Below are 52,072 nucleotides of genomic sequence, written 5' to 3' on the forward strand. Positions count from 1 at the left end.
CCTCCGACATCGTCCAGATGAAGTGGCGGTGCCGAAAGAGGTCCCGGACATAGACGGGCAGAGGGGGACGGACCCCGACGTGCTCAAGGCCGTGCCGGCCTGCCAGCGCAGCTGCTTCCTGCGCCGACAACCCAGGCAGCGAACCCTGGTGGTCGGGGCCCCCCTGGGTCACAGCCGGTGGATCCGCTCGCCGTCGGCGGCCTTGCCGCGGGTGTCGAAGAAGCGGGTGGCCTTCGCGGCCAGCGCGTCCACGTCATACTCACGGTGGTTCTGCACCAGCACGCTCAGGTCCGCCTCGGCCACCCCGACCAACTCGTCCTCGACGCGGGTGACCGAGTCACCCAGGGCGCCCCAGCTCTGCACGTGCGGGTCGTGGAAGCTCACAGCGGCGCCCTTGGCGACCAGAGCCTTGGCCAACGGCACCGCCGGGGACTCACGCTGGTCGGCGATGTTGGGCTTGTAGGTCACACCCAGCAGCAGGATCGTCGAGCCCTTCAGCGACTTGCCATCCTCGTTGAGCAGGTCCTGGATGCGGCTGACAACATAGGCCGGCATGCCCGAGTTGATCTCCTGGGCCAGCTCGACGAACCGGAACGGATAACCGAGCCGGGCCCGCACGTTGTGCGACAGATAGTTCGGGTCAATCGGGATGCAGTGCCCACCCACACCAGGACCGGGATAGAACGCCTGGAACCCGAACGGCTTCGAGCTCGCCGCATCGATGACGTCCCACAGGTCGATGCCCAGCTCATGACAGAACCGCGCCATCTCGTTGACCAGCGCGATGTTGATGTGCCGATAGGTGTTCTCCAGCAGCTTGGCCGTCTCGGCCTCCCGCGTGCCCTTGGCCCGCACGATCGTGTCCACGAACCGGCCATAGAACTCCGCCGCAGCATCGGTGCACGCCGGGGTCTGTCCCCCGACGACCTTGGGGGTGTTCTTGGCCCCGAACGTCTCGTTGCCCGGGTCGATCCGCTCCGGGGAGAAGGCCAGGTTGAAGTCCTCACCGACCACCATGCCGCCAGCCTCGAGCTTGGGCCGGACCACCTCATCGGTCGTGCCCGGATAGGTCGTGGACTCCAGCACCACCAACATCCCCGGCTGCAGGTGGCGGGCCACCGCCTCCACCGCACCCTCCACCGCACGCAGGTCCGGACCACCCTCGTCCGACAACGGCGTCGGCACGCAGATCACAGCCACCTTGGCCGAGGCGATCTCCGACTCATCCGTCGTCGCCTTGAACCCACCCTCGACCATCGCCGCGATGTCACCATCGGAGAGGTCATCGATGTGAGAGGTCCCAGCGTTCAGCGCGTCAACCACCCCCTGGTTGATGTCGAAGCCGAGGATCGTCAAGCCTGCCTTGGTGGCCTCCTGGGCCAACGGCAGACCGACATATCCCAGGCCGATGATGACGGCGTCTGCGGCCACGTCGGTGCTCCTCGGTGTCTGTGAACTGTGCTCGGGACGGTGATGGCGCCCGGTGCCACTGCGGAGGGCGCGGTCCCGCGGTGCACGGCAGCATATCGCAGCGAGCACCGGGAACCCGGGCCTGATGGCCCCGATCCAACGCCTCGCCACGGCCGATGTATTCCATCTCACGCGCTCCCGGCCCTCGCCGTGCCCCCGTGGCAGGATGTGGGCACCATGAGCCCCACTCGCCGCGACGTGGACGTGATCCTCGTCTCCGACCTGCGCTTCCCGGGCGGCACGTCGCACAGCGTCGCCGCCGAGGTCGAGGCCCTGCACCGGGCGGGCTACCGGGTCGGGCTGCTCCACCTCAACGGCCCCCTGGTCGCCAAGGTCGGGCCCGTCAACCCGGCGATCGCCGCTCTCGTCCGGTCCGGGGTGGCCGACCTGCTCGTGGGACGGGCCCCGGTCGCGGCGCGACTGGTGATCTTCCGCCACCCCGGCGTGCTCCAGGCCGCGGCGCAGCAGCTGCCCCCCATCAGCACCGACACGGCCGTGATCCTGGCCAACTCCGGTCCGCGTGATGCCAACGGCAGGCAGGTGTATGACGTGGGGCTGGCCGACCGGGCCGCGCGGGCGCACGTCGGGGTCGAACCTCTCTGGGCACCGATCGGACCGCTCGTGCGGGCCGAGATCGTCGGCGACGTGCCGCGCGAGCGGTTGATGGAGGCTGACTGGGTCAACATCATCGACGTGGAGGCCTGGGCCCCCACCGTGCCCCGTGATGACTGGGCCGGCGACCGTCCGGTCATCGGCCGGCACAGCAGACCTTCCCGGCAGAAGTGGCCCCGGGACGCTGCCACCCTGCGGCAGGTCTATCCGGTCGACGGCTCCTGGGAGGTGCGCGTCCTGGGCGGGGCAGACCCGGTCGAGCGGTTGCTGCGTCGCATCCCCCCGTCCTGGCAGGTGCTGGAGTTCGGTGAGCTGAGTCCGCACACGTTCCTGCAGGGCCTCGACTTCTTCGTCTACTATCACGACCCCCGGTGGGTGGAGGCGTTCGGCCGCACCATCCTGGAGGCTCTGGCCGCGGGAGTCGTCGCGGTCCTGCCACCGCACTTCGAGCCGCTCTTCGGCCCGGCCGCCGTCTATGCCGAGCCGGCGCAGGTCCGGCACGTGGTCGAGTCCCTGCGCTCGGACCGGGGGGCGTATGCCGCGCAGCGGGACCGCGCGCGACAGCTGGTCCGCGAGCGCTTCAGCTATGACGCCCAGGTCGCGCGGGTGCAGGCCCTGATCGGTCCGCCCAGCGAGCCGGTCGACGGGCCCAGGGCCGCTCCGCGGCGGCCGCGCACCGGTCGCGCCCCGGGCGGGCCGCGGATCATGCTGATGTCCAGCAACGGCGCCGGGATGGGGCACCTGACCCGCCTGTTCTCCTATGCCACGCGACTCGGCGAGGGCGCGCAGGCCCACATCGTGTCACTGTCGCAGGCGGCACCGCTGGCCGGTCAGCTCGGGCTCAGCTACGAATACCTCCCCAGCTCCAGGGCGCTGTCGATGCCTCCGCACCGGTGGCGGCCGATCTTCCGGGACCGGGTCGGTGACGCGATCAACCGGTTCGACCCGGACGTCGTGGTCTTCGACGGCACGTGGCCCTATGGCGGCATGGAGGAGATCCGCCTCGAGCACCCCGAGGCCCGCTGGGTCTGGTCCCGGCGTGCCATGTGGCGCGAGGGTCGCAACAAGGAGCAGCTGGCCAAGGACGACTGGTTTGACGCGGTGCTCGAGCCGGGAGACCTGGCGCAGGCCTATGACCGGGGCGTGACGGTGGACGCCCCCGCCCACCGGGTCAACCCCGTCACCCTGCTCGACCGGGGTGATCTGGAGCCACGCGACCAGGCCCGGGCCGCCCTCGGGCTGCCGGCGGACGGACCGCTTGCCCTCGTCTCGCTGGGCGCCGGCAACATCAACGACACCACCAGCGATGTCGGTGCCGCGATCCACGCCCTGACCGGTCTGGGCATCGGCGTCTGCGTGACGGTGCCGGGCATCGCCACCGCGGGAGCAGCGGCAGGTGAGGACATCCATCTCGTCCGGGACTACCCCCTGTCCCGGCGCTATGCCGCGTTCGACGTGGTCATCAGCGCCACCGGCTACAACTCCTTCCACGAGCTGCTGCGGATGGGCGTGCCCTCCCTGTTCGTGCCCAACTCCTCCACGTCGCTGGACGACCAGCAGGCCCGGGCGCGCTTCGCGGCCGACCAGGGCTGGGCCCACCAGCTGCCGCACCTGAGCGTGGAGTCGGCGACGCCGCTGCTGGCTGACCTGCTGAGCAACGGCAGGGCCATGGCGCAGCGTGCCCAGGAGGCCGACCCCGGCAACGGGGCCCAGGACGCTGCGCAGCTCCTCATCCAGGTGGCAGGAGGACGGTCGTGAGCGACAACCCGGGCAGGAAGAAGCTGACGCCTCGCAAGGTCGCCAGCGAGGTGGCCCGTCAGGTCCGGCGGGTGCCGGCGGCCGAGTCCGTCGCGCTCCGGGCCCTGACCGGGCTGCGGGAGAGCCAGCTGGCTCGTGAGGTCGTCTCGCGCACCATGGACCTTGACGAGGGGGTCGGCGGCACCGTCTTCGTCGCAGCTGGCCACCAGCTGGCCGGCCAGGGTCTGGACAACGTGCCCGTCGTCATACTCTCCCTCGTCGACGCGCCGCCGGCGCAGCTGCCCGACCTGCTGGAGGAGATCGCGCGCGAGCAGCTGCTGACCGGTGGCTTCCGGCCGGTGCTCGTGGTCAGCGGGGACCACTTCACTGCCGTGCGCGAGTTCGGCTGGCCCGTGGAGCTGGTCCTGGACGAGGCGACCTGGCACGCCGAGGAGCAGGTCGCCGACGAGGACGGGTGGGCCGCCTATCTCGAGCGCCGGCTGCAGCAGCTCCGCCGGCACTACCAGGCTGTCGCCCTGATGCCCTTCGGGCCGGAGCACCCGATGACGATGACCTATCTGCGCAGCCTGGGCCCGGCCACCACCTGAGCGAGGCGACACCCAGGCGTCCACACCGAGCGCTCAGTCGCGAGCAGGTGGCAGCGCGCTGCCAAAGCACCACTGGGAGCAGTCGGCGCTCACCACCTCCCACCCCCTGTTCTCGTCGCGGTGCGAGCGGTGGTCCGGGGGGTAGTAGCTCGGCGCCGGGTGCAGGCCGTGCAGGTTGCGCAGCGGGCGGCCTCTGATGACATCCATGTCCAGGCGCCACCGCGCCTGGTCCCAGGCCAGGCCCATCGCCATGTCATGGTCCTTGCGGTAGCGCTGGGCGCCGCCGGGGGCCCGGGTGAGCTCACCGAGGACGGGGCCGTCGACCGTGTCATAGATGTCGACCCGGATGAACGGCAGCGCCACCGCGCGGGAGAGGTGCCGCGCCACAGCGACGAACTCCTCGAACGGTTGGGGCAGCGGGATCGTCTCGTCGATCGTCTGACCCGGCGAGATGTCCATGCCGAGATTGACGCCGTCCTGGTCGACGTAGCGATAGCGCGCGGAGCGCAGACTGGCATGCACCGGCATGCGGCGCAGCAGCAGCATGGTGACCTCGCCATAGCTGGCATAGACCTTGATGTCGTCGGGGATCTCCTCGCCGGCCTCGCGCTGCTCGAGGAACCCTTCGGCGAACCAGGGGCCGGCCAACGAGGCCCTGGTCCGGAAGCGCTCGATCAGACTCTCCCGGGTGTGGACCTCGTCGCCACCGACGAGCGCGAACCGGTCGTCATCGATCCTGCGCAGCGGGAAGACCCCGTGGCCTCCGGCCCCCTGGTCAGACTTCAGGACGAACCGCTCGGGCAGGCCGGACAGGTCGATCAGGTCCAGCGCGCCCCACACGCCCAGCACCTCGGGCACGGCAACACCGTGGCTGGCCGCAAGGCGGTAGTTGCGCAGCTTGCGAGGGATCTGCAGGACCGGGTGGAAGACCTGCGGGTCGAACGGGCGCAGCGCCTCGACGTCACGTCTGAGGTTGATCAGGTTGCGGCGGAACGATGGCGGCGCGGTCTCCCCGAACTCTGGTCGGTCCGCGACCAGCCGCTCCTGGGCCTTCTGACGCGCAGCCCGCTCCTTGCGCACGGTCGTCCGGAGCTCGGCGATCTTGGCGTCGCGGTCTGCGAGCTGGCCCCGCAGCTTGTCGACCTGCTGGGCACGCTGGTCCAGCAGGTCGGTGCGCCAGCCCACGCCGGGCAGTCTGCGCACCACCTTGCGCCGCAGGGAGTCAGTCATGCGTCTCCTCGAGTCCTCGGGCCGTCGCGGTTGCTCACGAACGGCCACCAGGCACCTTACGCTGGGCAGGCCGGAGACCGGTGAACAGATGAACGGGAGAGCGGTGTGATGGCACAGGACCAGCCGGTTGGGCACGACGCCCTCGTCGTCGATGGCGCCTTCGGCTGTGGCTACCTGGTCCGGGCCGGCACCAACACCGCGCCGGGGCTCGTGGCGGGCTGGCCGGTCCACAAGCTGGGCTCCTTGACCTATCACCTGCACCCCCGCACCCGCCTGCACGCCGCGGTGCGTGACGGAGGGCCCGGGCGCGTCGTCATACTCGGTCATCCGGTGGACGTGCGCGCCGGGCTCGGGGACGGCGACCTGATCTGCGAGGACGTGCTCGACTCCTGGACGGACCAGGGTCTCGATGCGGCGGTCCGCCACCTGGCCTATCTCGGCGGCCGGTGGACCGCCTTCCTGGACGCCGTCGTGGCGCCCGGAGAGCCGGGGCGGGTCACCGTCGTGCCCGACTGTCAGGCCACCCAGGCGGTCTTCTACTCCACATACAAGGGGGTGGCGCTGGGCTCCCAGCCGGCGCTGGTCGCGCAGGCCGTCGACACGGGGCCCGACGAGGCGGCGCAGCGGATGTGGGACGCGCTGCGCAAGGCGCGTCGCACCGGGGTGATCTTCCACCCGGGCACGATGACCACGCACGAGGGCGTGCTCCCGCTGGTCCCCAACCACCTGTTGCGGTTGTCTGTCGCGGGCGCGGCGGTGAGCGTGGAGCACGAGCGCTTCTGGCCCTTCCAGGACCGCGTCGAGCGCACCGACACGCGGGCGGTGACCAGCGAGTTCATCGACTACTTCCGCGAGCACACGCGGCTGCTGTGCGACTTCGGGACCCCGGTCATCAGCCTCACCGGCGGGATGGACAGCCGCACCTCCCTGGCTGCCGCCCTCCCGCACCTGCACGAGGACTCCTTCACGTTCACCTACTTCAACCCGCGCGACGGGCTGACCAAGAAGGGGGCGGCCGATGACGTCTTCGAGGCCAACGCGATCGCCTTCGGGGTCGGGGTCCAGCACCGTGTGCTCCGGTGGCGCCGGCCCCGCCGGGGCAGCGCGTTCGACGAGATCATCGCCCGCACCTATCCGGTCCAGCGCGCCTCGACCGGCGCCGCGCACGCGATGTGGGCCGACCTGCCGCACGACATCATCCACCTGCAGTCGATCGGCGCCGAGGTGGGCACGACGTTCTTCACGAAGCGCCCAGAGGGCCCGATCACCGCGGACCGGCTGCTGGAGATCGTCAGCACGCGCGCCGACCTCGGCCAGGAGATGGCACGGGCAGCGTTCGGTGACTACCTGGACTACGCGCAGTTCACCCACGAGGCGATCCGCGGCTATGACCCGCACGATGTCTTCTACTGGGAGCAGCGGATGGGCAAGTGGGGCTACCAGAAGTTCCAGGACGGCGACTTCAGCCACCGCATGCTGCTGCCGTTCAACGACCGCGGGCTCATCGAGCTGATGCAGTCCCTGCCCTATCCGCAGCGGGAGTCCAAGGTCCTGCTCCACGCTCTGCTGGCGACGGTGCCCGCCCCGGCCACACCAGCACCTGCCGACGAGGCGCGCATCGGCTGGCGCGACGTGGTCGCCGCACGACCCCATGTGCGTCCGCGTCTCGCCCGGCTGCGAGACAGGTTGCCCCGCAGGCAGACCACACAGCGGAGTATGCCGTGAGCCGGGTGCCCGAGGGGCAGCACCAGACCTCCCGGCAGGTGAGCGGGTTGGCAGGGCAGGCGCGACGCCTGGCCGGGCGGGCGCGACGCCTGGGCGTGACCGCACGCCGGCAGATCGGTGAGCGGGTCCGGCAGCGCGTGCGCACCGTCCGTTCCCGGCAGGCGGCGCTGCAGCCGGGCGAGGTCGCGCGCGCGGGGGCTTTCCGCCACGGCTATCTGGTGTCCGCAGCCGGATCATCGGTGCCCCCGGCCGTGGCCCAGTGGGTCCGGCGTGAGGTCGGCACCGTGACCTACCGCCTGCACCCGAGCACCCGGCTGACCGTGGCAGCCGATGCCATCGTGCTCCTCGGCGACCCGGTTGACGTGGACGCGGACACCGCAGACACCGCGATGATCGCGCAGCGACTCGCCGGGCTGCGCCCGGACGGCACGGCCGCGATCGTGCGGGCCGCCAGCCGGCTCGGTGGTCGGTGGACGCTCTTCGTGCACGAGAGCGACGGGAGGCTCACGGTGGTGACCGACGCGCTGGCCAGCCAGGGTGTGTGGTGGGACCAGGAGGATGTGATCGCCTCGCACCGGGCGCTGCTGTCCACGCCGGTCTCCGCGCTGCAGCCGAACACGCTGCTGCGGGTCGGGCTCCCAGGCCGTGACGATCACGAGGTGCACTGCTACTGGCCCGCTCCTGAAGGAAGTGGTGCGGACCTGGTGGTCGAGCCTGGGGCGGCTGGGCGCGAGCTGCGTGAGCGGCTCGTGACCCACACCCGGTTGCTCGCGACGTTGGGCCGGCCGGGTCTCGCCCTGACCGAGGGAGTGGCCAGCAGGGCGCTGTTGGCGGCCTATCTGCGGCATCCGCGCGATGACGGCTTCGCATTCACCACGTTTGAGGTCAGCTCCGTGGGCGAGGGGCTGGGCCCGGTGGAGCACCTGTTCGCCGCCAGTCACCTCGCCCAGACTGTCGGCCTGCCTCACCGGGTGCTGGAGGTCGCCGCCACACCGGAAGCCGAGCCCCTCGCCGTGGCCTTCAGCCAGACCTATCCTGAGGGCGCGAGCCATCCCCAGAGCGCATCAGCTGGAGTAGCGCGGGCCTACTCAGCACTGCCGGAGGGCACGGTGGTGCTGCACCCGGCCGGGGCCGAGGTGCAGGACCAGGCGACCTGGGAGGCGGGCGACCACCTCAGATCTAGCGAGGGGTTCCCCGAGGGTGATCTCACGCAGCGGGTTCTGCTGCCGTTCAACGACCGCCGGGTCATCGAGCTGCTGCTGAGCCTGTCGGGGGCACGGGAGGACGCGTCGGCACCGCTGGCACCGTTGGTCGACGAGCTGCCCACGCCCACTCCCGCGCTGGACGCCTAGTCCACCGGCTGCACCGGCTGAGACACGAGCCGTCCCGGCCGGCCGTCCTCCGCAGGCAGCGTCAGGTGCTGTGGACCCTGGCGCACCGACCACCTGGTCGTCCACCAGGTGCCGTGGGCGACGTCGTCGATCTCGATGCCGTCCTTCTCGCTGCCGTCCGTCTCAGCCGGACCGCGCAGTGCGCCACGCACGAGACCCTCGCGCACCATGACCACGGCGCGCACCGCCTGCGGTGCTCCCGTGAGATCGACCCAGCCCACTCCCTCGGCGACAGGACCGGTGAGCTCGTCGCGGAGCCAGTCCTGCGTCGCTGACGTGGCCGCGTCCCCCGGGGCGTGCAGCACGACCAGTTGGTCGGCGCGCGCACCGTCCGACTGGGACCGCAGAGGGACCGAGAGCGTCGCGACCGCAGCGTCGGTGCCGACCTCGATGGGACTGGCCGGGTCGCCGGTGGGGCGCACGCTCAGCTGCACCGGATCCATGTCCTGCACCGGCTCCATATCCTGGCCCGCTCCCCCGCCGTCGGCGGCCGGCCCCGTCAGCGCCCTGATCCGCTGGGCGAACCCCGCGTGTCCAAAACGCTCGGCGACGAGCAGTCGTGACCGCTCGACCCGCTCCCGGTAGGCCGCGGGATCTGCGACATAGCCGGCGATCAGTGCCTGTGCCTGCCCCGGCGTGGCGTAGTCCACGGTGTCACCGAAGACCACGCGGTGTTTGGGGTGGACGATGGTCAGCACACCGCTGGCAGCGGCCTCCAGGATGACCCGTCCGAAGGCCTCGTGCGCCGAGGTGTTGTCCGCATAGAGGAAGAAGTCCAGCCCCGCGAGGAAGTCGCCCACCTCCATCGCACCCTGCTCCAGGATCTCCCAGTTCGAGGGCAGGACGATCTCACGACTCGGCTCTGACGCTGCCGCCTCCGCCTGGGTCAGCGACCGGACCGTCTTCGTGCCGCCCATGATCCGCACGCGATAGTCGGGTGGGAACTGATAGGCCGTGAGCAGCTCGCCGAAGGTCTGGGGGAACTTGATGCGGTCGTCACGCGAGTAGCGGCCGACCACGACCGGGCCGTCCTGGCCGGGCACCCGGTCATCGCGATGGCGCCACGCGACCACGTCGATCAGGCCCGGGTCGTCCCAGGTCGTGAGGTTGACCTCGGGGTCCTGCTCCAGGAGCACCTGGCGGATCCCCGGCCCTTGCGGGACCCACACGGGGTCGACACCGAACAGCTCCCGGGCCCGCTGCGTGACATCGCGCACGACATAGCGTTGATCGGTGCCGTCCCGCTCCAGCGGTGCCTGGTTGGCGACCAGCAACAGGTGCCCGACCGTCACCGGGTCACGGAGCAGGTGAGGGGGATACTGCAGGATCGGTGGATAGCGCAGGACCAGCACGTCGACGTGCGCTCGGTCGTCGGGCTGGAGCCACTCCACCGCCCCGCTGACGATCAGGTCCATGACCGGGTCGCAGAGCGGGAGGTCCTCGGTGGTCATGAAGCGGAAGGCCTCCAGGTGCATGACGGCCACCGACAGCCCAGCCTCGAGGCAGGCCCTGATCTCCTCCATCATCGAGCGCTGGGGCCCGCCGTAGCGGCGCCAGTCCCCCGCGAAGCACACCTGCACGCGGTGCCCGCCGGGCAGTGCCGGCTTCGTCCACCGGCGCGGCTCTGGGAACGCCCGCGGCGCCACGGGGTCGAGGAACGGGTCGGCAGTGCCTGCCGCGATCGCCTGGTGCCACCGTCGGTAGGCGGACTTGTAGGCGTGCCGCGCACCGTGCCGCCACCCCATCGAGAACTCGCCCGACGAGAGCGTGTCACCGCCCCGCAGGAAGAGGATGGACTCAGGAAGATCTTCGATCACCTGCCCGAAGGCCACGCGGAGCCGCAGGCCGAACTCCGTGTCTGCGCCCTTGGACGTGTGGTCGAACCAGCCGATCCGGGCCATCACCTCGGGCCGGCGGAACAAGAGGGTCCCGGAGGCCCTCATCCGGGGCAGGTAGCCCGGCCGGGTCAGCTCGAGGTCCGGCGTCACCCGCACGCCCTGCGCCCGGGTCGCCAGCAGTTTTGGGCGGGCCAGGAGGCGACGCATCCCCAGCTCGAGAGCCTGCGGGTGCAGGTAGTCATCCGAGTCAAGGGTCGTGCAGAACTCACCGGTCGCGACCCGCAGGGCGCTGTTGCGAGCGCGGTAGGTGCCACCGTTGACGGCCTTGGGCAGCAGCCTGATCCGGGGGTCCCGGGCGGCAGTCTCGGCCAGCAGGGCGGCATACTCCGGCCCCGAGGCGTCGTCGACGATGATCAGCTCCAGATTTGACCAGGTCTGCTCGAGCACGGACCGCACCGCGGTCTGGAGCTCGGGCCCCGGCCGGAAGCAGCTCATCAGCACGGTCACCCGGTGGGGCGCATCGACCGTCGTCAGGCCAGGGGCACGCAGGCGATCCAGCGGACTGCCCGGACCCTCCCACCCGAGCATCGGGTCAGGGTCCACGACCAGGTCGGCCAAGGCACTCGAGTGCAGCGCGGCATTGAAGGCGGAGGTCCACTGATCGAGGTCCCCGTCGGGGAAGATCCACGGATTTGCCCGGTCGGCGATCAGCGAGGTGCGCGCGCCATCGCGCACGGACGGATCCGCCAGCAGGTCAGCGATCGCACCGTCACGGGCCACCAGCCGCAGCTGGGCCAGGAGCTCGGTGGAGCGCCAGTGGAGCGGCCCGGCCAGGTGGACCGCCTCGAGCATCCGGCGAGCGGTGTCCTGCTCCTGCCGGTCACTCAGCTGCACCGCGAGCACCTGGGCGTAGTTGGCCAGCCACTCGGGGTTCTGGTCGTCCCGCACGGTTGCCCACGGCTCGCCGCTGCGTGCCCACTGGGCCACGTCGTCCGGGGCGTGTCCCGGCCAGGCCAGCTCCGCGAAGATCTCTCGCGACCAGACGGACTTGGTCCGCAGCGCGGTGGAGACCAGCGCCCGCGGTCTGCGCAGCGGGTGGAGCTGGTGGTCGCGGGCGGTCCCGACGCGGGTGGCGCGCACCTGGCCGCCAGCGTGGTCAGCGGGCGGCACCGTCACCGGCACCTGAGCCACCGGCAACGGGGTCGCTGGCACCTCGGTCACCGGCGTTCCGGAGCTCTGCGACCGCCTCATCGAGGGAGGCCTGCAGGTGGTCGAGGCGCGCGGTGTACTGAGCCTGGAGGACACGGACAGCCCCCAGCATGTCCGCACGCCCGGTCTGGATCGGGACCTCGTCCTCCTCGACGGGGCTCGGCTCAGTCTCCCGAGGCGGAGTCTCCTCGGTCCGCACGGCGGCACGCGCCAGCTTCAACAGCTTGCGCCGGACCAGGCGCGCCTGCCGGTTGGCGTCCGCCGCCACGAGGAGAGTGGTGCTGACCAGCGCCGCCCCGAGCGCCGTGGCGAGCGTCCACTGCTCCAGCGCGACCGCGACGGTCAGCGCGACAGAGACCACGATCGCCATGGCGAAGCTCAGCTGGAGCATTCGTGATCTCATGGAGACACCCTTTCGCTTCTGTCATCTGAACCGACGGCCCCAAAGCGGTCGGCTCACATCGGCGTCTGTCCCGCCCGGTACCTTACCTCTTGCAGAGGGGGCGGCCCGAGCAGCCACCCGATGACCAGCAACCGCGGACCGGGACCCAAGAGGCCAGGAGGATCGATGAAGGCGCACCACGTGCAGCACAGTTCCAGCATGTCCTCCCTGGTGCAGCTCCGACTCGTCTCCGACGGCGGGCCCGACCACCCCCACCGACTCGCGTCGGCGGCCCTGCGCTCTCGCAGCCCACAGGTTCTCGACGCCCTGGTCGAGTGCGCCGGCGGCGGTCCCGGTGGCATCGAGCGGGTGCGCGGGCTGCTGCGCGAGGGCACCGTGCCCCACTCGATGCTCACCTCGCAGACCGGCCCCTACAGCGTCGCACTCGCGACCGTCCTGGCCGGTCTCCATCCCGGGACTGCGGACGCACCCCTGGCGCTCGCGCTCGCGACCGCCGCCGCCGACGTCTCCCCCAGACAGTGGTGGTGGCGACGAGCCTCCATCGTGGCCATCCAGAACGCCGTGCTGTGCGGCGCCCATGACACTGCTTTGCGTCTGCTCGAGCAGCTGCCCGCACTGACCCGGGCGGTGAAGTTCGGGACCCTGGCCGACGTCGCCAACCCCTATCTCGGAACCCGCGGCGAGCAGCCCTCCGACCCGACCAACGCCGACACCGACAGCGCCCACGTCGCCTGGGAGGAGGCGCTGTCGTTCCCCTTCGTGCGGGCCGAGCTGTCCCCGCTGCGGGTGGACCGCGCCGCCGCCACGCTCTTCGACGGCCTGGCCGCGGCCTCCGAGCCAGGATCCGTCGATGGTCCGCTGGTCACCGTGGTGATGCCGACCTACGCCCCGGACGAGGGACTGTTGACGTCGGTGCGCTCGCTGCTCGCCCAGAGCTACGGCAACCTGGAGATCCTCCTGGTCGACGACTGCTCCCCACCGGGGTTCATCGAGCGCTACGAGCAGGCCGCCGCCCTGGACCCGCGCATCACCCTCCTCCGGATGCCGGTCAACGGCGGCAGCTACCTGGGCCGCAACGCGGCGATGGCTCGCGCGACCGGCCGGTTCATCACCTTCCAGGACGGCGACGACTGGTCCCACCCTGAGCGCATCACTCAGCAGGTCCGCATGCTGCAGGAGCACCCGGAGGCGCCAGCGTCGCTGAGCAGCGCCATCCGCGCCACCGATGACCTGGCCTACACGTGGCTGGGGTTCTCCCCCCAGCGCGACAACGCCAGCTCGTTGATGATCACCCGCCCCACCCTCGAGCGCCTGGGGCCGTTCCAGCGCGTGCGCAAGGGTGCTGACTCGGAGTATCACAAGCGCATCGAGGCCGTGCTGGGCCCACTCGCCTACGTCCGGCTGCCGCTCGCCGTGACCCGGCTCCGGGCCGGCAGCCTGTCCCGCGCTGACTTCACCCTCGACTGGCACACGCCAGACCGCGTGAACTATCGCAACGTCTTTGGGCACTGGCACCGGACCAGGGCCCCCCAGGAGGTGCCGCTCGACGCGCGCGACGGAGCTGTCCAGCCCTTCCCACCCCCGCGCAGCTTCCTGCGAGCCCTGCCCGGAGAGCCGGCCCCGCGCATGCACTTCACCCTCGGATACCTGCTCGATGCGAGCCTGCCCTCCCCCCTGCCGGGGCAGCACGCGATAGCACCGGCGCTCCCGGCGGACGAGACCCCGGCGGTCATCCACCGGGAGGACTTCGGCCTGGCCCGTCAGTCGTGGGAGCCGTTCACCGAGGAGTTTCTTGAGCTGGTGCAGTCAGGTGCCGTGGACCTGATCAGTGCGACCGACCAGGTGCACCTGGACACCCTCGTGGTGCTGCGTCCCGGCGCCGTGGAGATGCGCGACGACAAGGGCGTCGCCTTCACAGCCGGCCAGGTCATCGTGACCGTCCCGGTCCCCGACCGGCACGGTCGGTTCGTCGACCTGACGGAGGTCTCCGACACCTGCGTGGACCTCTTCGGCCACCGACCCCGCTGGGCAGCGCTGGACTCGCAGAGCCAACAGGCCTGGGCCGACGACGGCTGGGAGCTGCCCCGGCTGGAGGAGCTCATCGGGACTCCCGTCCCGGTCGCGGCACCCTGATGTCAGCCCGCGGCGTCCTGACGCCTAGTCCCCAGCGTGCTCGACCAGCGGCACGAGATAGGCCGCGAGCGGCTCGGTGAGCACCTGGGCGAAGGTGCCGGTGATGTGCGAACCCTGCCGATAGGTCAGCACATTGCGATAGACGCCGACGCACCTGCCGCCGGGACAGACCCACGGGTCCATGTCGACGAACTGGGCACCGTCCACCTCGTCGACCGCCGCCTGCAGGACCGTGGACCCGGCCGACGTCGCCAGGTCCCAGCTGCACACCGAGGGATCGTCACGGTGGTCGTCGACGCAGGCATAGACCGGGGCGACGTCCCCTGGCTGCGGGGTGTCGGACAGCGCGATCACCTGGACACCGGCGTCCTCCAGGGCACTCCAGTAGCGCACGTAACCGTCGGTGAGCCCCTCCCGCGAGGCGTCGTCGGGGTCGGCGGCGTCGCCGGGCAGGCCGCGGCTCATCACGCTGGAGGTGATGATCGCAGCGGGGCGCTCGGGCCCGGTCAACCGCTCGAGGACGTCGCGTCCCCAGTCACGACACGTGGTGTATTCGGCGCCCTCGGCGGTGATCTGCATCGAGTCGGCGAACGGGCAGCCTGACTTGGTGTAGCTGCGCACCAGCCAACCGTTCTCCTCAGCAATCGCATCGATCGCCGGGAGCCACTGGGCCACCTTGGAGTCGCCGACCACCGCGACGACCACCGACCCGTCGGGGTCGCCGGACTCGCACGGGCTCGACGTGGTGTCCTCGGCGTCGAGCTGGCAGCCCGCGTCATAGATCGACGGGACGTCGCGGACGGCGTCCAGCGGGTCTGGTGTCAGCGTGTCGAAGAACGGCTCGTCACCGGCCTGCTCGGCCTCCGGCAGGGGCAGACCCACGGCCTGCCCGCCCGGACCCTGCGTGCTCGCAGCGCTGTCGTCGGGGACACCGGTGGCGGCACTGTTGTCGGTCGAGGCGCTGCGGTCGGTGGTCCAACCGGCGCCGGTGGCCCTGCCGGTGCCCGCGTTCTGGGCCGTCGCGGCCCCGGTGAGCAGGAGGCCGGCGACCAACGAGACCAGCGTGAAGTTGAACCCGACGGAGAGGGCATACCTCGGCTTCACGTTCAGCGCCCTCGCGTGCCTGATCGGGCTCTCCACCCACCGGTAGGACAACCAGGAGGGCACTACCGAGGCCGCCACGACCAGGAGACCGATCGGCACCGAGGGAGCGCCGAACTGCCACTCCCAGAAGCGCAGGAGCGGCCAGTGCCACAGATAGAGCGAGTAGGAGAGTCCACCGATCCAGACCATCGGGGCGGTGCCCAGCAGCACGGACGGCGACCACCGCGTGTGGGTGAACCCACCCACGATCACCGCCGCGGTCCCGAGCACGGGCAACAACGCGGCATACCCGGGCCAGGGGGTGGAGGTGTCCACCAGGAACCCGCTGGCCACCACGGCGACCACGCCGGTCCACGCGAGCGCGGCGCCCCACCCCGGTGACCACCGGGTCCAGGCGCCGGCGCCCAGCGCGACCAGGGCACCGGCGCCCAGCTCCCACAGCCGGGTCGGCGTGATGAAGAAGGCCTCGCTGGGTCGCAGCGCCGTGTAGACGACGGAGAACACGAGCGAGGGCAGGACGATCATGGCCAGCAGCCCGATCGCCAGCTGACGACGCTGCGGGACCACGATCTGCCCGGCGGGCAGACCCTGCCGCCCGGCGGCCCGGTGCGCCCGACGTCGCAGGACCGCGAGAAGGACCAGGATGATGACCGGCCAGATCAGATAGAACTGCTCCTCGACCGCAAGCGACCAGTAGTGCAGCACCGGTGACGGCTCGACGTCCTCGGCCAGGTAGTCCACCGAGCGGGCCGCGAACACCCAGTTCACGACATACACCGCGGCCCCCACGATGTCCCCGCCGATCTGTTGCCACTGGACCCGGCTCGTCAGCAGCCACGACCCGATGGTGGTGACCACCAGGACCAGTCCGGCGGCCGGCAGCAGACGCTTGGCGCGCCGCCCGTAGAACCCCATCAGGGACAGTCGGCCGGTCGACTCCACCTCACGCAGCAGCTGGTTGGTGATCACGAAGCCGGACACCACGAAGAAGACATCCACGCCCACGAAGCCACCGGACACGGAGACAACGCCCGCGTGATAGACCAGCACCAGGAGCACCGCGATGGCGCGCAGGCCCTCCACGTCACCACGGAACCGCGAGCCACCGGGGGTCGTCCTCACCGGCGCGCCTCCCGCGGGAGAGGACGGCGGCACGGCCTCAGCGGCAGTCAGGGGGTGCGACACGTGGCGGATGACCCTCAGCTAGGGAACAGAATCTTCTCGCGGGCACCGGGCCCGTCCCACGGCGGTGCCGAAGGCGTCGCCCATCGTCTCACGGACCTGGGTCCGCCTCGCAGACGGCGGGGGTCGTATGCCGTGCGGTCGCGTCAGCGCCCGACGGTCCCCAGGATCGCGTCCCGGTAGGTCTGGGCCGCCGGTTCGGCGGCGAAGAGTTCAAGCACCTCGCGTCGCGCGCGATCTGCCGCTGCCTGCCAGTGCTCGGGGTCCGCCAGCGCGGTGAGGCGCGCGTCCGCCTCGTCGAGGTCGGCCACGACCCACTCGGCCGGGAAGAGACTGCGCGCCCCTCCGCGGCGGGCGACGAGCGGCCAGTCGCGCACCACCGGGACGGCTCCGCTTGCCGCGCCCTCGATCAGGCCCAGGTGCCAGCCCTCGCGGATGCTGCTCGACAAGATGATGCCCACCTGTGCCAGCTCGCCCGCCACGTCGGACGTCGGTCCCACCACGGTGATCCGCTCGCGCAGGTGCGGCTGCTCCATCCGCGCCAGGACCTGCTCGAAGTAGGTGCGGGTCGCGGCATACGGCTCCACACCGGGAGGCGCGCCGATCAGCACCAGCCGACGTCGCTCGTCGCGCTCCAGCAGATCCAGAGCCCAGGCGGGGTCCTTGGGCGCGCGGCCCCACCCGACCATGCCGATCGTGAAGCGGGTGGAGGGGTCCCTGGGGCGGTGCCAGTCCGGCAGGTCGGGGCGGTGCGGGCGCACGGTCATCCCTTCCGGTGCCCCGGTGCCCGCGGTCAGCTCGCGATAGATCGACATCATGCCGTCGTTGGAGACCATGACCTCATCGACCGTGCGCCAGTCCACCAGGTGGAGCCAGGGGTCGAGCAGGTCGAGACTGTGGGCGCGCAGGACCAGGCGCACACCAGGTGGTCGCACCTGACTGGCCCACATGGCGCCCGCATCGACCCAGTCACTGACCACGACGTCAGCCGCGCTCATCAGCTGCCACAGGGTCTGCAGTCCGCGAAGTCCCGTCCGCAGGCGCCGCGTCCGGACCGGGTCGTTGCGCCAGAGGCCCTCGGCGATGTCGATGTGCCCGCGGCGCAGACCGGTGAGGAGCTCGAGGTCGTCGGGTGAGGGACGGCGCTGCCGCAGCAGCTGGACCTGCCGCGGCAGGTCGGGCGCCGAGACCTCTGCCGTGGATCCCAGCGAGTCCACCATGTCCTGGTGGAACGCGCCGTAGGACCCGGGCAGGATCAACACCCGCGGCCGCCCGTCTGACGTGGGTTCGGACTCGGCCGCTGCCGGCCCGCCGACCGGCCCGGCACCACGCAGGACTCCAGCCACCCGGCTGGTGGTGAAGGGCTCGAGGAAGGAGGCGGCGTCCCCGGCGATCGGTGACCCGTCGAGCGCCGCATGCCGTGACCGGTGCAGCAGCAGGCTGAGCCCGTCGTGGGCACGGGCCACGGCGCGGTGTCGGGCACCGATGTCCGCGGCCTCGTCGGCCGCTCGGAAGCTCGCCCGCACCGCGTGCTCGAGCTCGGCCTCGTCCGGCACCCGGCTGCCCGAGACCAGGGCGGCCGACGCGGCCGGGCTCGCGAACAGGTCGGCGACCTGGGGGGCGGCCCGGTTGACCAGGGGGACGAGCACCGTCTCGACCACGGCGGCAGAGATGCCGGCGGGCAGGAGGGTCGGCACCTTGCGGGTCACGACCTCGGTCCGCGCCACCAGGTCCCGGCTGAGGAGCTCCGGCACCGCGACCATCGTCCCGACCGTCTCGGCGAGCGTCTCGAGCACCGGGAAGACGTCGTCGGCGTCTGCGCCGAGCGCGGCCTCCAGGTCCGACACCGCCTGCTCCCAGTGCTCGAGCGTGGCCAGCACCGCGGGCCCCAGGTCCGCACCCAGCACCGGCACCCCGCGGGCCAGGTCAGGAGCCGCCTGCAGGGCTGCTCCGGTCTCAGCGTCCAGCACGAGCAGCAGCTCGCTGCCGCGCACATCGCCGGCGAGCGCCCGGTCGGACTTCAGCGCCCAGAGCCAGCCCGGGTCGACACCCCGACGACGGGCCGCCACCGACGACTTGGCCCGGGCGCCGGCGGTGCGCAGGAGGGCCCCACGCGCGGTGCTCGCGCCGGAGGCGGTGCCGCTCTGCGGGCGCGCGCCCGCGCCTCCGACCAGGCCGCCGCGCGCCCACCACCGGGTGCGCCGACCCGGTGCCTCACCGGCCCAGAGCACCACCTCCAGGGTATCCGCTCCGGTCCACGGGCGCTCGGAGGGCACCGCGTCGAACCACCGCGTGAGCAGCACGACCCGTGGTCGCTCTGCCGCGCGCCCGGCACCCTGGCTACCTGCGGTCACGCGCCACATCATAGGGGGCAGCCCCACCCGGTGAGCCGCCCCAGAACTCGTCGTGGCCAGGACACGGAGCGCAACGCGTCCAACATCGGTGCAACCTTCTGGCACTCCGGTAGCGTTTCACTCTGCAGACCTGGGCAGGACCCATCCAGCAGCGGGGAGAGATCACGTGACCACCAGAGTGACGACACGGTGGGGAGTTGCAGCACTGGCAGGTGCGGCGGTCGTGCTGAGCCTCGCCTCAGGGCCGGCCGGCACCACCCCCTTGCCCGCCGACGAGATGTCTCCACTGGAGACGGCGCAACCCGTGGCATGGACCGGCGGCCTGGGCGGGCAGGCACCGTGTCCGGAGGGACGCACCCGCAGTGCCACCCTGATGACCGAGGGCTTTGGCAGCGGGATCCCCAACAACGCCTTCAACAACGGCTGGGCCACCGTCGCCGGCTCGGTGGACGGCCGGGCCGCCCGCTCCGTGGTGAACTCGTCGGACAGCGAGGACTGGTTCTTCACCGACTGGGCCATCGGCTCCCCCGGCACCCAGACCATGCTCGCCTTCACCTCCCGCGGCAACGTGTCCTCGTCGAGCTACTCCCGGGCCGACGTCAACTCGGTGTCGCTGCACGCGGCCGCCAACACCACCAGCTGGCGCGGCAAGGTCTTTGACGTCACGGCCGCGACCCACGACGAGGACGGCCGGCTCGGCACCTGGTTCCAGCACCGCTCCCAGGCCGGCGCCAGCCAGTGGTGGGAGGTCGACAACATCCAGATCTACGCCTGTCGGGCTGCAGCCGTCAGCCGGATCCAGGGCGCTGACCGCTTCGCGACCTCGGCTGCGATCGCGGCGACCTATCCGGTCGGTCCCGACGTCGCCTACCTCGCCAACGGCCGGGGCTTCGCCGACGCCTTGGCCGGCTCCGCCCTGGCCGCCAAGGCGGACGCACCGATCCTGCTGGTCGAGCGGGACTCCATCCCGGCCTCGGTCGCCGCGGAGCTCGACCGGCTGGACCCCGCCAGCATCGTGGTCTTCGGTGGTCCCAGCTCGGTCAGTGACACCGTCCTGACCCAGGCGGCCGGCTACACCGGCGGCGAGGTGACCCGGCTCGCCGGCGACAACCGCTATGCCACCTCGGCCGCGATCGCCGACACCTATCCCGCCGGCATCAGCACTGTCTATATCGCCAGCGGCACCGGCTATGCCGATGCTCTCTCCGGCGGCGCCTCGGCCGGTCGCAACGCCCGCCCCATGCTGCTCACGGACCCCACGTCACTGCCGCCGGAGACGCGCGCCGCCCTGGCGGCGCTCGAGCCGGGGAGCCTGGTCATCCTCGGCGGCCCCAGCTCGGTGTCGGACACCGTGGCCGCCCAGCTGGCGGCCTACACCACCGGTGGGGTGTCGCGCATCGCCGGCGCCGACCGCTACGACACCTCCGCGCGGATCGCCCGCACGTTCCCGCTCGAGCGGGACCGCGTCTTCGTCGCCACCGGCACCTCCTTCCCGGACGCGCTGTCCGGTTCGGCGCTGGCCGGCAAGGAGGCCACCCCGGTGGTGCTCACCAGGCCGAGCAACCTGCCGTCCCAGGCACGAAGCGCCATCGACCGGCTCACCCCGGCGTCCGGCGTGGTCCTCGGCGGCGCCGGCTCGGTCCAGTCCATCGTCCTCGACCAACTCGGCCAGCACGTCGGCTGACCAGGAGATCCCATGCGCACCACACGACGACTGATCAACGGGGAGACCCTCGTGCTCGACGTGCCCGACGCCGAGACCATGCCCCCGGCCACGGCCATCAGCGTGCTGGCCCAGGACGGCCTGGAGCTCGAGGTCAACAGCGGTGGTTCCGACCACCTGGAGCACTACCTCGCGGTGAGCGGAAGCACGCTCACCGGCGAGATCCAGCTGCGCAACGGCGTCACGCTGCGCCACGGACGCTATGGCGGCGACCCGGCTCAGGGGATGGCCTTCTCGGTCCGGGTCGGTGACCACGAGATCTTCGGCTTCACCGTGCCAACCCTCGACCTGGAGGGGCTGAGTGCCCTGCTCTCGCAGGTCGAGTTCACCGCCCACGCCGACGGCGCGGTCCTCACGCCGGGCGGCTCGGTGACCTGGTCGGACTACCGCACCCACGACGTCGCCCAGGTGGTCCACCTGGCCCAGGGTCGCCGAGCACTGCTCGATGTCCGGCGCACCCGCACCGGCGTCACGCGCCCCTCCGGCCCCGGCCTGGACGTGCGCGGCGGGCGGCTGAGCCGCTCGGCCGAGGACGAGCGGGCCCACTACGCCGTGCTCGAGGCCGCGGCCTTCGTCGTCTACGGCATCCCCGGCACCGCGGAGGACGTCGACGCCCTAGCCACCTCACTGAGCCAGGTCACGGCGGAGCTGGCATGAGCATCCTGTCCCCCGCCCTGCTCGGCGCCGTCGGCCTGGTCCTGCTGGCCGCCGCCGTGGGCCACCTGCGCGACCCTGGCTCCCTGCGCCGCGGGCTGCGCGCTCACGGCGTGCTGCCCGACGGCACCCACCGCTTCGTCTCGGTCGTGCTGGGCCCGCTCGAGGCGGTCCTGGGTGCCGCGGCACTCGTGGCCGTCGTCACCGGACCGTCGCGCGCTGCCGCCCTGGCCGTGAGTATGCCGATCGCCGGACTCTTCCTGGCCCTCACCGGTTATCTGGCCCAGGTGCTGCGGGTCACCGCTGGTCAGGTCGTGCCGTGCGCCTGCGGCCTGGGCGACACCCCGGTGGGCGGGCCCGCGGTCCTGCGCGGCGGCATACTCACCGCCATGGCGTTCGTCGGCGGTGCCACTGCCACCGGTTGGAGCGCCTCGGGCGCCCCTGCCGAGGAGGCCGTGGTGGCGCTGGCCGCAGCACTCGTGCTCGGGCTGGCCACCGCGCTGCTGCCCGCGGCCCGGGCGGTGCCGGACGCAGCGCTGCGGGCGTCGGCCACCGCCGGCAGCGCACACCACGGAGGTCATCGATGAGCTTCATGGAGTCCGCCGTCCTCCTGGCGTGGGTCGCGCTCGTGCTGCTGGCACTGGGGCTGGCCGGGCTGCTGCGCCAGGTGACCGTCCTGACCCGTGGTCAGGCTGGCGGCGCGGCACCGGCCGGTGGGAGCCCGCGAAGCACCCGCGACCTGGTCGGTTTCCGCCTGCCCGCCCACGGCGAGCTCGCGGCACTGGTCGAGCCTGGCGCCCACCGCACCGTCGTCGCCTTCGTCTCGCCCGGCTGCTCGTCGTGCGCGGTGACTCTCAGCGGCCTGGCCGACGTCGCGGACGTGCGCGCAGGTTCGGTCGCGCTCATCGCCGTCTCCACCGGGTCCTGCGAGCCCGCCCAGGACAACCTCGCCGGCGCCGGCCGGTGCATCGCGCAGGGCCGGGCGCTGCTGGAGCAGCTCCACGTGCCGGCCACCCCCTATCTCCTGGCGCTGGACGCCAGCAGCACCATCGTCGCGGCCACGCTGCCCGACCAGGATCTTGACCTGACCGCCTGGGTCCACCGGGCTCGCGGAGCACTCAACCTCACCGAGGAGCAGTGATGACTGACACCAGCGCCACGACCACCGGCGCCGCCACCGGCGTGACCTTTGCCGACCTGCCGGTCACTGACGCGGGCCACCTGCGCAAGCGGCTGCGGCCCCGCCCCTCCCGCAGGACCTTCATGGGCTCGGTGCTGGGTGCGGGGGCGGCGGTCGGGCTGGGCTCACTGTTTCTGGTCAACAGGGCCGCGGACAGTGCCCAGGCGGCCTACTGGCAGGACTGGACGAGCACCAACACGGGGCCGTGCGACCCGGTGACCGGCTATGCCCGGGGCCACACGGAGAGCGGCATCATGTGCGGGCCCTCCCCGATGTGCACCTCCCGGTCGTGCTGCTGGAAATATCGCAACGGCGCCGGCAACCTGGTCGGCTGGCACAAGAACGCGCCCGGCTCGACCGGCTACTACACGCACCGGCCTGACGACTGCTGGAACGGCACCTACGACTCCTGGCACTGGAAGTTCAGCGACGGCAACACCTATCGCTGCTCGGACGGCTGGACGTGCAGTGCCTCCGGCGCCTGCAGCAAGTCGATCTGCCCGTGGGCGATCTGAGCACTCCCGCCCAGGTCTCGCCACCGCGCCGCTGGATCGCTGACCCGCTCGCGCTGCTGGGACTGCTCGCACTGGGCTCGGTCGGGCTCGGCGCGCTCCAGCTCAGCGGCACCCCCGTCACCTGGCCGGTGCCCGCGCTCCTGGCCGTCGTGGCTGCGGGTCTGGCGCTGTCCGGCTCCACCTGAGGCCTCAACAGCGCCTGGGCGCTGGTGGCCTCGGTCCGAGGCCGTTCGACGCAGCTGCGACTGTGGCTCGCCTTCCTGGCGGGCTGCACGGTCGGCGGCGCCCTCACCGGCACCGCGCTAGGAGTGGTGTCGGGGTTGTTCACCCCGGTCCCGCTGCCCTGGCGGGCGGGCCTGCTGGCCGCACTGGTCCTGGCACTGGTCCTGATGGACCTGAGCCAACCCGTGCTCCGGCTGCCGCAGCGCCGCGAGCTGATCCCCCAGGAGGTGTTCGCCCGGGGGATGGGCCGCGGCGGTTTCCGGTTCGGCGTGGAATATGGCTGCGGCTTCCGCACGCTGGTGCCGTCTGCTGCCTCGTATGCCGCGGCGCTGTTCGTCCTGCTCGCCGCATTGCCCCTGGGCTGGGCCGTGCTGCTCGGCGGCACCTTCGGGGCGTCGCGGTCGCTGGCCGTGCTGCAGTATGTCCTGCTCGGCCAGCCGGGGTGGCAGCGCTTCCTGTCTGGTCACACCCGTTGGCTCGAGCGCGGGGGAACGCTCGCCACGGCGGTGCTCCTCGCCTGGGCCGTCGGGCTGCTGCTTACCTGAAGCCGCGGGCTGCACCGGGCTGCTGCTGACCTTAGGCACGTCCCACAGCGTAGGACCGAGGTCCGGGCGACCTCGGTCCCACGCCGGGGCGAATGCGGCCGTCAGCCCACGTAGTCCTGCAGCAGCGTCTCCACCTCGGTGGAGACCACCTCCGTGCCGCCGATGACCAGGATCCGCTTGGGGTTCAGCTGGGCGAGCGCGTCCTTGGTGGGCTGGAAGATCGTGTTGGTGGCGACCAGCAGGACCGGGCCGTGCGAGTCGCCCGCACGGGCCGCTCCGGACAGTGCGTCCGGATAGGCCTGTCCCGTGGCCACGACCACCGTGTCCAACCCGTTCGGGTAGTACTTCGCCAGCTCGGCTGCGGTGGCATAGCGGTTGTGCCCCGCGACCCGTTGCAGGTTGCCCGAGCGGGTCAGGTCCTTCAGCTGGTTCGCGACCGCATCGCTGACCACGCTTGGGCCACCGAGCACCACCACCCGATAAGGGTTGATCGCCTGGATGGCGCTCAGCGTCGCGTCGGGGATGCTGTCGGGCTTGACCAGCAGGACGGGACCGTCGTTGTAGCCCGCCCGAGCCGCGCCCGCGAGCGCGTCCGGATAGTCCAGCCCCGTGGCGACATACAGCACATCGACCCGGTTGCCGAAGGTCTTGGCCAGCGCGCCCGCGGTGGCATAGCGGTCCGCCCCACCGACCCGCACGACAGGGGCGGTCGTGAGCGAGTCGACCTGGCTCAGCACAGAGCCGCTGATGGAGCCGGTGCCGCCGACGATGGTGACCCGTGACGGCTTCAGCGCCTTGATCGCATCGCGGGTCACGTCGGGCAGCACGGTCTCCTGGGTCAGCAGGACCGGGCCACCCAGGGAGCCCGCGCGGGCGGCGGCCGTCAGCGCGTCCGGGTAGTCCCCGCCGACCGTGATGAACAGCTGCTTGCCGGTTGGGAAGGTGCTGGCCAGCTCGGCCGCGGTCGAGTAGCGGTTGCTCCCGGAGATCCGGACGACGCCGGGTGCGGGCTCCGGCTCGGGCTCGGGAGCGGGAGGCGGCGGGGTGGGCTCCGGCGGCACACCGGCTGCGATCATGAACGCCCACGTGGCGTTGTCGAGGACACCGGTCCACGGCAGCGACTTCGCGGCCTGGTAGTTCAGCAGCGCCTGCAGGGTCATCGGACCGAACGAACCGTCCAGATCGGTGCCGGTGAAGCCGAGATAGGTCTGCGCCTGACGGACGTAGTTGTTGTTTGCCCCCGGCAGGACGACCGGGTTCGGCGAGTAGGGAGCCGACGGGAGGCCGGTGGCGCAGACCGAGCCGTTGAAGCCCTGGTAACGCGGTGCGTACTGCGCGGCGTAGACGCGGCAGGTGCCGTAGTCGTGCGCGGTGACGGGCGTGCCGTCCCACCACGAGGTGCGGCCCATCGCGCCGTCCCAGCTGAAGCTGATGTGCAGGTGGTCGGTGTGCGGCGACGCCCCGTAGTAGGGGTGCCAGCTGCCCGGCTTGTAGAGGTACCAGGACTGGCGGTTCCAGATGATCGACTGGACGCCGAAGCGGCGTGCCACCTCACCGTTGTTGGCGGTGATCCACTGCGCCACGGCGTCGCCGATGGCCTTCTCCGACGGGTTGTAGGCATTCATCGGCCAGTCGACGGCGCGACCCTCGTAGTGCTGGCTGTTGTCACCCTGCCGGCAGGCGCGGGAGCCATACCAGGTCGGCTTGCCGTAGTGGCTCGACACGAGGTTGGCGAAGGCGACCATGCCCGGCTTGTTGTTCGGGTCGCAGGAGTAGGAGTACTGCCACGGCGGTGCCGCATCGAGCGTGTTGGGCAGGTCCTTGGTCGGCGGGGCCGGGACGGACATGAGGTCGGCCTCGGTCAGGCGCGGACCGGCACCCAGGTCGGCGAAGCCTCCCCCGATGTAGCCGTCATCCGCCGACATCAGCTCCGCTCCGGTCGAGGGCACGATGTCGGTCGCCGGCTGCTCGACCAGCCACTCCTGGGGCACCTGCCCGGGGTCCGGTGGGGCACCCCGCCAGTCCATCGGGCTCTGGGGTATGCCGCGGACCAGGTTGTCGGACTCGCTCTCACCCGGCACCACGAACGGGTCGGTCGGCAGAGTCAGCCCCTCGGCGAAGGGGTCGCCCAGGGCCTGCAGACCCGCGATATCGGCGTGGCTGTGCTCGTGTTCGTCCGCGTGGACCGGTGCCGGCCCCGCGTCGGTCACCGAGGTCCCCTCAGGGACCGGGTCGGCGGAGGCGATGGGAACGGCGGCCACCAGGGCCACGGCGCTGACGCCGACGACAAGTCCCTGACGCAGGGGTTGGAGACGCATGCTTCTCTCTTTCACACAGAAGTTTGGGGCCTGAACAACTGCGCCACATGAGGCAGGTGTGACTATTGGGGCGACTGCAGACTACACACGGAAAGGAGAAGGGGAAAGCCCCAAAGATAACGATTCTATGAATGACAGCCGTGTAGTTTCTTTCGGCTGCTAAAGAACACTGGTGTAACTTAAGAATGAACAGCAAAGGTGTTATTTCCTGGTGAGGCCACCTGTGTCAGCTAAGGTCCTGCCCACGCAAGAGCCCGCCCTACGCACGTGGCGTGGGCGGGCTCTTGACGGTGCTGAGCGGCGGAGCCTAGCGCTCGACCTCACCACGGATGAAGGCCTCGACCTGGGCGCGGCCCTCTTCGTCGGGGAACTGCTGCGGCGGCGACTTCATCAGATAGGCCGACGCCGAGATGATCGGACCGCCGACGCCGCGGTCCTTGGCGATCTTGGCGGCGCGGAGCGCATCGATGATGATGCCGGCCGAGTTCGGGGAGTCCCACACCTCGAGCTTGTACTCCAGGTTGAGGGGCACATCACCGAAGGCGCGGCCCTCAAGGCGGACATACGCCCACTTGCGGTCGTCCAGCCACTGGATGTAGTCGGACGGACCGATGTGCACGTTGCGGGCACCGAGGTCGTGCGAGACGTTGGAGGTGACGGCCTGGGTCTTGGACACCTTCTTGGACTCGAGCCGGTCCCGCTCCAGCATGTTCTTGAAGTCCATGTTGCCGCCGACGTTGAGCTGGAAGGTGCGGTCCAGGACCACGCCCCGCTCCTCGAAGAGCCGGGCCATCACGCGGTGGGTGATGGTGGCGCCCACCTGCGACTTGATGTCGTCGCCGACGATCGGGACCCCAGCCTCCTCGAACTTGGCGGCCCACTCGGGGTCGGACGCGATGAAGACCGGCAGCGCGTTGACGAAGGCGACCTTGGCATCGATGGCGCACTGGGCATAGAACTTGTCGGCCGCCTCGGAGCCGACCGGCAGGTAGGACACCAGCACATCGGCCTGGGTGTCCTTGAGCACCTGCACGACGTCGACCGGCTCGGCGTCGGACTCCTCGATGGTCTCGCTGTAGTAGCGGCCGATCCCGTCGAGCGTGGGGCCACGCTGCACCTGGATCCCGGTGGGCGGCACGTCGGCGATCTTGATCGTGTTGTTCTCGCTGGCGTTGATGGCCTCAGCCAGGTCGAAACCGACCTTCTTGGCATCCACGTCGAAAGCGGCGACGAACTCGACGTCACTGACGTGGTAGGGCCCGAACTGCACGTGCATCAGCCCCGGCACCCGGGCGCTGGCGTCCGCATCGCGGTAGTACTCGACTCCCTGCACCAGCGAGCTGGCGCAGTTGCCGACACCCACGATGGCAACTCGAACTGATCCCATACTTACTCCTCGTGTTGTGCAGCACCGCGGTGGCCCGCGCTGCGTTCGGTTTCGATCAGCCGGGTCACCCAACGCACATCGCGTTCAGCGGACTCCAGACCGTGACGATGAAGTTCGGCCGCATAACCATCCACGTCGGGCCCCTGACCGGGACCGTTGTCGCGGAACATGGCCAGGCGCTCCTCCAAGCGGGCCCGTCGGCCCTCCAGGATGCGCAGTCGGACCGCGCGGTTGGTGCGACCAAAGAAGGCGAAGTGCACATCGAAGGCCTCGTCCTCCCAGGCGGTCGGACCAGCCGCGGCCAGCAGCTGCTGGAACCGTTCCTGACCCGCCGACGTTACTGCATAGGTGATCCGGGCCCGACGCCCCAGTTCGGGGGAGTCGACCTCAACGATGAGGTCGCGTTCCACCAGCAGTCGCAGCCGTGGATAGAGCGTGCCGTAGGACATGGCGCGGACCGTGCCCAGGACGCGGTGCACCTGCTTGCGCAGCTCGTAGCCGTGCATCGGCGAGTCGTGCAACAGACCGAGGATGGCAAGCTCGAGCATCTCGGAGCGCCGGGTCATGACTCACCTCCTGCAGGGCTACGGTCACCGGTGGACGCCGACAACCGCCGTTTCGATATATCGACCCGATATATCGTACGGCACGTTTGGGGCGCGTCCTGCGCAGGAGCGGCGCCACGCCCCACCAAGGGGTGCAAGATGATGAGACAGACCGCGACACGAGGAGGAGTCCGTGGGACACGGACCACGTAGGGGAGCGCGCACACGAGCCGAGCACCGCGACCGGCAGCGCTCCCGCAAGCGAGGCGCCCGGCGCCGGCCGCGCTGGAAGAAGGTGCTGCTGACCCTGGCCGGGTTGGCAGTGGCTGGCGCCCTTCTGGTGGGTGTCGCCCTAGCCGTCGTCTATGCACGCACCGACATCCCGGAGCCCAACGAGTTCGCCACCTCACAGAGCTCGATTCTCTTCTATGCCGACGGCGAGACGGAGCTGGCCCGCTTCACCGGTGGTCACAACCGCGAGACTGTCGCGCTGTCCGACATACCTGATCATCTGCAGAAGGCGATGCTGGCTGCCGAGGACCGCTCGTTCTATGAGAACCAGGGCGTCTCGATCACCGGCACCGGTCGCGCGATCTGGCGCAACCTCACGTCCGACGACACCCAGGGCGGCTCCACGATCACGCAGCAGTACGTCAAGAACTACTTCCTGTCCCAGGACCAGACGCTGACCCGCAAGTTCAACGAGATCATCATCGCGGTCAAGATCGACAACGAGCTGTCCAAGGACCAGATCCTGGAGAACTACTTCAACACGATCTATTTCGGCCGCGGCTCCTACGGCATCCAGACCGCCTCGCAGGCCTACTTCGGCAAGGACGTCAGCGACCTGAGCCTCTCCGAGGGGGTCTTCCTGGCCGGGGTGACGAACGCACCCTCGCTGTTCGACCCGGCCTACCAGGAGGGCAACCAGGAGCGGGCCGAGCAGCGGTTCGACTACATCGTGGGCGGCATGGTGGAGGAGGGCTGGCTGACGGCGGCGGAGGCGGCCGCCGCCACCTTCCCGCAGATCCAGGACCCCGAGGCCACGACCGCCAGCACCGGCACGGAGGGCTACATCGCCAGCCAGGTGCGCGACGAGCTGGTCAACGAACTCGGCATCGCCGAGGCCGACATCGACCGCGGTGGCCTGCGGATCGTCACCACCATCGACGAGCAGCACCAGGAGTCCGCCGAGGCGGCGGTCGAGGGGCAGCTGCCCGACGAACCGGATGACCTCAAGGCGGGCCTGGTCGCGGTGCGCCCCGGTGACGGCGCGATCACCGCGATGTATGGCGGGGCCGACTACAGCCAGGAGCAGCTCAACACCACGACCGACGCCCACCTGCAGGCAGGCTCGCTGTTCAAGATCTTCACGCTGATCGCAGCCGTGCAGGACGGCCTCAGCACGGAGTCGGAGTTCTCCGGCCCGAGCCCGATGGAGTTCACCATCGAGGGCCAGGACGAGCCCTACGAGGTCAACAACTTCCGGGACGCGCAGTTCGGCCAGATCGACCTACGCACCGCCACCGCACACTCGGTCAACACCATCTTTGTCCAGCTCAACGAGGAGATCGGCCCGGCCCGGACCGCGGAGGTCGCCCGTGCGCTCGGCCTTCCTGAGGACACGCCCGGCCTGAACGACGACCTGTCCAACGTCCTGGGCCCGGCCGCGCCGACGGTGCTGGAGATGGCCTCGGCCTACTCCGTGCTCCCCGCGGAGGGCGTGCTCGCGGAGCCCTACCTCGTCACCTCGGTCACCAGCGAGAACGGTGTCTATGACTATGAGCACGAGGCCACCACCAAGGAGGTGCTGGACGCCGACGTCGCGGCCGATGTGATCGAGGCGATGACCCACGTGATCACGGAGGGCTCGGGCAGGTCGGCCGGTGACCTGGGCCGTCCGGCTGCCGGCAAGTCCGGCACCAGCGAGAACAACAAGTCGGCCTGGTTCAGCGGCTTTGCCCCGCAGCTGACCGCCACCGTCGGCATGTATCAGGGCGACGGCACGATCTCGATGCAGGACATCGGAGAGTTCGACCAGATCACCGGAGGCACCTATCCCGCCCGCATCTGGGGCGATTTCATGCGTGGCGCCCTCGAGGGTGAGCCGGTCGAGGAGTTCCCCGCACGGGTGGGTGTCGGTGACGAGGCGCTGGTGACGATCGCGCCCACGACCGAGGACACCACCACCGTGACCGAGGAGCCCACCACCGACGAGCCCACGACGACGACATCCGAGGAGCCGACCACCACCGAGGAGCCCACGACGACGTCCGAGGAGCCGACCACCGAGCCCACGACGGAGCCCACGACGGAACCGACCACGGAACCGACCACGGAGCCCCCACCCACCACCAACCCACCGACCGGGACCGGACCACCCACTGGCACCGGTCCACCCGAGGAACCACCCGGCGACGGTGGCGGCGGCGGGACCGGCGGCGGCGGAGGTGGCGCGACGGGCGGAGGCGGCGGGACCGGCTAACCTGCCCCCATGCGCAGACCGCCCTACGTCGTGCCCTCGCGCCACGACCGGGTGGTCGCCACCGCGACGAGAGCGATCGGTGGCCCCGTCGGTCGCTATGCCGCCATCGGCACCCGTGGCCTGGGCGGAGTCGCTGCCGCCCTGATCGCGCTGGGCACGGCCATGCTGGCCCTCGGGGTCTTCCAGAAGGGCCACTGCGTGGCCAAGGGGTGGTCCAACCCGAGCCAGTTCTGGCGGGCCTGCTACTCAGACCTCCCCGTCGTCCACGTCACCTCCGGCCTGGCCGACCGGTCCCTGCCCTACGCCGGCGCGGGCAGCGACCAACCCCTGGGCTCGGGACTGGTGATGTGGCTGGTCTCGCTGGTCACCCCCCAGGCCGGCACCGACGTCGGAGCGCAGCGCTGGGTGTTCCTCACCTGGGCAGCCCTGGCCGTGCTGCTGCTCGCTGTGGGGGTCCTGGCCGGGATCGCGCTCCTGCCGCAGGACCCGTGGCACATCGCCCACCTGGCGCTCACGCCGGTCCTCGTGGTCCTGGCCCTCGTCTCCACCGACCTGGTGGGCATCGCCCTGGTGCTGTGGGGCTGGTGGGCCTGGACGCGTGGCCATCCTGTCCTGGCCGGCTCGCTCATGGGCCTCGCCTTCCTGATCCGTCCCTATCCGCTGGTCTTCCTGCTGGCCATCGCGCTGGTCGCGTGGCGCGAGGACCGGGTCAGGGCCGCAGCGACCGCGCTGGTGTCGGCGGCACTCGCCGCCCTGGCGCTCTATCTGCCGGCGCTGCTGCTGGTGGGCGAGGGCATCCTCGCCGCGCCGCGGGGCTGGTTCTCGGCCGGTCCTGGCTATGGCGCCCTCGCGCTGCTGCCGCAGTCCTTCGGCTTCACCCTCCTGACACCCGTGCCGACGGTGATCTCCCTGCTCGGCTGGCTGGCTGCCCTGCTGGTCGGCGCGTGGCTGACCTTCCGCTCCCTCGCCAGACCCGACGCGGTGCGGGTCGCGGCGGTCATGCTCCTGATCGTCGCGCTGAGCGCCAAGTCGCTGTCCGTGCAGACCGGGTTGTGGCTGCTGCCGCTGCTCGCGCTGTCCGCCGTCCGCTGGCGCGACCACCTGGTCTGGGCGGCGACCGAGATCGTGCACTTCGAGGCCACCTGGCTGCACATCGGCTTCAGCTCCGACGCCGGCAAGGGCCTGCCGGGTGAGACCTATGCCCTGGCCATCATGCTGCGGATGGCCGGGTGGGCCTGGGTGGTCTGGCAGATCTGGCAGGGCCCCACCCGGCACCGACCAGGGCGCACAGCCCTCCACCAGGAGAGCGGGAGCGACGGGTCCTGCGCGGTCGAGCCAGCGCTCAGATGACCAGCAGCAGCTTGCCCGTCGTCCCGCCAGAGGCCAGGTCGGTCTGCGCCTGGGCCGCGTCGGCGAGCGGATAGCGCCCACCGATCCGCACGTCCAGCCTCCCGGCGGCCACCTGTCCGAGGACGTCGGCGGCGCGCTGCAGGAGCTCCTCCCGCTCCGCCGCGTAGTGCGCCAGGGAGGGGCGGGTGAGGAAGAGCGAACCCTTGGCGTTGAGCACCTGCGGGTCGATCGGCGGCACCGGCCCGCTGGCCCCGCCGAAGAGCACCATCGTCCCGCGGGGGCGCAGCACCTCCAGGCCGGCGTCGAAGGTGGCCTTGCCGACCCCGTCATACACGACGTCGACACCGGCTCCGTCGGTGAGCCGCTCCACCTCGGTCACCAGGTCCACGTCGCGATAGAAGACGATCTCGGCGGCGCCGGCAGAGCGCGCGAGCTCGGCCTTCTCGGGCGTCGAGGTCGTGCCGATGACGCGCACCCCCTTGGCGGCCAGCATCTGGCAGAGCAGCAGCCCCACACCGCCAGCCGCTGCGTGCACGAGCGCCGTCTGGCCGGCCTGCGCGGGGAAGGTGGACTCGACCAGGTAGTGCGCGGTCATCCCCTGCAACAGCACCGCCGCGGCCAGCTCACCACTGACGCCGTCGGGGACCGGCACCACCTTGTCGGCAGCGAGGACGACCTGCTCGGCATAGCCGGCGCCGCTGACCATGGCCCAGGCCACCAGGTCACCCACGGCGACGTCGGCCACCCCCGGACCAATCGCGCTGACCGTGCCAGCGCCCTCGGATCCCGCCACGAACGGGGTCTGCATCGGATAGGTGCCGGAGCGCTGATAGATGTCGATGTAGTTGACCCCTGCAGCCTGCACGTCGACCCGCACCTGGCCGTCACCCGGCTCGGGCACCTCCCGGTCCTCGACCCTGAGCACCTCGGGGCCGCCCTGCTCGCTGACTACCACCGCACGCATCGCTGCCTCCATCTATGGGGTTGGCCCCAGTATGCCGAGCCGCCCTGCGCGTCAGCCTCGCGGGCGGACCGCCACCAGGTTCAGCACCTGCTGGGTCAGCACGGGCTGGTCGTCCTGATTGAGCAGCTCGGTCGCAGTCACCAGCAGACCGCGATCCGGCTTGGACCTCGACAGGCGCGCCTCCACCGTCTCGGTGCGCAGCCGCAGGGCGTCGCCGGGGCGCACCGGTCGGGGCCAGCGCACCTCGTCGACCCCCGGCGAGGCCAGCGAGCCGCACCGGGTGAGGTAGTGGTCGGCATAGAGGCGCATGAAGATGCCGATGGTCTGGATCCCGCTGGCGATCAGCCCCGAGAAGGGTCCGGTCCGCGCCCACTGCGGATCCGTGTGGATCGACTGGGGGTCGTAGCGGTGCGCGAACTCGACGATCTCGCGCTCGGACAACGTGATGGTGCCGTATTCGCGCACGTCTCCCACCGTGTAGTCCTCGAACCAGCGGTCGGTCCCGGGGACCGCGAAGTCCGCACGCAGGGCACGGGTGTCACTCCAGGAGTCGGTCATGACGATCATCCTGCCTGGGCCGCGGCCAGTGCTGCGCGCTCGACCCATGTCGGGGTCGTGCCATAGCGCTGGCTTCGGATCAGCCGTCCCGCGGCCGAGTCCTCCACCAGCTGACCCATCCGACGGTCTCGGGTGGCGGACTGCTTCGCGCTCAGCACCCAGTTGGTGGCCACCTTGCGATAGGACGGTGTCGCCTCGTCCCAGAACGCGCTGGCCGCAGCAGAGGTAGCCAGCTGCGCGGCATACTCCTCCGGCAGGTCACGGTCAGCGTTCTCATAGGCATAGACGCCAGACCGGTCCTCCCTCCGCGCCTCGAACGCGGCCAGTCCCGACGGTTGCATCCGGCCCTGCGCGGTCAGCCGCTCGACGTGCGCGATGTTGACCGCACTCCAGTTGCCGCCGAGGCGGCGCGGGGTCCACCGCTGCCGGCGGGAGTCCTCGTCGATGCGCTGGGAGACCGAGTCAATCCAGCCCCAGCACAGCGCGACCGGCACCGCGTCGGCCCAGGTCAGCCCGCCATCGGGGACCTGCTTCTTGTGCAGCCCCATCCACAGTTCGGACTCGGTGTCGTGGTGGGCCGCCAGCCAGGCGTCGAACTCCTCGGCGGACTGAAAGAACCGGGCCGGTCGCTCGGGGGTGCCGCCCATCCGTCCAGGTGTGCTCACAACTGTCTTTCCTGCTCTGTCCCGGAGGAGCCGGCCTCCGGTTGCTCGGCCCACCACCGCCGCAGCTCCTCCGCGGCGGCCTCCTGCCCGATCGGCCCCTGGTCCAGGCGGATGCCCAGCAGGTGCTTGTAGGCCCGGCCGAGCACCGGACCGGGGCTGATCCCCAGCACCTCGGCGATCTCGTTGCCGTTGAGCTCTGGTCGGACCGCCGACAGCTCCTCCTGCGAACGCAGTCGGGCGATCCGCGCCTCGAGGTCGTCATAGGTCCGGGCGAGCCGTTCGGCCTTGCGCCGGTTGCGGGTGGTCGAGTCCGACCGGGTGAGCCGGTGCAGGTGGCCCAGCAAAGGACCGGCGTCGGTGACATAGCGGCGCACCGCCGAGTCGGTCCACTCGCCACCGCCATAGCCGTGGAAGCGCAGGTGCAGCTCGATGAGCCGGGTCACCGCCTTGATGGTCTCCTTGTCATAGCGCAGCGCCCGCAACCGGCTCCGCGCCAGCTTGGCGCCGACGATCTCGTGGTGGTGGAAGCTGACGCCCCCGCCCTTCTCGAACCGGCGCGTCGCGGGCTTGCCGATGTCGTGCAGGAGGGCGACCAGACGCAGCACCAGGTCGGGGCCGACCACGGCGTCCACCCCCTCGGTGCCGGGCTCGTCCTCCAGCGCGATCGCCTGCTCCAGCACCGTCAGCGAGTGCTGATAGACGTCCTTGTGCCGGTGGTGCTCGTCGATCTCCAGCTGCAGGGCCGGCAGCTCGGGCAGCACGACGTCGGCCAGGCCGGTGTCGACCATCAGCTCGAGCCCGGCCCGGGGGTCGGCGCCCAGCAGCAGGCGGCTCAGCTCGTCCCGGACCCGTTCGGCGGAGACGATCGACAGGCGCCCGGCCATGTCTGTCATCGCGCCGCGCACGTCGTCGTCGACGGTCAGCCCGAGCTGGGCCGTGAACCGGGCCGCCCGCATCATCCGCAGCGGGTCGTCGGAGAAGGAGACCTCGGCCGTATGAGGAGTGGTCAGGACACCCTGCGCCAGGTCACCCAGTCCGTGGTGCGGGTCGGCGAAGACCAGCTCGGGCAGCCGCAGTGCCATCGCGTTGACCGTGAAGTCCCGCCGGACCAGGTCGTCCTCGAGGTTGTCCCCGAAGGCCACGACGGGCTTGCGCGAGTCCGGGTCGTAGGCGTCGGCCCGATAGGTGGTGACCTCCACCGTCGTCCCCTGCCGGCGCGCACCGATCGTGCCGAACTCCCGCCCGATGTCCCAGGTCTGCTCGGCCCACCCCGCGAGGGCCGCCTCGATCTGCTCGGGCGTCGCGGAGGTGGTGAAGTCCAGGTCGGGCGACGTGCGGCCCAGGAAGGCGTCCCGCACCGGTCCGCCCACCAGCGCGAGCTCGTGCCCGGCGTCCTGGAACCTCGCTCCGAGGTCTGTCAGCAGGTCGAGCACGGGCGTCAGGTGACGCAGCGCGCGGGCCAGCAGCTCGGGCTCGGTCAATGAGGGGGACACGAGGGTCAAGCGTACGGCCCGAGCGCCCGTGCAACCCGGTCCCAGATCGTTAGAGTGAGTCAGATGAGCACCGCCCCGACTCCCCGCAGATGGCAGCCACACCTGCCGTCCGTGCTGGAGACGTCTGCCGGCGGCGTCGTGATCGACGTCCACGAGGGTGCCGCGCGGATCGCGATCATCGCGCGGCGCAACCGCGCCGGGAGGGTGGAGTGGTGTCTGCCCAAGGGGCACATGGAGCCCGGTGAGACGTGGGAGCAGACCGCGGAGCGCGAGGTCGCTGAGGAGACGGGGATCGTGGGCCGTGCCCTGCTGGCGCTGGGGACGGTGGACTACTGGTTCTCCACCTCGCAGCACCGGATCCACAAGCGGGTGCACCACTACCTCCTGGAGGCGACCGGGGGCGAGCTGTCGGTGGAGGGGGACCCCGATCAGGAGGCCTTCGACGCCATCTGGTGTCCACTCGACGAGGCGCACCGCGTGCTCACCTTCCCCAACGAGCGCCGCATCGCACGCGTCGCCTGGGACCGCCTGGCCGGGACGGCGTGACGGCCCGTCGCGGCTCGCGCAGCGATCTCGCGGTGGCCCCGCCCGCTGCGTCGCCACCGGGACCGCTCCTGACCTTCACCCGCACCGCCCTGGTGCTGCCGTATGCCGTCCTGCTGGCGGCACTGCTGCTGGCGGTCACCGTCGTGGCACCCCCTGGGTGGCTGGCCAGCCGGGCGGCTGCCGCCGAGGACCCCGTGGTGCTGGTGCAGCTGGACGACGTGGACCCGTTGATCGCCGGCCCCGGGGTCGAGGTGCGGTTGACCGGCAGCATCACGAATGCCGGTCCCGCACCGGTGGCGGTGGACAGCATCAGGGTCAGCACCGCCTATCGCGGCCTGGACACCCGCGGGGAGGTCCAGCGCTGGGCGAGCGAGGGCCTCGACCCGACGCCGATCCTGCTGGGCGAGGACGGCATCGGCGCCACGGTCATGCCTGGCTCACGCGTGCGGTTCTTTGTCGACATCCCCCCCGCCGCACTCGACCCGGGCTTCCAGTTCGCCACCTTGCCCGTGCGCATCGACGTCATCGCCCAGGCGGGCGCGGGTGGGGAAGAACCACCGCCACTGCCCGGCGGTGAGCTGCGCACCTTCCTGCCCTGGCAGGCTGCCGAGGCCGACCAGTTCAACCCCGTCGACATCGCCTGGGTGGCGCCGTTGACCCTGCCTGCCGGCGAGGACCTGGTGGACCCCGACGAATCGACCCGGGACGCTGCCTGGGACCCGGTCATCGGGCCGGCCTCTCGCACCGCGGCCCTGCTGGACGGACTGGCCGACACCAGTGCGACCTTCATGATCGACCCGGCGCTGCTCAACCCGCTCAACCCGGTCGCCTCGCTGACCGAGGTGGTGGTGCTGCCCGGTGCGGACGGCCCCGAGTCAGAGCCGACGCCGCAGGCACCGGAGACGCCGCCAGCAGCCACAGCCGAACCCGCTCCGACGGGTCAGGAGTCCTCCCGCGGCAGCGATGACAGCGGTGGCGGTGCTACCGGTGGCGATGGCAGTGACGGGACGACCGGTGATGATGCCGTGGGCACTGCGGACTCCTCAGCCGGAGCTGACAGCGGGCCGATCGCGCCAGACGAGGCAGAGACCACCTCGGTCAGCCCCGAGGACCCGCTCGAGACGCCGGAGCCGGTGATCCCGCCCACGCCGGTGACGATGCTGCAGTCTGTCCAGGAGCTCCGGCAGAGGATCGCTGAGCTTCCGCAGGACCGGGTGTGGTGGCTGCCCGTCGGCGACACCGACACCGGCGCGCTGCTGGAGCTCGATGCAGCGCCGGAGAGCATCGCCGCCCTGGTCGCCCGTCCCCCGGCGCAGCCGCTGCCCACGCCCGGACGCACCGACATGGCGTGGCCGCTGGGCCCGGGCTTTGACAATGCCGACGTGCAGACACTGCGCGCGGTCTGGGCCCAGGCAGGCGGAGCCACCGGAGCAGACCGGGCCACCGGAGCAGACGCGGCCGACGCCCGCCTGCATGGCCTCATCCTCCCGTCCGCGGCGCTGGCCGACAGCCCCCTGACCGAGCGGGCCGTCCGCCAGCACGCCTCCGGCTCACTGCTCATCGGCTATGACGAGCGGCTCAGCGGCCTCGCCGCCGCAGGCGGGCCGGAGGGCGACGGGCGCACGGTGCAACGCTTCCTGGCCGAGACCATGGCGATCTATCAGGAGCAGCCGGCCATGGACCGCAGCACGGTCGTGGCGATCCCCCGCTCGGTGGCTCCCACGGCTGCGACGCTGCAGGCACTGACCGAGGCGGTCGACTCGGCGCCGTGGCTGACCGACACCAGCGTGGAGGACCTCATGGCCAGCGCAGACGGGGACGACCCGGTCGCGGTGCGGCCCGTCGAGGCGCAGGACCCGGCGACGGGGGTCGGGACAGCCGCGACGACGGGCGACCTCACGGCATACTCCCTCCCCGGTGCGAGTCCGTTGACCTCGGAGCGCATCACCAGGGTGGAGGACGTGCGGAGCGACGTGGTGGCGGCCACCGAGGTCGTGCCCGGCACCGAGGAGGCCAGGGAGACCTGGCTGCGAGCGCTCGACCAGCAGTACTCCGCACGCTGGCGACAAGGGGGCGAGCAGTGGGCCGAGCCGGTGGAGACCGCAGCCGGGCTGGCCACCGAGGTCCTGACCGGCGTGCGGATCAACCCCACCACGATCAACTTCCTGGCCGACGAGGGAGTCATCCGCATCACGGTCGTCAACGAGCTGCCCCTGCCGGTCGAGGGGCTGCGGATGACCGTCTCCCCCGGCAACGCCCGGCTGCGGATCCTGGCCCAGCCCGAGCCCATCACCATCGGGCCCGAGTCACGGGCGACGGTGCAGTTCCGCGCCCGGGCCGTCGCTGCCGGGCAGGTGCCCCTCAACACCTCCCTGAGCACCCCCAACGGGACGCCGGTCGGGGAGATGGAGAAGACGCAGGTGCGGGTGCAGCCCACCGGCGTGTGGATCTACTGGCTGCTCGGCGGCGTCGCGGGTGTCATCCTTGTCCTCGGCCTGGTGCGCGCCCTGCGCCCGTCCCGAGGCCCCAAGAGCACCCCACACAGCAAAGAGACCCCCGGGTCCGACCTGGAGACGACGTGAGCGAGCACCCTGCGGCGACCACCGCCAACAGCGGGCACTCCTCGGCGTCGCTCGCGCGATCCAGCGCCCTGATGGCGTCGGGGACGTTTGTCTCCCGCCTCCTCGGCATGGTGCGCGTGCTGCTCCTCGCCGGAGCGGTCGGCGTGCTCAACTCTCCCGCCGGCAACGCGTGGCAGACCGCCAACACGCTGCCCAACACGATCTACATCCTGCTGGCTGGTGGCGTGCTCAACGTGGTGCTCGTGCCGGCGCTGACGCGCGCCATGGCGATGAGCCCCGAGAAGGGGCGCGACTTCACCGACCGGCTGATCACCCTGGCCCTCGTGGGTCTGCTCGTGATCACCGTGGTCTTCACCGTCGGCGCGGGCGTGCTCACCAAGCTCTATGCCCTGTCGTGGTCGGGTGAGCAGCTCGCCCTCGCGGTGACCTTCGCCTATCTGTGCCTGCCCCAGATCTTCTTCTACGGCATCTACACCCTGCTGGGGCAGATCCTCAACGCCCACGAGAAGTTCGGGTGGTACATGTGGGCCCCCGTCGCCAACAACATCGTGGCGATCGCGGGCATCATCGTGTTCACGGTCCTCTATCCGCAGGCCCGCACGATCGGCCCCGGCGCCTGGACCGGCGAGATGATCTGGCTCCTCGCGGGCACGGCGACCCTCGGTGTCGCGGTGCAGGCCGGGGTGCTGGTGTGGCCCGTGTGGCGCTCTGGCTTCCGCTATCGCCCGCGGTGGGGCTTCCGCGGGGTCGGGCTCGGGGCCGCCTCCCGGATGGCCCTGTGGATGCTGGCGATCATCGGCATCTCCCAGGCCGGCATGTGGCTGTCGACCAACGTGCTCAACCGGGCCACCGAGATCGATCCCTCGGTCGGCGGCAAGATCCTCTATGAGAACGCCTTCCTGATCTACATCCTCCCGCACAGCCTGATCGCGACGTCCCTGATCACGGCGATGTTCACCCAGATGTCGCGGGCCGCCCACCGGGAGGACCTCGAGGGTCTGGGTGCGCAGTACAGGCACGGCCTGCGCCTCCTCGGTGTGGCGATGGTGCCGATCAGTGTCGGCATGCTGCTCCTGGCGCCGGCGATGACCAGCATCCTGTTCTTCAACAACACCCCGGCAGAGACGATGGCGACCGCCTGGGTGACGATGGCCATGGTGATCGGGCTGGCGCCGTATGCCGTCTATATTCTCTCCGGCCGGATCTTCCACGCGTTCCAGGACGGGTGGACGCCGTTCAAGATGCAGGTGGCGATCACGACGGTCTCGATCGCCGGCATCCTGGTCGCCGCCTCGCTCCCGCCCGCGCAGACGGCGGTCGGCGTGGGTCTGGCGCAGACCGCCGGCCAGGGCGTCGCCGCGGTCCTCGGCATCCTCTGGGTGCGCAAGCGCCTCGGTGAGCTGCCGCTCGGTGACGTTGCGCGCAGCTATCAACGGGTGAGCGTGGCCACCGTCGCCGCGGCGATCCCCACCGTGCTGGTGGTCCTCGGCACCCGGGCGGTCCTGGACGGCACGATGGCGGCGCTGGTCATGCTGCTGGTCGGCGGACCGCTGTTCTTCCTCGTCTATGGGCTGGTCGCACACCGGTTGGGTGTCACCGAGCTCGCTGACGTGGCCGCCCCCGTGCTGCGCCGCCTCGGTCGCGGGCGCACGCGCGGCGCCGCCGCGACACCGATGGGACCCGGGGCGGGCCGCGGGGTCGCGGCCGTGGGCGGCGCGGCACCACCGAGGCCGTATGCCGAGGGGCCGGGGGCCTCTGATGGCCCGGCCGACGCGGCCGCCGACGGATCCGGCGCACCCTCGGACAGATCCGCCGGCCGACCCGCCGACGACAGTCCCGGTGAGGACGATGACACCGGGTGGCACACGGCATACGACGACCTTCAGCACGCTGAGCAGGCGTCATCAACGTGGACCACCAACGGACCCGGCCTAGGATTGGGCGAGGTCTCAGGATTTGACGACGACAGGGAGGTGTGGGGTTTGGACATCGAGCCGGGCACGATGCTGGGTCACAGGTATGTCCTGGAGGAGCTGCTGGCGCAGCGCGGGGGCGTCCTCGAGTACTGGTCCGCACAGGACGCCACCCTCGAACGACTCGTCGCGGTCACCCTGTTGCCCTCCACCGGGGACCAGGCGATCCTGGCGCACGCCGTCCTCGACGGTGCACGGCGCACCGCGGGCGTCGACGACCCTCGCCTGGTGCGGGTGCTCGACGTCGGCGAGGAGAACGGCCACTGCTGGATCGTCGAGGAGGGTCTGCCCGACGCCGAGTCCCTGGCCTCGCTGACCCACACCCACGCGCTGCCCGCCGAGGAGATCCGGCGCATCGTCGGTGAGGCGGCCATCGGGCTGGAGTCCGCCCGTCGACGAGGCCTGCACCACCTCTATCTCAACCCGCACTCCGTGCTGCGCACCCGGGACGGCAGCGTGAAGGTCTCCGGCGTCGGGGTCACCGCGGCCATCGAGCAGGCCGACGACATCGGCGCCCGCGAGGCCTCGCTGATCGACACCGCTGACCTGGTCAGCCTGCTCTACACCGGCCTCACCGCCCGGTGGCCCGGCGATGAGATGGAGGGCCTGCCGTCCGCGCGACGCCTGGCCGACGGGTCCCTGCCCGCGCCGTCGGAGGTCGCCTCCGGCGTGCCCGGCGACCTGGACGCGCTCTGCCGCTCCATGCTGGGCCTGGACTTCGACCCCTCGTCAGGTCCTCAGACCCCCGGTGAGCTGGCCCAACAGCTCTCCCCGTGGTCCTCCGACATCGTCACGACGTCCAGCCCGGGCCATTCCTCTGCCGGCGCGAGCGAGGTGGGCGCGAGCTCCACCGGCTCCCCCGACGCGGCGGACCCCAGCGCCGCGGGTGCCGCTGGAGCGGACCCCAGCGCCGCGGGTGCTGCTGGAGCGGCGGCCATCGGTGCTGCTGCAGCGGCCGGAGCAGGAGGCGACAGCGGCGCTGTCGCCGCTGAGCAGAGGGGCCGTGGCTACTTCCGCACAGAGGTCCCGCAGGAGCGTGGCGCCCGTCCTGGCGTCGGTGGCATCTCGTTCGAGCCGGACGACGAGCCGGACCTGGCGGGTCGCTATGACCGCACCCCCGACCGGGGGATGCCGCCGGGGCTGCGCGAGCGGGAGTCCGGCGGGGGTGTCGCCCCCTGGATCGTGATGCTGATCATCGGCGCGCTCCTCGCCGGTGCCGCCTTTGTCGCCTACACCGCGATCCGCGGGATGGGTGACGACACCCCGGACGACTCTGTCGCCCGCCCGCTGCCCACGAGCACCGCGGACTCCACCGACGATCCGTCGGACACGGCGGACGATGAGACCTCTGACGCTGAGACCACCACCGAGGCACCGGAGCCTGGTGCCCCCATCGAGCTCGTGGGCGCCAGCGACTTCGACTCCACCGGCGGCGAGGAGAAGCCGGACCTGACCAGGTTCGCCATCGACGACGACCCGGAGACCTGGTGGAACACCTTCACCTATCTCACCCCCAACTGGGGCGGTCTCAAGGAGGGTGTCGCACTGGTCGTCGACACAGGCGAGAGCCAGCCGATCTCCGAGGTGACGGTGGAGTTTCCCGAGGGTGACTATGGCGCCACGATCTATGTTGGTGACAGCTCCGATGACACGTCGGGCACCGAGATCGGCACCTCGGACTCAGCCTCCGGCACATGGACGGTGGCTCCGGACGAGCCGGTCTCGGGCCGCTACATCGTGATCTACTTCGACCGGGCCTGGCCGGGCCCCGGCGGCGAGGTCGTGCGGGTGTCGGAGGTCACGGCGCGGTCATGACGTCCACGCGCACCGCCTCCTGGCACCGCAGGAGACATCATCGAGCCGGGTCGGGTCGGTGACGGTGGCGACCCCTGATCTGCTCGCGCTCTCCGACAAGGAGCTCCTGCAGCGGCACAACGAGGGCGACGCCGACGCCTTCGGTGAGCTCTTCCGCCGCCACAAGGACCGGATGTGGGCGGTGGCCCTGCGCACCGTGCGTGACCCCGAGATCGCCGCTGACGCGGTCCAGGACGGCTTCATCAACGCGTTCCGTCGCGCTGGGTCCTTCCGCGGCGACGCGGCTGTGACGACGTGGCTGCACCGGATCGTGGTCAATGCCGCCCTCGACCGGGTGCGCCGCATCAAGCCCACGGCCGACCTCGCCGATCACGACCCCGTCGAGCCCCGCGACCATCACCGCAGCGTCGAGGTGCGGTTGGACGTCCGGGAGGCACTCGAGCAGCTGCCCGAGGGACAGCGGATGGCGCTCGTCCTGGTGGACATGCACGGGCTGAGCGTCGCGGAGGCGGCCCGGGTCCTCGAGGTGGCCGAGGGCACCGTCAAGTCACGATGTGCCCGTGGCCGGGCAGCCATGGCCCAGCTGCTGGAGCCGGCATGAGCCGGCGCGTGCACGTGGCAGCCGTCACACCAGATCGGCGCAGGTCCGTGGGAACCTGCGAGGCCGGTCGCACGTCGTATCCCCGTGGGGCTGATTGCAGCCACCACCCGTCAGCAACGTGCAGCACACCTGTGAGGAGGTCCTAGTGGTTGGGTCGCGTCCCGGTTCCGATCTGCCTGACGACGAGCTGGACCCCACCGGTGTCAGGGCCATGCTCGCCAACCTGCCAGACCCCGGCCCCATGCCCGAAGAGCTCGTGGCGCGCATCTCCCAGAGCCTGCTGCTGGAGCAGGAGCGGCGCGCAGAGCCCTCCCGTGAGACGTCCAGCTCGCCGGTCATCTCGTGGGATGCCGAACGCCGCCGCAGACGCCCCGGGCGCACGGTCCTGTGGCTGGGTGGGGCCGCTGCCGTCGCGATGGTCGCGACCGCCTCGGTCAACCAGCTCTTCGACGACGGGACAGACAGCGGAGTCTCGGCACAGGCTCCGGCCAGAGACGCCTCCGAGGCCGGCGGCGACGCCGGCGCCCCCGCACCAGCAGCGGAGGACCGCGAGTCTGCCGACGACGCTGGTGGCGCGGACAGTCCGGCCGAGGGCGGCTTGCGGCCTGAGGCCGAGGACGGCGTCGCCTCCCCCCAGTCCGAGGCAGATGCGGCAGGCGGAGCTGAGGTGCTGGCGCTGAGCGGCACGCTGTCGCTGAGCTCGACAGATGTCGCGGCCCAGGTGCAGGAGTGGTTGACCGCTGAGCCGGCCCCAGGAGCCGTCTCGTGGACGACCGCGCAGGTCAACGACTGCGTCGACCGGCAGGACCTGGACACCTCGCGGGCAGGGCAGGTGGTCGTGGCCAACGCGATGTGGAGCGCTGAGCCTGCCATGGTGCTGGTGGCACGCACCGACGTGGGCGGAACGGCTTGGGTGCTGACACCCGACTGCGACGCCGTGCTGACCGGGCCCGTGACGCTCGACTGATCCCTCGGCATACCACCTAGCCCGGCTAGGCCGTCGGCGCAGGGAACATCGGGCACGTAGGATCGGTTGAAGCACAGCAGTGGGGTCGACTGTCCTCAGCCACCCCCAGCCCCGACCATGCCGCACCTGGAGTGAAGTCCATGATCACGATCCCCACGCAGCCGGTGACCCCGATCGAGTCCGACGGCGAGGTGCGAGACGTCATCATCGTCGGCTCCGGTCCAGCTGGTTACACCGCTGCGATCTATGCTGCCCGCGCCAACCTGCGGCCGCTGCTGTTCGAAGGGGCCGTCACCGCTGGTGGCGCCCTGATGAACACCACCGACGTGGAGAACTTCCCGGGCTTCGAGAACGGCATCATGGGCCCTGAGCTGATGCTGGCCATGCGCGCCCAGGCCGAGCGCTTCGGTGCTGAGCTGGTGCGTGACGACGTGGTGGGCATGGAGCTGGACGACGCAGTGAAGACCGTGACCGACGCCAGCGGTGGGGTGCACCGCGCCCGCGCGGTCATCCTGTCGATGGGCTCTGCCTATCGCGAGCTCGGGCTGGCGGACGAGAAGCGCCTCTCCGGCCACGGTCTGTCCTGGTGCGCCACCTGTGACGGGTCGTTCTTCCGGGAGCAGGACATCGCCGTGGTCGGCGGCGGCGACTCAGCGATGGAGGAGGCTACCTTCCTGACGCGCTTCGCACGCTCGGTCACTGTGCTCCACCGGCGCGACGAGCTGCGAGCGTCCAAGATCATGGTCGAACGTGCCGAGAACGACCCCAAGATCACCTTCGCCTGGAACACCGAGGTCACCGCCCTCCACGGTGACCCCAAGCTCACTGGCGTGACGTTGCGCGACACGGTGACCGGCCAGGAGCGTGAGGCAGAGTTCGGCGCGGTCTTCGTCGCCATCGGGCACGACCCGCGCAACGAGCTGATCCAGGGCCAGGTCCACCTGGATGACGCCGGTTATGTCCTGGTCGAGGGGCGCACCACCCAGACCAACCTGGCCGGCGTCTTTGCCTGTGGCGACCTGGTCGACCACAGCTATCGCCAGGCCGTCACGGCGGCCGGTTCCGGCTGCTCGGCAGCGCTAGACGCAGAACGCTTCCTCGCCACGCTCGAGGCCAACCAGGCCATCGCAGAGCTCGTGCACTGACGCGAACTCTGCACTGGCACAACGCAATTCGCAGGCACGACAAACTGACCCACACCCCGACGAAAGGGACAATGATGGCCACCAAGCACACCACCGACACCGAGTTCCAGGCTGACGTCCTGGACCAGCAGACCCCCGTCCTCGTCGACTTCTGGGCGCCCTGGTGTGGGCCGTGCAAGATGGTCGCGCCCATCCTGGAGGAGCTCTCCGAGGAGTATGCCGACAAGATCCAGGTCGTCAAGCTCAACACCGACGAGAACCCGCAGATCACCGGCCGCTACGGCATCACCGGCATCCCCACCATGAACGTCTACGTGGATGGCGAGGTCGTCAAGACCCTGGTCGGCGCCTACCCCAAGCAGAAGCTGGTCCGCGAGCTGGAGGACTTCCTGAGCTGAGCCCGCGAACCATCGCGGTCCTCAGCCGCAACGCAGGCCACAACGCCCCAGACCTCTCGGGTCTGGGGCGTTCTTGCGTCTGAACTGTCCGGCATGGGCGACACGCCGTGCCGGGGACCTCACGGCTAGTGGCTCGATCCCGCGCCGAGGAGGTCCAGGATCCGCTCAAGGTCGTCGATCGAGGCGAACTCGACGGTGACCTTGCCCTTGCGACGGCCCATCGCGATCCCGACACGGGTGTCGAGCCGATCAGCAAGGCGGGCGGCCCGCTCCTCGAGCTCTGGCTGCGGCTCGCGCGGCGCCGCCCCCCGCCGCCGGGTCGGCTCGCCACCCTCGCCCAGCACCACGATCTCCTCGACCGAGCGCACCGACAGGCCTTCAGCCGCGATCCGCTGCGCCAGGCGCTCCATCGCGGCCCCGTCCGGCAGGCCCAGGAGGGCCCGGGCGTGCCCGGCGCTGAGCACGCCGGCTGCCACGCGCCGCTGCACCAGGGGCGGCAGCTTGAGCAGGCGCAGAGTGTTGCTGATCTGCGGACGCGAGCGCTTGATCCGTCCGGCGAGCTCATCGTGGGTGCAGCCAAAGTCGTCGAGCAGCTGCTGATAGGCGGCAGCTTCCTCCAGCGGGTTGAGCTGCGCGCGGTGCAGGTTCTCGAGCAACGCGTCCCGCAGCATGTCGTCGTCGCCTGTGACCCGCACGATCGCCGGGATCGTCGCGTTCCCGATGTTCTGCGAGGCACGCAGCCGCCGCTCGCCCATGATGAGCTCGTAGCCGGTCGCAGTAGGCCGCACCACCACCGGTTGGAGCACCCCGATCTCACGGATGCTGTGCTCGAGCTCCGCCAGGTCGTCCTCGTCGAAGACCTGGCGCGGTTGGCGTGAGTTCGGCACGATCCGCTCGATCGGCAGATCCGCGAAGTGCGCGCCGGGGACCGGCGTGAGCTCTGCCTGACCAGCGTCCGCCGGTGCGCCGTCCTGCGGCCGTGCTTCGTCCTGGTCCGACGCCGCCATTGCGTCCGTCCCGATGTCATCGGTCTCGGTGGGTGCCGTCCCGGCGTCGTCGGTGGCGCTGGGTGCCGTCCCGATGTCATCGGCGTCGATGCGTGCCGTCCCCGCGTCGTCGGTGCGCGTCCGGAGTAGGTCGTCGATACTTGTCTCCGAGCCAGCTGGAGCAGTGGTCACACCGTCCTGACCTGCGGAAATGGGAACCGTGGGCCGTGGGAAGAACACGTCGCTGGGCCGGTCAGCGGTGGCCGGAGCCGTCGGGATCAGGGCTCCTAGACCGCGCCCCAGTCCTCGTCGCCGCTCACTCATCTGTGCCACCTTCCTCTTGGGCCCGTGCCGCACGAGCAATCTCCTTGGCCGCCTCGAGATAGCAGAGGGCGCCACTGCTGATCGGGTCATAGGTGATGACGGTCTCCCCATGACTGGGCGCCTCGCTGATCCGCACCGACCGTGGGATGGAGGTGCGCAGCACCGTGTCGGTGAAGTGCGCTCGCACCTCGTCGGCCACCTGGGCCGACAGGCGGGTGCGTCCGTCAAACATGGTGAGCAAGATGTGCGACACCTGCAGGGACGGGTTGAGGTGCTCCTTGATGAGCTCGATATTGGTGAGCAGCTGACTCAGCCCCTCGAGTGCGTAGTACTCGCACTGGATCGGGATGAGCACTTCGGAGCCAGCCACGAACGAGTTGATGGTCAGCAGGCCCAGGCTCGGCGGACAGTCGATGAAGACGTAGTCGATGGGGTCGCCCGTGGCGGCCCGCTCATCGAGGAAGACCCGGACAGCCTTGCGCAGACGGCCCTCTCGGGCCACCATCGGGACGAGCTCGATCTCGGCGCCCGCCAGGTCGACCGTGGCGGGAGCGCACCAGAGCCCGGGGAGCGATGGGCTCTCCTGGACGACGTCTGCGAGTGCCGTGCCGTCGATCAACACGTCATAGACGCCGGCCACGTCGCCCGTGTGCGGGATGCCGAGTGCGGTGCTCGCGTTGCCCTGAGGGTCCATATCGACCACGAGGACCTTCAGGCCCGACTGGCTCAGCGCTGCGGCCATGTTCACCGCTGTGGTGGTCTTCCCGACCCCGCCCTTCTGGTTGGCGACAGTGAGCACCCGCGTCTGCCGCGGACGAGGCAGCTCGCTGAGTCGGTTGCCAGCTGGCTCCACCGCTGCGGTGTCCGTGTCGGGCACTTCCACCGACTTGCCCATGGTCTGCGGTGCCGGGGCCGTGGTTTCACGTGAAACGTCCACTTCTGGGCTGTTGATGAGGGCCGCTTCTGCCTCAGGATGGAGCGCTGTTTCACGTGAAACGTCGGGCACGCCGGCCCTCGCCGCGGGGGTCGTATCCGCCTCGTAAGCCTGGGGGGTTTCACGTGAAACATCGCGGTCACACGGCCACCCGACCGGCGTCGGAGTGGACAAGCGGCCGTCGGGTTCCTCCGACTGGGGCCATCCGAGCCGGGCGCCGTAGGCCGCGTGAACAGCCGTCCTGGCCGCCGGGGCCCTGCGCGTCAACGTCTTCATCGTGCTCATCCTCTCCCGTCACGCGCCGAATCCCGGGACCCGCGCCGTGTCGAGGACCCCGCGCTGCGTGCCGTCGACCCAGACCTGCCGGACGTGGGGGCGGCCCTGCGGGAAGAGCCGGGCTTGCGGGAGGCCGCGGCTGCCTTGACGGCAGCCTCTGTCGGGCGCACGGGACGGTCACCGATCTGGATTTCGATGAGACGGGTGGGTTCGGACATCAGCTCCTCGCCCAGGAGGGTCAGGTGTCCCGAGACGGCACCAGCCCGGCGGAGCTCCGCCTCGTCCTCGGCCAGTTCCCGCCCGGCGGTCGCACCCTTCAGGGCGATGAGGCGCCCCTCGGCGTCGAGCAGTGGGAGACACCATCGGGAGAGCTCACCGATGCGAGCCACGGCGCGGGCCGTCACGACCGGCGCGCGCAGCTTGCCCCAGAAGTCCTGGGCCCGGCCGCGCAGCACCTGGACGTTGCTGAGGCTCAGCTCCTGGACCGTCGACTCGAGCCAGGTCGTGCGCCGAAGCATCGGTTCGACGAGGACCACGTCCAGGTCCGGGCGGGCGATGGCGAGCACCAGTCCCGGCAGTCCCGCCCCGGACCCCACGTCGATCAGGCGGGTCCGGTGGGGCAGGACCGACTCCACCACTCCACAGTTGAGCAGGTGTCGTTCCCACAAGCGCGGCGTCTCGCGAGGCCCGATGAGCCCATGACTCACGCCGGTGTCGGCTAGGAGGTGGGCGAAGTGCTCGACGACGGGAAGCTGGTTGCCAAACACTTCCGAGGCCACGGGCGGTGGCCGCTCCGGGAGGCCGGGCTGCTCAGTCTGGTCGTGTTTCACGTGAAACGTTCCTCGTCACCTCTGTGTATTTGGTCAGATGTCGATGCCCGAGCTTCGTTCGCACTGGTGTGCGCATCGCTCCCGGTGGCATCGCGGCCCAGTGTGCCATCTCCGACAGACAGCGACGGCCCACCCCCGACACTGTGGGAGTGGGCCGGCGCGGGATCTTGGCCCGCGCGCCCCGGCCAGGGGAGCGCCGCGGGACCGAGCTCAGGTCTGCGGCAGGATCACGACATGCCGGGTCGGCTCTGTGCCCTCCGACTCAGACACCAGTCCGGCCGCGAGCACCTCGTCATGGACCACCTTGCGCTCGAAGGCCGACATCGGCTCCAGCTCTGCCCGCTCGCCAGACTCCTTGACCCGGGCGCTCGTGGCGCGGGCCAGCTCGACGAGTTCAGCGCGTCGCCCGGCGCGGTGACCAGCCACATCAAGCATCAGGCGGCTCCGCTCGCCGGTCTCGGCCTGCACGGCGAGCCGGGTCAGCTCCTGGAGCGCCTCAAGGACGTCCCCACCGTGACCCACCAGGGCCTTCGGTGCCGCCCCGTCCTCTGAGTCGACGATGGCCACGGCCGCACGATCCCCCTCCACGTTGACCTCCAGATCGCCGTCGAGGTCCGCAATGTCCAGCAGGGTCTCCAGGAAGTCTGCGGCGATGTCCCCCTCGTGCTCCAGCTCGGCGCGTCGACCGCTCGTCCGCTTCACCACGGGCGTGGCATCCGCGTCCGCCTCGTCGGCCTCCGTGCTCGGCTCGTCGACCTCCGTGCTCGGCTCGGCCTGCTGAGCTGCCTCAGTCACCAGCTCGCCCGCAGGTTCCTGGGCCGCCGCCTCAGCCCCGGGCGCCAGATCCTGTGCCGTCCCGTCGCTCTGCTCGGATGGGTTGTGTGTCATCGGTTCGGTGCTCACCAAAACTCCTGGGTTTGTGCGGATCATTGGGTCTGTGGGACGTGGCCACCCGGAGCACCTCGTGCTCCAGGGTGTGGCGCGCAGGGGGGACTAGCGACCCTTGGGCCGGTTGTTCTTGCTCTTCTTGCGCTTCTTGCTCTGCGGCTGGACGCGCTGGCCAGAACGCGGCACCGTGACATTGGCTCCGGTGCCGGCCTCGACGACCTCACCCTCGGCCTCCTGCGTGGCCAGCTGCAGCTTCTTCACCGGCTTGCCCTTGGCCAGCCGGCGCTCCTCGAGCGCCTTCTCCGCCGGCGAACCCGGGGCAGGCATGGCCCGGATGACATAGAACTGCTGGCACATGGTCCACAGGTTGGATGCGGTCCAGTAGACGAGGACACCGAGCGGGAAGTTGACACCCGTGACCGCAAAGACCAGGGGCAGCGCATAGAGCAGCACCTTCTGCTGGCGTGCCATGGGGTTGTCCAGCGCCGACGCCGGCATGTTCTTGCGCATCAACTGGTGCTGCGTGGTGAAGGTCGTCACCGACATCGCGATGATCAGCACCACCGCGAGGAACTTGGCCGAGGTGTCGTCACTGTGCAGGAAGCTTGAGGAGAGCTTGGCGCCCAGGACGGTGGACTCGTTCATGGCCTGAGCCAGCGCGGGCGTGAAGAAGCCAGGCACCGAGTGGGAGCCGTCAGCAATCTTGGGCACCGAGTTCAGGATCCGGAAGAGCGCAAAGAAGAAGGGCATCTGCGCGAGGATTGGCAGGCAGGAGGAGAACGGGTTGGTGCCGTGCTTCTTGTAGAGCCCGAAGCTCTCCTCCTGCATGGCCTTGCGGGACGCCTCGTCCTTCTTGCCCTTGTACTTCTTCTGGATCTTCATCAGTTCGGGCTGGATCAGCTGCATCCGTCGCTGCGAGTGGATCTGCCGCACGAACAGCGGCATCAGCAGCAGCCGGAGGACGATGACCAGGCCGACGATGACCAGGATCCAGGTCAGCCCGTTCGTGTCCTGCATCCCGATCCGGGTCAGCAGCCAGTGGAATCCGGCCATGATCGATGAGACGAGCCAGGTGAACGGCCAGAGCAGGGTGTCTAGGAAGCCCATATGGTCCTCGGTGTCAGGCGGGCATCGTCGATCAGGCCCGCGGGGTCAACAGTCAGGGGGTCAGCTGCGGCGGTTGGGGCCGCGGGTCTCGCTCGGGAACGTGGTCGACGCCGCCGTGGCTCCAGGGGTGACACCTGAACAACCGCCGGGCCGCCAACCAGGTTCCCTTCAGTGGTCCATAACGACCGAGGGCGGTGACCGCGTATGCCGAGCACGACGGGTAGTACTTGCACGATGGTCCGAGCAGTGGCGAGACCAAGAGCTGGTAGGCGCGCACCAGCCAGATGAGGGGTAGGGCGAGGTAGCCGCCGATGGTGCGCGTCTGTGTCGTCTGCGTGGTCATGCTGCCACCGGACAGGCCCGAGACAGCGCCGTGTCGAGCGCCTCACCCAGAGCACGCGACGAGGCAGTCGCCGCAGCCGGGTTGGCCCGGATCACCAGGTCCGTCGATGCCGGGACCCTGCTCAACCGGGCAGCAACCAGCGCTCTCAACCGGCGCGCCACCCGATGCCGCACGACCGAGTTGCCGACCGCTTTGGAGACGACGAAACCGACTCGGGCCGAGGGGCTCAAATCGGTTCTCTCGGCGCAGTGCACCACGAGAAGCGAGGTGCCGGCACGACGCCGCCCGGTCACACTCCCGTCGCCCCGCAGCACCGCAGTGAACTCCTGCGGTCGGGTCAGGCGGTGGTGACGCGGCAGCACAGCGCGATCAGACTCGAGAATCAGGCAGACAGCTTGCTGCGGCCCTTGGCCCGTCGCGAGGACAGGATGGCGCGACCCGCACGGGTGCGCATGCGCAGGCGGAAGCCGTGCACGCGGGACCGACGACGGTTGTTGGGCTGGAAGGTGCGCTTGCTCACGTGGTACTCCATTACCGCAGCACGGCTTGTGCTGCCTGACCTTGGTCTGGGTGGGTCGGCTGGCGGACCGGCCGCAATCGAAAGCCCACGCCGTGTTGACCCACTGGGCCACTACTCGTGGGCAGGCGAAAACGGCCGAGACAACTGGCCAGGCTCTACGCTACGGGAGACCAGCCAGTCTGGTCAAACTAGCCCGTCGAATCGTCACGCTGGCCACGGAGGCCAGGGGAACTGATC

General features: G+C 70.6%; 43 protein-coding genes (1 of these 43 only partly in view). 21 read left to right on the plus strand and 22 right to left on the minus strand.

Going from position 1 to position 52,072, the window contains the following annotated elements:
* Together NF557_RS17280 and NF557_RS17285 are read right to left on the minus strand one after the other, a co-directional pair.
* Nucleotides 1–172: the 5' end (the start) of an ABC transporter permease gene (locus tag NF557_RS17280; RefSeq protein ID WP_252621008.1), read on the minus strand. The gene continues 725 nt to the left of window position 1, outside the view; 172 of the gene's 897 nt are visible here — the first part of the coding sequence; its start codon is at nt 170–172; its stop codon lies off the left edge, out of view.
* Nucleotides 169–1,431 carry a nucleotide sugar dehydrogenase gene (locus NF557_RS17285; RefSeq protein WP_252621009.1) on the minus strand — a complete coding sequence of 421 codons (1,263 nt, stop codon included), beginning with the start codon at nt 1,429–1,431 and terminating at the stop codon, nt 169–171. Before NF557_RS17285 ends, NF557_RS17280 begins: the two co-directional genes overlap by 4 nt.
* A gap of 216 nt (nt 1,432–1,647) precedes the next feature.
* Here NF557_RS17285 and NF557_RS17290 point away from each other — a divergent pair, with 216 nt between their 5' ends.
* Both NF557_RS17290 and NF557_RS17295 read left to right on the plus strand, forming a co-directional pair.
* A complete protein-coding gene (locus tag NF557_RS17290) occupies nt 1,648–3,840 on the plus strand; it encodes a glycosyltransferase (protein WP_252621010.1) in 2,193 nt (730 codons plus the stop codon).
* Nucleotides 3,837–4,427: a hypothetical protein gene (locus tag NF557_RS17295; protein ID WP_252621011.1), complete on the plus strand. Its 591-nt coding sequence runs from the start codon at nt 3,837–3,839 to the stop codon at nt 4,425–4,427. Before NF557_RS17290 ends, NF557_RS17295 begins: the two co-directional genes overlap by 4 nt.
* A 33-nt stretch (nt 4,428–4,460) precedes the next feature.
* On the opposite strand, the gene NF557_RS17300 is transcribed toward NF557_RS17295, so the two are convergent.
* Entirely contained in the window at nt 4,461–5,657 is a 1,197-nt protein-coding gene (locus tag NF557_RS17300) for an ATP-grasp fold amidoligase family protein (RefSeq protein ID WP_252621012.1), read from the minus strand.
* 108 nt (nt 5,658–5,765) lie between these two features.
* Between NF557_RS17300 and NF557_RS17305 the strand changes: the two genes are divergently transcribed.
* Together NF557_RS17305 and NF557_RS17310 are read left to right on the plus strand one after the other, a co-directional pair.
* On the plus strand, nt 5,766–7,382 hold the full coding sequence (locus tag NF557_RS17305) for a hypothetical protein (protein ID WP_252621013.1): 1,617 nt from the start codon (nt 5,766–5,768) through the stop codon (nt 7,380–7,382).
* Nucleotides 7,379–8,734 carry a hypothetical protein gene (locus NF557_RS17310; protein ID WP_252621014.1) on the plus strand — a complete coding sequence of 452 codons (1,356 nt, stop codon included), beginning with the start codon at nt 7,379–7,381 and terminating at the stop codon, nt 8,732–8,734. The genes NF557_RS17305 and NF557_RS17310 overlap by 4 nt, the downstream gene beginning before the upstream one ends.
* Here the strand turns inward: NF557_RS17310 and NF557_RS17315 are convergent.
* Nucleotides 8,731–11,832, minus strand: a complete 3,102-nt coding sequence (locus NF557_RS17315) for a glycosyltransferase (protein WP_252621015.1) — start codon at nt 11,830–11,832, stop codon at nt 8,731–8,733. The genes NF557_RS17310 and NF557_RS17315 overlap by 4 nt on opposite strands.
* Nucleotides 11,768–12,223 (minus strand): hypothetical protein, encoded by a 456-nt coding sequence (locus tag NF557_RS17320; protein WP_252621016.1) that lies wholly within the window; start codon nt 12,221–12,223, stop codon nt 11,768–11,770. The genes NF557_RS17315 and NF557_RS17320 overlap by 65 nt, the downstream gene beginning before the upstream one ends.
* A gap of 165 nt (nt 12,224–12,388) precedes the next feature.
* Between NF557_RS17320 and NF557_RS17325 the strand changes: the two genes are divergently transcribed.
* A complete protein-coding gene (locus NF557_RS17325; protein WP_252621017.1) occupies nt 12,389–14,356 on the plus strand; it encodes a glycosyltransferase family 2 protein in 1,968 nt (655 codons plus the stop codon).
* A gap of 24 nt (nt 14,357–14,380) precedes the next feature.
* Here the strand turns inward: NF557_RS17325 and NF557_RS17330 are convergent, their stop codons facing one another.
* Nucleotides 14,381–16,582, minus strand: coding sequence for an acyltransferase family protein (locus NF557_RS17330; protein ID WP_252621018.1), 2,202 nt, complete (start codon nt 16,580–16,582; stop codon nt 14,381–14,383).
* A gap of 206 nt (nt 16,583–16,788) precedes the next feature.
* Entirely contained in the window at nt 16,789–18,996 is a 2,208-nt protein-coding gene (locus NF557_RS17335; RefSeq protein WP_252621019.1) for a glycosyltransferase family protein, read from the minus strand.
* Between the two features lie 166 nt (nt 18,997–19,162).
* Between NF557_RS17335 and NF557_RS17340 the strand changes: the two genes are divergently transcribed.
* From NF557_RS17340 to NF557_RS17370, 7 genes are read left to right on the plus strand one after another with little or no spacing between them, the layout of a single operon-like run.
* A complete protein-coding gene (locus tag NF557_RS17340) occupies nt 19,163–20,680 on the plus strand; it encodes a cell wall-binding repeat-containing protein (protein WP_252621020.1) in 1,518 nt (505 codons plus the stop codon).
* 12 nt (nt 20,681–20,692) lie between these two features.
* Entirely contained in the window at nt 20,693–21,376 is a 684-nt protein-coding gene (locus tag NF557_RS17345; protein WP_252621021.1) for a hypothetical protein, read from the plus strand.
* Nucleotides 21,373–21,960 (plus strand): MauE/DoxX family redox-associated membrane protein, encoded by a 588-nt coding sequence (locus NF557_RS17350; protein ID WP_252621022.1) that lies wholly within the window; start codon nt 21,373–21,375, stop codon nt 21,958–21,960. The genes NF557_RS17345 and NF557_RS17350 overlap by 4 nt, the downstream gene beginning before the upstream one ends.
* Complete coding sequence (locus tag NF557_RS17355; protein WP_252621023.1) at nt 21,957–22,514, plus strand: hypothetical protein; 558 nt, start codon at nt 21,957–21,959, stop codon at nt 22,512–22,514. The genes NF557_RS17350 and NF557_RS17355 overlap by 4 nt, the downstream gene beginning before the upstream one ends.
* Entirely contained in the window at nt 22,514–23,068 is a 555-nt protein-coding gene (locus NF557_RS17360; protein WP_252621024.1) for a hypothetical protein, read from the plus strand. Before NF557_RS17355 ends, NF557_RS17360 begins: the two co-directional genes overlap by 1 nt.
* Nucleotides 23,056–23,253, plus strand: a complete 198-nt coding sequence (locus NF557_RS17365; RefSeq protein ID WP_252621025.1) for a hypothetical protein — start codon at nt 23,056–23,058, stop codon at nt 23,251–23,253. The genes NF557_RS17360 and NF557_RS17365 overlap by 13 nt, the downstream gene beginning before the upstream one ends.
* Before the next feature lie 24 nt (nt 23,254–23,277).
* Complete coding sequence (locus NF557_RS17370) at nt 23,278–23,835, plus strand: hypothetical protein (protein ID WP_252621026.1); 558 nt, start codon at nt 23,278–23,280, stop codon at nt 23,833–23,835.
* A gap of 101 nt (nt 23,836–23,936) precedes the next feature.
* Here NF557_RS17370 and NF557_RS17375 read toward each other — a convergent pair whose 3' ends face one another.
* The 3 genes from NF557_RS17375 to NF557_RS17385 form a co-directional block, all read right to left on the minus strand.
* Nucleotides 23,937–26,153 carry a cell wall-binding repeat-containing protein gene (locus tag NF557_RS17375; RefSeq protein ID WP_252621027.1) on the minus strand — a complete coding sequence of 739 codons (2,217 nt, stop codon included), beginning with the start codon at nt 26,151–26,153 and terminating at the stop codon, nt 23,937–23,939.
* Between the two features lie 307 nt (nt 26,154–26,460).
* Nucleotides 26,461–27,540, minus strand: coding sequence for an inositol-3-phosphate synthase (locus tag NF557_RS17380; RefSeq protein ID WP_252621028.1), 1,080 nt, complete (start codon nt 27,538–27,540; stop codon nt 26,461–26,463).
* Nucleotides 27,541–27,542: 2 nt separating this feature from the next.
* Nucleotides 27,543–28,106, minus strand: a complete 564-nt coding sequence (locus NF557_RS17385) for a PadR family transcriptional regulator (RefSeq protein WP_252621029.1) — start codon at nt 28,104–28,106, stop codon at nt 27,543–27,545.
* Between the two features lie 172 nt (nt 28,107–28,278).
* On the opposite strand from NF557_RS17385, the gene NF557_RS17390 reads away from it, so the two are divergent.
* Both NF557_RS17390 and NF557_RS17395 read left to right on the plus strand, forming a co-directional pair.
* Nucleotides 28,279–30,570 (plus strand): transglycosylase domain-containing protein, encoded by a 2,292-nt coding sequence (locus NF557_RS17390; protein ID WP_252621030.1) that lies wholly within the window; start codon nt 28,279–28,281, stop codon nt 30,568–30,570.
* A 9-nt stretch (nt 30,571–30,579) separates the two neighbouring features.
* A complete protein-coding gene (locus NF557_RS17395) occupies nt 30,580–31,920 on the plus strand; it encodes a glycosyltransferase family 87 protein (protein WP_252621031.1) in 1,341 nt (446 codons plus the stop codon).
* Here the strand turns inward: NF557_RS17395 and NF557_RS17400 are convergent.
* From NF557_RS17400 to NF557_RS17415, 4 genes are read right to left on the minus strand one after another with little or no spacing between them, the layout of a single operon-like run.
* Nucleotides 31,913–32,884: a quinone oxidoreductase family protein gene (locus NF557_RS17400; protein ID WP_252621032.1), complete on the minus strand. Its 972-nt coding sequence runs from the start codon at nt 32,882–32,884 to the stop codon at nt 31,913–31,915. The two genes, NF557_RS17395 and NF557_RS17400, sit on opposite strands and share 8 nt — an antisense overlap.
* A 51-nt stretch (nt 32,885–32,935) precedes the next feature.
* Complete coding sequence (locus tag NF557_RS17405) at nt 32,936–33,442, minus strand: MaoC family dehydratase (RefSeq protein ID WP_252621033.1); 507 nt, start codon at nt 33,440–33,442, stop codon at nt 32,936–32,938.
* Nucleotides 33,443–33,447: 5 nt separating this feature from the next.
* The gene (locus NF557_RS17410) at nt 33,448–34,107 is read right to left on the minus strand and encodes a YdeI/OmpD-associated family protein (RefSeq protein ID WP_252621034.1); all 660 of its coding nucleotides are present in this window, start codon (nt 34,105–34,107) and stop codon (nt 33,448–33,450) included.
* Nucleotides 34,104–35,609 (minus strand): CCA tRNA nucleotidyltransferase, encoded by a 1,506-nt coding sequence (locus NF557_RS17415; RefSeq protein WP_370584424.1) that lies wholly within the window; start codon nt 35,607–35,609, stop codon nt 34,104–34,106. The genes NF557_RS17410 and NF557_RS17415 overlap by 4 nt, the downstream gene beginning before the upstream one ends.
* 54 nt (nt 35,610–35,663) lie before the next feature.
* Between NF557_RS17415 and NF557_RS17420 the strand changes: the two genes are divergently transcribed.
* The 7 genes from NF557_RS17420 (at nt 35,664) to trxA (ending at nt 45,627) form a co-directional block, all read left to right on the plus strand.
* On the plus strand, nt 35,664–36,146 hold the full coding sequence (locus tag NF557_RS17420) for an NUDIX hydrolase (protein ID WP_252621036.1): 483 nt from the start codon (nt 35,664–35,666) through the stop codon (nt 36,144–36,146).
* A gap of 32 nt (nt 36,147–36,178) precedes the next feature.
* Complete coding sequence (locus tag NF557_RS17425; protein ID WP_252621037.1) at nt 36,179–38,728, plus strand: DUF6049 family protein; 2,550 nt, start codon at nt 36,179–36,181, stop codon at nt 38,726–38,728.
* Nucleotides 38,725–42,516, plus strand: a complete 3,792-nt coding sequence (gene murJ, locus NF557_RS17430; protein ID WP_252621038.1) for a murein biosynthesis integral membrane protein MurJ — start codon at nt 38,725–38,727, stop codon at nt 42,514–42,516. The genes NF557_RS17425 and murJ overlap by 4 nt, the downstream gene beginning before the upstream one ends.
* Nucleotides 42,517–42,574: 58 nt before the next feature.
* The gene (gene sigM, locus NF557_RS17435; protein ID WP_252621039.1) at nt 42,575–43,117 is read left to right on the plus strand and encodes an RNA polymerase sigma factor SigM; all 543 of its coding nucleotides are present in this window, start codon (nt 42,575–42,577) and stop codon (nt 43,115–43,117) included.
* A gap of 145 nt (nt 43,118–43,262) precedes the next feature.
* The gene (locus NF557_RS17440; RefSeq protein WP_252621040.1) at nt 43,263–44,084 is read left to right on the plus strand and encodes a hypothetical protein; all 822 of its coding nucleotides are present in this window, start codon (nt 43,263–43,265) and stop codon (nt 44,082–44,084) included.
* Nucleotides 44,085–44,224: 140 nt separating this feature from the next.
* A complete protein-coding gene (gene trxB / locus NF557_RS17445; protein WP_252621041.1) occupies nt 44,225–45,229 on the plus strand; it encodes a thioredoxin-disulfide reductase in 1,005 nt (334 codons plus the stop codon).
* Nucleotides 45,230–45,300: 71 nt separating this feature from the next.
* Nucleotides 45,301–45,627, plus strand: coding sequence for a thioredoxin (gene trxA / locus NF557_RS17450; RefSeq protein WP_370584206.1), 327 nt, complete (start codon nt 45,301–45,303; stop codon nt 45,625–45,627).
* Nucleotides 45,628–45,752: 125 nt separating this feature from the next.
* On the opposite strand, the gene NF557_RS17455 is transcribed toward trxA, so the two are convergent.
* The 8 genes from NF557_RS17455 to rpmH form a co-directional block, all read right to left on the minus strand.
* The gene (locus NF557_RS17455; RefSeq protein WP_252621042.1) at nt 45,753–46,937 is read right to left on the minus strand and encodes a ParB/RepB/Spo0J family partition protein; all 1,185 of its coding nucleotides are present in this window, start codon (nt 46,935–46,937) and stop codon (nt 45,753–45,755) included.
* Entirely contained in the window at nt 46,930–47,943 is a 1,014-nt protein-coding gene (locus tag NF557_RS17460) for a ParA family protein (protein ID WP_370584425.1), read from the minus strand. Before NF557_RS17460 ends, NF557_RS17455 begins: the two co-directional genes overlap by 8 nt.
* 209 nt (nt 47,944–48,152) lie before the next feature.
* Nucleotides 48,153–48,977, minus strand: coding sequence for a 16S rRNA (guanine(527)-N(7))-methyltransferase RsmG (gene rsmG / locus NF557_RS17465; RefSeq protein WP_252621044.1), 825 nt, complete (start codon nt 48,975–48,977; stop codon nt 48,153–48,155).
* 210 nt (nt 48,978–49,187) lie between these two features.
* Complete coding sequence (locus NF557_RS17470) at nt 49,188–49,880, minus strand: Jag family protein (RefSeq protein ID WP_252621045.1); 693 nt, start codon at nt 49,878–49,880, stop codon at nt 49,188–49,190.
* A gap of 90 nt (nt 49,881–49,970) precedes the next feature.
* Nucleotides 49,971–50,972 carry a membrane protein insertase YidC gene (yidC, locus tag NF557_RS17475; protein WP_252621046.1) on the minus strand — a complete coding sequence of 334 codons (1,002 nt, stop codon included), beginning with the start codon at nt 50,970–50,972 and terminating at the stop codon, nt 49,971–49,973.
* 52 nt (nt 50,973–51,024) lie between these two features.
* On the minus strand, nt 51,025–51,315 hold the full coding sequence (yidD, locus tag NF557_RS17480; RefSeq protein ID WP_252621047.1) for a membrane protein insertion efficiency factor YidD: 291 nt from the start codon (nt 51,313–51,315) through the stop codon (nt 51,025–51,027).
* Nucleotides 51,312–51,677 (minus strand): ribonuclease P protein component, encoded by a 366-nt coding sequence (gene rnpA / locus NF557_RS17485; protein WP_252621048.1) that lies wholly within the window; start codon nt 51,675–51,677, stop codon nt 51,312–51,314. The genes yidD and rnpA overlap by 4 nt, the downstream gene beginning before the upstream one ends.
* A gap of 20 nt (nt 51,678–51,697) precedes the next feature.
* Nucleotides 51,698–51,835: a 50S ribosomal protein L34 gene (gene rpmH, locus NF557_RS17490; RefSeq protein WP_252621049.1), complete on the minus strand. Its 138-nt coding sequence runs from the start codon at nt 51,833–51,835 to the stop codon at nt 51,698–51,700.
* Nucleotides 51,836–52,072 lie beyond the last annotated feature (237 nt).

The organism is Ornithinimicrobium cryptoxanthini, from assembly GCF_023923205.1.
Lineage (GTDB): Bacteria > Actinomycetota > Actinomycetes > Actinomycetales > Dermatophilaceae > Ornithinicoccus > Ornithinicoccus cryptoxanthini.

Excerpts from the sequence above, each read along its gene's own strand:
- NF557_RS17290 (WP_252621010.1), top strand. The coding sequence starts at position 1,648 with ATGAGCCCCACTCGCCGCGACGTGGACGTGATCCTCGTCTCCGACCTG.
- NF557_RS17300 (WP_252621012.1), bottom strand. The coding sequence starts at position 5,657 with ATGACTGACTCCCTGCGGCGCAAGGTGGTGCGCAGACTGCCCGGCGTG.
- NF557_RS17305 (WP_252621013.1), top strand. The coding sequence starts at position 5,766 with ATGGCACAGGACCAGCCGGTTGGGCACGACGCCCTCGTCGTCGATGGC.
- NF557_RS17320 (WP_252621016.1), bottom strand. The coding sequence starts at position 12,223 with ATGAGATCACGAATGCTCCAGCTGAGCTTCGCCATGGCGATCGTGGTC.
- NF557_RS17325 (WP_252621017.1), top strand. The coding sequence starts at position 12,389 with ATGAAGGCGCACCACGTGCAGCACAGTTCCAGCATGTCCTCCCTGGTG.
- NF557_RS17345 (WP_252621021.1), top strand. The coding sequence starts at position 20,693 with ATGCGCACCACACGACGACTGATCAACGGGGAGACCCTCGTGCTCGAC.
- NF557_RS17350 (WP_252621022.1), top strand. The coding sequence starts at position 21,373 with ATGAGCATCCTGTCCCCCGCCCTGCTCGGCGCCGTCGGCCTGGTCCTG.
- NF557_RS17355 (WP_252621023.1), top strand. The coding sequence starts at position 21,957 with ATGAGCTTCATGGAGTCCGCCGTCCTCCTGGCGTGGGTCGCGCTCGTG.
- NF557_RS17360 (WP_252621024.1), top strand. The coding sequence starts at position 22,514 with ATGACTGACACCAGCGCCACGACCACCGGCGCCGCCACCGGCGTGACC.
- NF557_RS17375 (WP_252621027.1), bottom strand. The coding sequence starts at position 26,153 with ATGCGTCTCCAACCCCTGCGTCAGGGACTTGTCGTCGGCGTCAGCGCC.
- NF557_RS17380 (WP_252621028.1), bottom strand. The coding sequence starts at position 27,540 with ATGGGATCAGTTCGAGTTGCCATCGTGGGTGTCGGCAACTGCGCCAGC.
- NF557_RS17385 (WP_252621029.1), bottom strand. The coding sequence starts at position 28,106 with ATGACCCGGCGCTCCGAGATGCTCGAGCTTGCCATCCTCGGTCTGTTG.
- NF557_RS17395 (WP_252621031.1), top strand. The coding sequence starts at position 30,580 with ATGCGCAGACCGCCCTACGTCGTGCCCTCGCGCCACGACCGGGTGGTC.
- NF557_RS17400 (WP_252621032.1), bottom strand. The coding sequence starts at position 32,884 with ATGCGTGCGGTGGTAGTCAGCGAGCAGGGCGGCCCCGAGGTGCTCAGG.
- NF557_RS17405 (WP_252621033.1), bottom strand. The coding sequence starts at position 33,442 with ATGACCGACTCCTGGAGTGACACCCGTGCCCTGCGTGCGGACTTCGCG.
- NF557_RS17420 (WP_252621036.1), top strand. The coding sequence starts at position 35,664 with ATGAGCACCGCCCCGACTCCCCGCAGATGGCAGCCACACCTGCCGTCC.
- trxB (WP_252621041.1), top strand. The coding sequence starts at position 44,225 with ATGATCACGATCCCCACGCAGCCGGTGACCCCGATCGAGTCCGACGGC.
- trxA (WP_370584206.1), top strand. The coding sequence starts at position 45,301 with ATGATGGCCACCAAGCACACCACCGACACCGAGTTCCAGGCTGACGTC.
- NF557_RS17455 (WP_252621042.1), bottom strand. The coding sequence starts at position 46,937 with ATGAGTGAGCGGCGACGAGGACTGGGGCGCGGTCTAGGAGCCCTGATC.
- yidC (WP_252621046.1), bottom strand. The coding sequence starts at position 50,972 with ATGGGCTTCCTAGACACCCTGCTCTGGCCGTTCACCTGGCTCGTCTCA.
- yidD (WP_252621047.1), bottom strand. The coding sequence starts at position 51,315 with ATGACCACGCAGACGACACAGACGCGCACCATCGGCGGCTACCTCGCC.